The organism is Alphaproteobacteria bacterium, from assembly GCA_037200005.1.
Classification (GTDB): domain Bacteria; phylum Pseudomonadota; class Alphaproteobacteria; order UBA9219; family RFNS01; genus JBBCGY01.
Map to the genome: position 1 here is coordinate 1,350,674 of JBBCGY010000001.1, position 55,383 is coordinate 1,406,056.

General features: G+C 60.1%; 62 protein-coding genes and 5 pseudogenes (2 of these 67 only partly in view). 28 read left to right on the forward strand and 39 right to left on the reverse strand.

The window, feature by feature from the left end:
• The 5 genes in view from WDO70_06995 to WDO70_07015 are tightly spaced (at most 50 nt apart) and all read right to left on the reverse strand, a layout consistent with a single transcriptional unit that may run on beyond the window.
• Window positions 1-540, reverse strand: the 5' portion of a protein-coding gene (locus WDO70_06995; protein MEJ0062939.1) for an ABC transporter permease. 240 nt of this gene lie to the left of the window's left edge; only the first 540 of its 780 coding nucleotides appear in the window; its start codon is at window positions 538-540; its stop codon lies beyond the left edge, outside the window.
• A gap of 14 nt (window positions 541-554) precedes the next feature.
• Window positions 555-1,328 carry a sulfite exporter TauE/SafE family protein gene (locus WDO70_07000; GenBank protein ID MEJ0062940.1) on the reverse strand — a complete coding sequence of 258 codons (774 nt, stop codon included), beginning with the start codon at window positions 1,326-1,328 and terminating at the stop codon, window positions 555-557.
• Complete coding sequence (locus WDO70_07005; protein ID MEJ0062941.1) at window positions 1,310-2,575, reverse strand: HD domain-containing phosphohydrolase; 1,266 nt, start codon at window positions 2,573-2,575, stop codon at window positions 1,310-1,312. The genes WDO70_07000 and WDO70_07005 overlap by 19 nt, the downstream gene beginning before the upstream one ends.
• Window positions 2,576-2,625: 50 nt before the next feature.
• On the reverse strand, window positions 2,626-3,564 hold the full coding sequence (locus WDO70_07010) for a glycosyltransferase family 9 protein (GenBank protein MEJ0062942.1): 939 nt from the start codon (window positions 3,562-3,564) through the stop codon (window positions 2,626-2,628).
• On the reverse strand, window positions 3,561-3,890 hold the full coding sequence (locus WDO70_07015; protein ID MEJ0062943.1) for a YciI family protein: 330 nt from the start codon (window positions 3,888-3,890) through the stop codon (window positions 3,561-3,563). The genes WDO70_07010 and WDO70_07015 overlap by 4 nt, the downstream gene beginning before the upstream one ends.
• Window positions 3,891-3,959: 69 nt before the next feature.
• Between WDO70_07015 and WDO70_07020 the strand changes: the two genes are divergently transcribed.
• On the forward strand, window positions 3,960-4,697 hold the full coding sequence (locus WDO70_07020; protein MEJ0062944.1) for an ABC transporter ATP-binding protein: 738 nt from the start codon (window positions 3,960-3,962) through the stop codon (window positions 4,695-4,697).
• Window positions 4,663-5,505: an ABC transporter permease gene (locus WDO70_07025; GenBank protein ID MEJ0062945.1), complete on the forward strand. Its 843-nt coding sequence runs from the start codon at window positions 4,663-4,665 to the stop codon at window positions 5,503-5,505. The genes WDO70_07020 and WDO70_07025 overlap by 35 nt, the downstream gene beginning before the upstream one ends.
• A gap of 59 nt (window positions 5,506-5,564) precedes the next feature.
• Here the strand turns inward: WDO70_07025 and rpoC are convergent, their stop codons facing one another.
• From rpoC to rpoB, 3 genes are read right to left on the reverse strand one after another with little or no spacing between them, the layout of a single operon-like run.
• Window positions 5,565-9,731: a DNA-directed RNA polymerase subunit beta' gene (gene rpoC, locus WDO70_07030; protein ID MEJ0062946.1), complete on the reverse strand. Its 4,167-nt coding sequence runs from the start codon at window positions 9,729-9,731 to the stop codon at window positions 5,565-5,567.
• Between the two features lie 43 nt (window positions 9,732-9,774).
• Window positions 9,775-10,794, reverse strand: coding sequence for a hypothetical protein (locus WDO70_07035; protein ID MEJ0062947.1), 1,020 nt, complete (start codon window positions 10,792-10,794; stop codon window positions 9,775-9,777).
• A 21-nt stretch (window positions 10,795-10,815) separates the two neighbouring features.
• Window positions 10,816-15,057, reverse strand: coding sequence for a DNA-directed RNA polymerase subunit beta (gene rpoB, locus WDO70_07040; GenBank protein ID MEJ0062948.1), 4,242 nt, complete (start codon window positions 15,055-15,057; stop codon window positions 10,816-10,818).
• 521 nt (window positions 15,058-15,578) lie between these two features.
• On the opposite strand from rpoB, the gene WDO70_07045 reads away from it, so the two are divergent.
• The gene (locus tag WDO70_07045; protein MEJ0062949.1) at window positions 15,579-16,061 is read left to right on the forward strand and encodes a hypothetical protein; all 483 of its coding nucleotides are present in this window, start codon (window positions 15,579-15,581) and stop codon (window positions 16,059-16,061) included.
• A gap of 333 nt (window positions 16,062-16,394) precedes the next feature.
• On the opposite strand, the pseudogene WDO70_07050 reads toward WDO70_07045, so the two are convergent.
• The 3 genes and pseudogenes from WDO70_07050 to clpS form a co-directional block, all read right to left on the reverse strand.
• A pseudogene (locus tag WDO70_07050) lies at window positions 16,395-16,858 on the reverse strand (RidA family protein).
• A gap of 123 nt (window positions 16,859-16,981) precedes the next feature.
• Window positions 16,982-19,223: pseudogene (gene clpA / locus WDO70_07055) on the reverse strand (ATP-dependent Clp protease ATP-binding subunit ClpA).
• 3 nt (window positions 19,224-19,226) lie between these two features.
• Window positions 19,227-19,562 carry an ATP-dependent Clp protease adapter ClpS gene (gene clpS / locus WDO70_07060; GenBank protein MEJ0062950.1) on the reverse strand — a complete coding sequence of 112 codons (336 nt, stop codon included), beginning with the start codon at window positions 19,560-19,562 and terminating at the stop codon, window positions 19,227-19,229.
• Between the two features lie 120 nt (window positions 19,563-19,682).
• Here clpS and WDO70_07065 point away from each other — a divergent pair, with 120 nt between their 5' ends.
• The 3 genes from WDO70_07065 to WDO70_07075 are packed head-to-tail and all read left to right on the forward strand — an operon-like array spanning window position 19,683 to window position 20,971.
• Window positions 19,683-20,000, forward strand: coding sequence for a hypothetical protein (locus WDO70_07065; protein ID MEJ0062951.1), 318 nt, complete (start codon window positions 19,683-19,685; stop codon window positions 19,998-20,000).
• Between the two features lie 15 nt (window positions 20,001-20,015).
• Window positions 20,016-20,528, forward strand: a complete 513-nt coding sequence (rsfS, locus tag WDO70_07070; GenBank protein ID MEJ0062952.1) for a ribosome silencing factor — start codon at window positions 20,016-20,018, stop codon at window positions 20,526-20,528.
• A complete protein-coding gene (locus tag WDO70_07075) occupies window positions 20,525-20,971 on the forward strand; it encodes a 23S rRNA (pseudouridine(1915)-N(3))-methyltransferase RlmH (protein ID MEJ0062953.1) in 447 nt (148 codons plus the stop codon). The genes rsfS and WDO70_07075 overlap by 4 nt, the downstream gene beginning before the upstream one ends.
• 2 nt (window positions 20,972-20,973) lie before the next feature.
• Here the strand turns inward: WDO70_07075 and WDO70_07080 are convergent, their stop codons facing one another.
• Together WDO70_07080 and WDO70_07085 are read right to left on the reverse strand one after the other, a co-directional pair.
• Entirely contained in the window at window positions 20,974-21,288 is a 315-nt protein-coding gene (locus WDO70_07080) for a hypothetical protein (protein MEJ0062954.1), read from the reverse strand.
• 91 nt (window positions 21,289-21,379) lie between these two features.
• Window positions 21,380-22,219 carry a ChbG/HpnK family deacetylase gene (locus tag WDO70_07085; protein MEJ0062955.1) on the reverse strand — a complete coding sequence of 280 codons (840 nt, stop codon included), beginning with the start codon at window positions 22,217-22,219 and terminating at the stop codon, window positions 21,380-21,382.
• A 51-nt stretch (window positions 22,220-22,270) separates the two neighbouring features.
• Here WDO70_07085 and WDO70_07090 point away from each other — a divergent pair, with 51 nt between their 5' ends.
• The 5 genes and pseudogenes from WDO70_07090 to gpmI all read left to right on the forward strand — a co-directional run bounded on the left by WDO70_07090 (window position 22,271) and on the right by gpmI (window position 26,956).
• The gene (locus tag WDO70_07090; protein ID MEJ0062956.1) at window positions 22,271-23,131 is read left to right on the forward strand and encodes a glycosyltransferase family 2 protein; all 861 of its coding nucleotides are present in this window, start codon (window positions 22,271-22,273) and stop codon (window positions 23,129-23,131) included.
• A gap of 81 nt (window positions 23,132-23,212) precedes the next feature.
• On the forward strand, window positions 23,213-24,217 hold the full coding sequence (locus WDO70_07095) for a glycosyltransferase family 39 protein (protein MEJ0062957.1): 1,005 nt from the start codon (window positions 23,213-23,215) through the stop codon (window positions 24,215-24,217).
• Window positions 24,153-24,503, forward strand: a complete 351-nt coding sequence (locus WDO70_07100; GenBank protein MEJ0062958.1) for a hypothetical protein — start codon at window positions 24,153-24,155, stop codon at window positions 24,501-24,503. Before WDO70_07095 ends, WDO70_07100 begins: the two co-directional genes overlap by 65 nt.
• A complete protein-coding gene (locus WDO70_07105; protein ID MEJ0062959.1) occupies window positions 24,500-24,976 on the forward strand; it encodes a hypothetical protein in 477 nt (158 codons plus the stop codon). Before WDO70_07100 ends, WDO70_07105 begins: the two co-directional genes overlap by 4 nt.
• 341 nt (window positions 24,977-25,317) lie before the next feature.
• Window positions 25,318-26,956, forward strand: a pseudogene (gene gpmI / locus WDO70_07110) (2,3-bisphosphoglycerate-independent phosphoglycerate mutase).
• Here gpmI and WDO70_07115 read toward each other — a convergent pair.
• A complete protein-coding gene (locus WDO70_07115) occupies window positions 26,869-27,429 on the reverse strand; it encodes a hypothetical protein (protein MEJ0062960.1) in 561 nt (186 codons plus the stop codon). The pseudogene gpmI and the gene WDO70_07115 overlap by 88 nt on opposite strands.
• A gap of 206 nt (window positions 27,430-27,635) precedes the next feature.
• On the opposite strand from WDO70_07115, the gene WDO70_07120 reads away from it, so the two are divergent.
• The 9 genes and pseudogenes from WDO70_07120 (at window position 27,636) to WDO70_07160 (ending at window position 31,515) form a co-directional block, all read left to right on the forward strand.
• Window positions 27,636-28,148 carry a hypothetical protein gene (locus WDO70_07120; GenBank protein MEJ0062961.1) on the forward strand — a complete coding sequence of 171 codons (513 nt, stop codon included), beginning with the start codon at window positions 27,636-27,638 and terminating at the stop codon, window positions 28,146-28,148.
• Window positions 28,145-28,357: a peptidoglycan DD-metalloendopeptidase family protein gene (locus WDO70_07125; GenBank protein MEJ0062962.1), complete on the forward strand. Its 213-nt coding sequence runs from the start codon at window positions 28,145-28,147 to the stop codon at window positions 28,355-28,357. The genes WDO70_07120 and WDO70_07125 overlap by 4 nt, the downstream gene beginning before the upstream one ends.
• A gap of 63 nt (window positions 28,358-28,420) precedes the next feature.
• Window positions 28,421-28,873, forward strand: a complete 453-nt coding sequence (locus tag WDO70_07130; GenBank protein ID MEJ0062963.1) for a hypothetical protein — start codon at window positions 28,421-28,423, stop codon at window positions 28,871-28,873.
• A pseudogene (locus WDO70_07135) lies at window positions 28,870-29,238 on the forward strand (S41 family peptidase). Before WDO70_07130 ends, WDO70_07135 begins: the two are co-directional and overlap by 4 nt.
• Window positions 29,141-29,923, forward strand: a complete 783-nt coding sequence (locus tag WDO70_07140) for a S41 family peptidase (GenBank protein MEJ0062964.1) — start codon at window positions 29,141-29,143, stop codon at window positions 29,921-29,923. Before WDO70_07135 ends, WDO70_07140 begins: the two are co-directional and overlap by 98 nt.
• Window positions 29,907-30,167 (forward strand): hypothetical protein, encoded by a 261-nt coding sequence (locus tag WDO70_07145; protein MEJ0062965.1) that lies wholly within the window; start codon window positions 29,907-29,909, stop codon window positions 30,165-30,167. The genes WDO70_07140 and WDO70_07145 overlap by 17 nt, the downstream gene beginning before the upstream one ends.
• 189 nt (window positions 30,168-30,356) lie before the next feature.
• Entirely contained in the window at window positions 30,357-30,722 is a 366-nt protein-coding gene (locus WDO70_07150; protein ID MEJ0062966.1) for a divergent polysaccharide deacetylase family protein, read from the forward strand.
• A complete protein-coding gene (locus tag WDO70_07155; protein MEJ0062967.1) occupies window positions 30,712-30,960 on the forward strand; it encodes a divergent polysaccharide deacetylase family protein in 249 nt (82 codons plus the stop codon). Before WDO70_07150 ends, WDO70_07155 begins: the two co-directional genes overlap by 11 nt.
• Window positions 30,961-31,011: 51 nt before the next feature.
• The gene (locus tag WDO70_07160; protein ID MEJ0062968.1) at window positions 31,012-31,515 is read left to right on the forward strand and encodes an RNA pyrophosphohydrolase; all 504 of its coding nucleotides are present in this window, start codon (window positions 31,012-31,014) and stop codon (window positions 31,513-31,515) included.
• On the opposite strand, the gene WDO70_07165 is transcribed toward WDO70_07160, so the two are convergent.
• From WDO70_07165 to WDO70_07175, 3 genes are read right to left on the reverse strand one after another with little or no spacing between them, the layout of a single operon-like run.
• Entirely contained in the window at window positions 31,476-32,198 is a 723-nt protein-coding gene (locus tag WDO70_07165) for an N-acetylmuramoyl-L-alanine amidase (GenBank protein ID MEJ0062969.1), read from the reverse strand. The two genes, WDO70_07160 and WDO70_07165, sit on opposite strands and share 40 nt — an antisense overlap.
• A gap of 2 nt (window positions 32,199-32,200) precedes the next feature.
• Entirely contained in the window at window positions 32,201-32,410 is a 210-nt protein-coding gene (locus tag WDO70_07170; GenBank protein ID MEJ0062970.1) for a DnaJ domain-containing protein, read from the reverse strand.
• Between the two features lie 59 nt (window positions 32,411-32,469).
• Entirely contained in the window at window positions 32,470-33,003 is a 534-nt protein-coding gene (locus WDO70_07175; protein ID MEJ0062971.1) for a TerB family tellurite resistance protein, read from the reverse strand.
• A 111-nt stretch (window positions 33,004-33,114) separates the two neighbouring features.
• On the opposite strand from WDO70_07175, the gene irrA reads away from it, so the two are divergent.
• Complete coding sequence (irrA, locus tag WDO70_07180) at window positions 33,115-33,534, forward strand: iron response transcriptional regulator IrrA (GenBank protein ID MEJ0062972.1); 420 nt, start codon at window positions 33,115-33,117, stop codon at window positions 33,532-33,534.
• Window positions 33,535-33,544: 10 nt separating this feature from the next.
• Entirely contained in the window at window positions 33,545-34,336 is a 792-nt protein-coding gene (locus tag WDO70_07185) for a phosphatase PAP2 family protein (protein ID MEJ0062973.1), read from the forward strand.
• Here WDO70_07185 and WDO70_07190 read toward each other — a convergent pair.
• Entirely contained in the window at window positions 34,221-35,447 is a 1,227-nt protein-coding gene (locus tag WDO70_07190) for an EAL domain-containing protein (GenBank protein MEJ0062974.1), read from the reverse strand. The two genes, WDO70_07185 and WDO70_07190, sit on opposite strands and share 116 nt — an antisense overlap.
• A 203-nt stretch (window positions 35,448-35,650) precedes the next feature.
• Between WDO70_07190 and WDO70_07195 the strand changes: the two genes are divergently transcribed.
• Window positions 35,651-36,220: a DJ-1/PfpI family protein gene (locus WDO70_07195; protein MEJ0062975.1), complete on the forward strand. Its 570-nt coding sequence runs from the start codon at window positions 35,651-35,653 to the stop codon at window positions 36,218-36,220.
• Here the strand turns inward: WDO70_07195 and WDO70_07200 are convergent.
• From WDO70_07200 to WDO70_07210, 3 genes and pseudogenes are all read right to left on the reverse strand, one after another.
• Window positions 36,217-37,458: pseudogene (locus WDO70_07200) on the reverse strand (COX15/CtaA family protein). The gene WDO70_07195 and the pseudogene WDO70_07200 overlap by 4 nt on opposite strands.
• Window positions 37,455-37,781: a hypothetical protein gene (locus WDO70_07205; GenBank protein ID MEJ0062976.1), complete on the reverse strand. Its 327-nt coding sequence runs from the start codon at window positions 37,779-37,781 to the stop codon at window positions 37,455-37,457. Before WDO70_07205 ends, WDO70_07200 begins: the two are co-directional and overlap by 4 nt.
• A complete protein-coding gene (locus WDO70_07210; protein ID MEJ0062977.1) occupies window positions 37,729-37,968 on the reverse strand; it encodes a hypothetical protein in 240 nt (79 codons plus the stop codon). The genes WDO70_07205 and WDO70_07210 overlap by 53 nt, the downstream gene beginning before the upstream one ends.
• A 349-nt stretch (window positions 37,969-38,317) precedes the next feature.
• Here WDO70_07210 and WDO70_07215 point away from each other — a divergent pair, with 349 nt between their 5' ends.
• The 4 genes from WDO70_07215 to WDO70_07230 all read left to right on the forward strand — a co-directional run bounded on the left by WDO70_07215 (window position 38,318) and on the right by WDO70_07230 (window position 40,122).
• Window positions 38,318-39,136, forward strand: coding sequence for a flagellin (locus tag WDO70_07215; protein MEJ0062978.1), 819 nt, complete (start codon window positions 38,318-38,320; stop codon window positions 39,134-39,136).
• A gap of 98 nt (window positions 39,137-39,234) precedes the next feature.
• A complete protein-coding gene (locus WDO70_07220; protein ID MEJ0062979.1) occupies window positions 39,235-39,678 on the forward strand; it encodes a flagellar biosynthesis repressor FlbT in 444 nt (147 codons plus the stop codon).
• A 10-nt stretch (window positions 39,679-39,688) separates the two neighbouring features.
• A complete protein-coding gene (locus tag WDO70_07225) occupies window positions 39,689-39,931 on the forward strand; it encodes a hypothetical protein (protein MEJ0062980.1) in 243 nt (80 codons plus the stop codon).
• Window positions 39,901-40,122 (forward strand): flagellar biosynthesis regulator FlaF, encoded by a 222-nt coding sequence (locus WDO70_07230; GenBank protein MEJ0062981.1) that lies wholly within the window; start codon window positions 39,901-39,903, stop codon window positions 40,120-40,122. Before WDO70_07225 ends, WDO70_07230 begins: the two co-directional genes overlap by 31 nt.
• Before the next feature lies 1 nt (window position 40,123).
• On the opposite strand, the gene WDO70_07235 is transcribed toward WDO70_07230, so the two are convergent.
• From WDO70_07235 to WDO70_07255, 5 genes are all read right to left on the reverse strand, one after another.
• The gene (locus WDO70_07235; protein MEJ0062982.1) at window positions 40,124-40,714 is read right to left on the reverse strand and encodes a methyltransferase; all 591 of its coding nucleotides are present in this window, start codon (window positions 40,712-40,714) and stop codon (window positions 40,124-40,126) included.
• Between the two features lie 138 nt (window positions 40,715-40,852).
• Window positions 40,853-41,011, reverse strand: coding sequence for a hypothetical protein (locus tag WDO70_07240; GenBank protein MEJ0062983.1), 159 nt, complete (start codon window positions 41,009-41,011; stop codon window positions 40,853-40,855).
• A 76-nt stretch (window positions 41,012-41,087) separates the two neighbouring features.
• Window positions 41,088-41,477, reverse strand: a complete 390-nt coding sequence (locus WDO70_07245) for a glycosyltransferase family 9 protein (protein ID MEJ0062984.1) — start codon at window positions 41,475-41,477, stop codon at window positions 41,088-41,090.
• Window positions 41,408-42,085 carry a hypothetical protein gene (locus WDO70_07250; GenBank protein ID MEJ0062985.1) on the reverse strand — a complete coding sequence of 226 codons (678 nt, stop codon included), beginning with the start codon at window positions 42,083-42,085 and terminating at the stop codon, window positions 41,408-41,410. Before WDO70_07250 ends, WDO70_07245 begins: the two co-directional genes overlap by 70 nt.
• The gene (locus tag WDO70_07255) at window positions 42,054-43,193 is read right to left on the reverse strand and encodes a glycosyltransferase family 4 protein (GenBank protein MEJ0062986.1); all 1,140 of its coding nucleotides are present in this window, start codon (window positions 43,191-43,193) and stop codon (window positions 42,054-42,056) included. Before WDO70_07255 ends, WDO70_07250 begins: the two co-directional genes overlap by 32 nt.
• Window positions 43,194-43,415: 222 nt before the next feature.
• On the opposite strand from WDO70_07255, the gene WDO70_07260 reads away from it, so the two are divergent.
• Window positions 43,416-43,799 carry a hypothetical protein gene (locus WDO70_07260; protein ID MEJ0062987.1) on the forward strand — a complete coding sequence of 128 codons (384 nt, stop codon included), beginning with the start codon at window positions 43,416-43,418 and terminating at the stop codon, window positions 43,797-43,799.
• Between the two features lie 2 nt (window positions 43,800-43,801).
• Here WDO70_07260 and lpxB read toward each other — a convergent pair whose 3' ends face one another.
• The 13 genes from lpxB to pyrH form a co-directional block, all read right to left on the reverse strand.
• Window positions 43,802-44,974 (reverse strand): lipid-A-disaccharide synthase, encoded by a 1,173-nt coding sequence (lpxB, locus tag WDO70_07265; GenBank protein MEJ0062988.1) that lies wholly within the window; start codon window positions 44,972-44,974, stop codon window positions 43,802-43,804.
• A gap of 3 nt (window positions 44,975-44,977) precedes the next feature.
• Window positions 44,978-45,799 carry a UDP-2,3-diacylglucosamine diphosphatase LpxI gene (lpxI, locus tag WDO70_07270; protein MEJ0062989.1) on the reverse strand — a complete coding sequence of 274 codons (822 nt, stop codon included), beginning with the start codon at window positions 45,797-45,799 and terminating at the stop codon, window positions 44,978-44,980.
• A 5-nt stretch (window positions 45,800-45,804) separates the two neighbouring features.
• Window positions 45,805-46,608, reverse strand: coding sequence for an acyl-ACP--UDP-N-acetylglucosamine O-acyltransferase (gene lpxA, locus WDO70_07275; protein MEJ0062990.1), 804 nt, complete (start codon window positions 46,606-46,608; stop codon window positions 45,805-45,807).
• Window positions 46,605-47,111, reverse strand: coding sequence for a 3-hydroxyacyl-ACP dehydratase FabZ (gene fabZ, locus WDO70_07280; protein ID MEJ0062991.1), 507 nt, complete (start codon window positions 47,109-47,111; stop codon window positions 46,605-46,607). The genes lpxA and fabZ overlap by 4 nt, the downstream gene beginning before the upstream one ends.
• 101 nt (window positions 47,112-47,212) lie before the next feature.
• Complete coding sequence (locus WDO70_07285) at window positions 47,213-47,803, reverse strand: OmpH family outer membrane protein (GenBank protein MEJ0062992.1); 591 nt, start codon at window positions 47,801-47,803, stop codon at window positions 47,213-47,215.
• Window positions 47,803-50,244, reverse strand: coding sequence for an outer membrane protein assembly factor BamA (gene bamA / locus WDO70_07290; protein MEJ0062993.1), 2,442 nt, complete (start codon window positions 50,242-50,244; stop codon window positions 47,803-47,805). Before bamA ends, WDO70_07285 begins: the two co-directional genes overlap by 1 nt.
• 15 nt (window positions 50,245-50,259) lie before the next feature.
• Window positions 50,260-51,399 (reverse strand): M50 family metallopeptidase, encoded by a 1,140-nt coding sequence (locus WDO70_07295; GenBank protein MEJ0062994.1) that lies wholly within the window; start codon window positions 51,397-51,399, stop codon window positions 50,260-50,262.
• A gap of 10 nt (window positions 51,400-51,409) precedes the next feature.
• A complete protein-coding gene (locus WDO70_07300; protein ID MEJ0062995.1) occupies window positions 51,410-52,618 on the reverse strand; it encodes a 1-deoxy-D-xylulose-5-phosphate reductoisomerase in 1,209 nt (402 codons plus the stop codon).
• Window positions 52,609-53,436, reverse strand: a complete 828-nt coding sequence (locus WDO70_07305) for a phosphatidate cytidylyltransferase (GenBank protein MEJ0062996.1) — start codon at window positions 53,434-53,436, stop codon at window positions 52,609-52,611. Before WDO70_07305 ends, WDO70_07300 begins: the two co-directional genes overlap by 10 nt.
• Window positions 53,426-54,142 carry an isoprenyl transferase gene (locus WDO70_07310; protein ID MEJ0062997.1) on the reverse strand — a complete coding sequence of 239 codons (717 nt, stop codon included), beginning with the start codon at window positions 54,140-54,142 and terminating at the stop codon, window positions 53,426-53,428. The genes WDO70_07305 and WDO70_07310 overlap by 11 nt, the downstream gene beginning before the upstream one ends.
• Window positions 54,139-54,708: a GNAT family N-acetyltransferase gene (locus WDO70_07315; GenBank protein ID MEJ0062998.1), complete on the reverse strand. Its 570-nt coding sequence runs from the start codon at window positions 54,706-54,708 to the stop codon at window positions 54,139-54,141. The genes WDO70_07310 and WDO70_07315 overlap by 4 nt, the downstream gene beginning before the upstream one ends.
• Entirely contained in the window at window positions 54,708-55,262 is a 555-nt protein-coding gene (frr, locus tag WDO70_07320) for a ribosome recycling factor (protein MEJ0062999.1), read from the reverse strand. The genes WDO70_07315 and frr overlap by 1 nt, the downstream gene beginning before the upstream one ends.
• A gap of 46 nt (window positions 55,263-55,308) precedes the next feature.
• Window positions 55,309-55,383: the end of a UMP kinase gene (pyrH, locus tag WDO70_07325; GenBank protein MEJ0063000.1), read on the reverse strand. 663 nt of this gene lie beyond the right edge of the window; 75 of the gene's 738 nt are visible here — the last part of the coding sequence; its start codon lies off the right edge, out of view; the stop codon is at window positions 55,309-55,311.

Genomic DNA, 55,383 nt, shown 5'->3' on the forward strand with positions numbered 1-55,383 from the left:
GATGAAATTCTGCACCATGGCCATCTGATCGAATTTATCCGACCAGATTCCGCCGATGATGCCGACCAGCGCGAGCATCGCGCCGCCGAATACCGCATGGAACATGACGTAAAACCAATCATGGATCGGCATGTGAATGAGCAGCATCAGCGTCACCGCGCTGGCGACGCCCACGACCAGGCCGCGCGCGATGCCGCCGACGGTAAAACCGGTGATCAGTTCTCCGGCGGACAAGGGCGGCATGAGAAGATCGACGATGCTGCCCTGCACCTTGGCGATCACCAGCGAGCTCGACGTGTTGGCGAAAGCGTTCTGGGCAATGGTCATCATGATGAGGCCGGGCGCGATGAATTGCAGAAAGCCGACGCCCTCGACGCCGCTGGGATGATCGCCCATCGCCACGGAGAAGACCAGATAATACAGCAACGCCGTGACCACGGGCGCCGAGATCGTCTGGGCGTGGACTTTCATGAACCGCCCGATTTCCTTCGCGGTCAGCGTATAAAGTCCCTGCCAGTTGACGATGCCGAACGTACGCACATACCCCTCCACGACTACCTGAAGATCAATCTTATTCCCATAAACGCGACAGCACCCAGCATAATCGCTCTCAGTTTCCGGTCGCCCAATTTAATGGCATATTTCGCGCCGAATGTCGCGCCGAGAAATTGGCCGCCGAGGCTGCATGCCAGATAAGCAGGATCGAAGAATCCATGCATGATATAAACGATCGCCGCGCCCGCGCAGAGGAAAAAACAGGGGATTTTATCGGTGCCTTTATATTCCAGGATCGTCAGCCCGAAGAGGCCAAGATATACGTAAGCGACGAAAATTCCCGATCCCGCCGCGAAAAATCCAGCCCATATGGCGATAAGAAAATACACGCCATAGCCGAAATACCGCCGGCTTGGCGCGGGCGTGAAGCTTTCGATGCCCATATTCTTATTAAGAAATAAAAACGGCAGGATTAGCAGGATCAAGAAACCGGAGATTTGATTGAGCAGAACCGGATCGGCTTTCACCAGAATATTGGCGCCGATCATCGACCCGGCGAAAGCGAGCGCCGCCATGGGCCAGACCAGCTTCCAGACGATCTTTTGGGCTTTTTGGAATTGAATGAGTCCGCCGAGACTCCATCCGAGGCCGCCCGTCATATGCGTCGCCACGGCCAATTGCGGCGGCATCCCGGCAAGGATCATGGCCGATATGGAAATCAGCGCATTGGTGCCGCTTATGATATTGCCGATAAAGCCGCCGGTAAAACCGATGGCCAATATAAGCAGCAGAAATGACGGATGCTCCATGCCGGTTATTGCCCGGCCAGCCACTCGATCTTGTGATCCCTGAGCGCGATGGCGTTGGTCAGCGCGGCGACGACGTGGCCGTCATAGGCGCGGCCCGCGCTCTGCTGCAAGGCTTCGATCGCGACGCGGATCGACATGCTGGGACGATGCGCGCGGGCGCTGACCAGCGCCACGAAGGCGTTGGCGACGGTGACGATGCGCGCGGTGATCAGGATGGCGTCGCCCTTCAGGCCGCTCGGTATCCCGCTGCCGTCATAGCGCTCCATCACCTGCCGCAGCGTGGGAACGACCGGCTGGGAAAAGCCGATCAGCGCGAGAATGTCGGAGGACGTCAAAAGACTTTCCCGCACCTGCTTCAATTCGTCGGGCGACAAAGCCGTGGTCTTGGTGAGGATGGCGCGGGGCACGAGAACTTTGCCGAAATTCATCAGCAGCCCGGCGATTTCCGCCGTTTCGACCTGCACGGCATCGAGCTGCAATTGCTCCGCGACCGCTCGCGCGATCTGGCCGACGCGCACCGAATGGCCGGCGGCGAAAGGATCGCGGCGGTCGACGACCGCCACCAGCGTATCGATGACCTGACGGAACATGCGCTCGCGGGCCTCGCGCTCCACCAGCAGGCTGGTGACATCTTCCTCGCTGATCATCGTCGCATTGATCATGTTGGAGATCGACGGCATCGGCACGGCATGCAGCTTGATGAAGCGGGTCTGTCCGTCTTCCTTGACTTTGCTGATGGTATCGATCGGCTCCCCGGTTTGCCGCACATGCTGAAGCAGCGGGAGAATCCGAAGCACATCGGATTCCGGGAAGGTTTTCTCGAACGGCCGCCCGACAATGTCTCCGGCGGGAAGGGCGACGCTTTTAGCGGCATGGCTGTTGATGAACCACAGCCGGTCTTCCCCGTCGATAATCAGCGTCTTGCCCGGCCTGTGATCGGCAATCAGCCGCATGAGGTCCTGGTGATAATGCTGCCGGTTCTGCAGCCCGGCGATCTGATTATGGAAGCTCGCTTCCGAGCTGTAATACACATAGCGCACCGCGACGATCGCGGCGGTCAGGCCGAAGACAAAAATCGGCGCCACGACAAGGAAAAGCCGCTGCATAAGCTGGCCGTCTTCTATGTCGCTTTTCTGGGACGCCCAATTGAACAGATCGACGATTTCGAGTCCGCTCAAGACCAGAAAAAGCGGGCAGGCCAGGAACAACAGCCACCATACCAGCGGAGGTTTGGCGGAAACCGTTTTGGTTGCTAGAAGTCCGGTTGGCATGGGCAACTTTAAGGTGAGACGGGAAATCCACCGTTCTTGATACAGAAAGATTATTGACGGTTCTTTAACAAACCCTGCACGGATTCCACGACGGTTGCAACCGGCAGGCTATCCATGAGATTGGGGGCCGCGGCGCCGGGATGAGGCAGGCGGGCGAGCAATTCCGCCGTGCTTTCCGGGGTACGAAGCGCAATCCCTCCCCAGGGGCCATAAATCTTCTCATAGCCGGGACCGAACAAGCCGAGGGTCGGCACCCCCATCGCCGCGGCAAGATGCATAAGCCCGGAATCGTTGCCGATGAAGACCTTGGCCCGCTGGAGGCATGCGGCGGCGAGAGATAGCGACCCGCCGATGATCTCAATGCGCTGGCTCGCGGGAATTGCGTTCAGGACGGGCAAGATCGCGTCCCGTTCATGCGCGGCGGCCAGCACCATGACCCGATTGCCCGCCAGCGCCGGATCGCCCAGCAGCGTCGCGACCAGAGCGGCGAATTTCTCCGCCGGCCATTGCTTGGGATACCAGTTCGCCGCCGGGCCGAGCGCGATGATCGGCGCGCCGGAACCGACCAGATCAGCCGCCTGCCGGTCGACGGCGGCGCTGACCCATATTTTCGGGGCGGGCGGCGGAGCCAGCGCCATGACGGCAGCGTTTTCCAGCACCTTGTGCGTATTCTCGTCGCCGCCGCGGTGAAGATATAGCTTGCCGTGCCGCAACAGGCGGCTCACCAGGCTGTTGCGCAGATCGACGATAATATCCCAGTGGAACGGCGCGCAGCGCCGCCACAAATGCCACCAGTGCCGGTTCCAGCTTTGCTTGGGCATCGGGATGATCTGCTCCAGCCCCGGCAGACCCTCGAACAAATCCACGCATAGCGGGCCGCAGGCCACGGTGAATTCCGCGCTTGGATACGTATCGGCCAGATGCCTCAGCAATCCCGTGGACAGGATCGCGTCGCCGATGCGGTTGGCTGAGATGAAAAGGATTTTCATGAGAGTGATGACGCCGTGATCTTTTCGAGAATGTTCTGGAATGACGGCCCTACGCGGCATTCCACGACTTCCGTTTCCTTCCAGACCTGTCCCGTGACATAAGGCTCCTCGCGCAGCCACCCGTCAAGCGCCTCGCGGCTGGCGAAATCGCATAACAGAACCGAGCCGCACATCTTACCTTCGCCGTCGAGCAACGCCACGCCCATGAGAAGATTCCCCGACGCGACGAGCTTGTCGCCAAGCGCGATATGCGCCGCCCGCGCCGCCATTCTGCGCGCTAGCGCATCGGCGTCTTTTCCGTCGCGACCGATAACGATAAATTGCATTTTCCGTCCTGCATAGGCAAAGTGATTGGCGTTCTCTGTAACCCATCTTCTGTCGTCTGTCACCCGGTCATGCAACCCGCTATTATCGTTAAAGGCCTGCGCAAGGAATATGGCAATGTCGTCGCGGTGGCGGGGCTGGATTTCACGGTCAAATGCGGCAGTATTACCGCGTTGCTCGGCGGCAACGGAGCGGGAAAAACCACGACCATAGGCATGCTGCTGGGCATATTGCTGCCGACGGCGGGAAAAATCACCGTCCTGGGCGCGGATATGCTGCGCAACCGTTATGCCGTCCTGCCGGACATGAATTTTTCGTCGCCCTATGTCGATCTGCCGGGACGGCTGACCTTGCGCCAAAACCTGACCGTTTACGCCCATCTTTACGGCGTGCCGGAGCCGGGCCGGCGGATCGGGGAGCTGGCGGCGGATTTGCAGATCGTCTCATTGCTGGAAAGGCCCTACGGCCAGCTTTCCGCCGGGCAGAAGACCCGCGCCGCGCTCGCCAAGGCGCTCATCAACCGGCCCAGACTTCTATTGCTCGACGAACCGACAGCCTCGCTCGATCCCGATACCGCCGACTGGGTGCGCGGCTATCTTCACGATTACCGGCAGAAGACCGGCGCGACCATCCTGCTCGCTTCGCATCATATGGGCGAAGTCGAGCGCCTGTGCGATCATGCCATCATGATGCGCACCGGGGAGATCGCGGCGGAGGGCAGCCCCGCCGAGCTTATTGTCTCCTACGGCAGAACCAACCTGGAAGAGGTGTTCCTTGACATCGCCCGAAACCGCCGCAATCCGGCCTGAAACCACGCGCCACGGCGGCGCGTCGCGCCGCATCCTCGGCATGGTGCTGCGGCACTATTACCTGCTGCGGGGATCGATCCCCCGGCTGGTGGAATGGTTCTATTGGCCGATGCTCAATATCCTCATGTGGGGCTATTTGAACAAATTCCTGTATCTATCCCGCGCCACGCCGCTGCTGACGTTCGGCATCCTGCTCGGCGGCGCCATGCTGTGGGAAATCGTCATCCGCGGCCAGATGGGCGCGATGAAAGTCACCTTCGAGGAAATGTGGTCGCGGAACCTGACGCAATTATTCGTCAGCCCCCTGTCGCCGTCGGAATTCCTGGTCAGCCTTGTCGTCATCAGCTTCCTGAGCACGACGGTCGCCTTGATTCCCTGCACGATCGCGGCAAGCTGGGTTTTCGGATTCTCGATCTTCGATCTCGGCTGGCAGCTCGGCGCGTTTTACTTCATGCAGCTCATGACCGGATGGTGGATGGCCGCGTTGATGGCGGCGCTGCTGGTGCGCTACGGCCTCGGCATGGAATGGATCGTCTGGATGTCGATATGGATTCTGGCGCCGATTACCGGCTGCTATTATCCGGTCACGGTTCTGCCGGAATGGCTGCAACATATTTCCTGGCTGCTGCCGCCTACTTATATTTTCGAGGGCATGAGGCAGATTCTGAACCACCAGACTTTCGACGCCATGCTGCTGCTCAAAAGCCTGGGGCTTAATATTCTATATCTGGCCGGATCGTGCGGGATATTCCTATACGCTTTCGACGCCGCGCGGCGGCACGGCAGCTTGCTGCAGGCGGGGGAGTAAGCGATGTCCCCTTCCCTGAGGGAAGGTTACACCGCTTTGCTCATCCATCTTATGCTTAATTAAGCCACGTCTTTCCTCTGCTGCTCGGCAAGCGCCGTCTGCTGCTGCTTCTCGCGATCCAGCTTGTCGGCCTCGGCGTCGCGCGACGCGGCGATGTGCCGCAGGCGGTTGACGACGCTGCCCGTGCCCGCCGGGATGAGACGCCCGACGATGACGTTCTCCTTGAGGCCTTCGAGCGTATCGCTCCGTCCCGCCACGGCGGCTTCGGTAAGGACGCGCGTGGTTTCCTGGAACGATGCCGCCGAGATGAAGGACTTGGTCTGCAAGCTGGCCTTGGTGATGCCTTGCAGCACCGGCATGGCCTTCGCCGGAACCAGGTTTTCTGCCGCCGCCTTGGCATTGATCTCGTCGAACTCGAACCGGTCGATCTGCTCGCCGATCAGGCAAGTGGTTTCGCCGCCATCGAGGACTTCGACCTTCTGCAGCATCTGGCGAACGATCACTTCGATATGCTTGTCGTTGATCTTCACGCCCTGCAGACGATAGACCTCCTGAATTTCGTTGATGAGATAGTCGGCCAAAGCCGCCACGCCCAACGCGTTCAGAATGTCATGCGGCACGAGGCTGCCGTCGATCAGCATATCGCCGCGCTGAACCATGTCGCCTTCCTGCACCGCGACATGCTTGCCCTTGGGGACGAGATATTCACGCGGCGCGATGGTTTCGTCGGCCGGACGGATGACGATCCGACGCTTGGCCTTGTAATCCTTGCCGAACTCCACCTTCCCGTCGACATCCGCGATGATGGCGAAATCCTTGGGACGGCGGGCCTCGAACAGTTCCGCGACGCGCGGCAAGCCGCCGGTGATGTCGCGGGTCTTCGAGCCTTCGCGCGGAATACGCGCCAGCACGTCGCCGGCCTTGACCGGAGCGCCGTTCTCGATATTCAGGATCGCATCGACCGGCAGGAAGTAACGGGCTTCCATGCCATTCGCCAGCTTGATGACCTTGCCTTTGTCATCATGCAGGATGATGCGCGGACGCAGTTCCGCGCCGCGCGGCTGCTGCCGGAAATCGATGACCTTCTTCGAGGAGATGCCGGTCGCTTCGTCCATGACTTCGCGGATCGAAACGCCTTCCATCAAATCGGCATATTGAGCGCTGCCTTCGCGTTCGGTGATGATGGGAAGGGTATAGGGATCCCACTCGGCCAGCTTCTGGCCCTTCTTGACCTTGGCGTTCTCGTCGGCAAGCAGCTTGGTGCCGTAGGGAACCCGGTGACGCGCTCTTTCGCGCCCCATATCGTCGAGCAGGACAATTTCGCAATTGCGCGCCATGACGATAGGCCGTCCTTCGCTGTTCATGACGACGCTGCGGTTCTTGATCTGCAGCTTCGCGTCGAACGCGGCCTCGACCGAGCTTTGTTCCGCGCCGCGCTGCGCTGCGCCGCCGATGTGGAAGGTACGCATGGTAAGCTGCGTTCCAGGCTCGCCGATCGATTGCGCCGCGATGACGCCGACCGCTTCGCCGACATTGACGGGGGTGCCGCGGGCAAGATCGCGCCCATAGCATTTGCCGCATACGCCGGTCAGCAGCTTGCAGGTCAGCACCGAGCGGACTTCGACCATGTCGATGCCGGCCTTCTCGATCTGATCAACATGAGGCTCTTCGATCAACTCGCCCGCATTGACGATCACCGAACCCTTGGCATCGACGACATTCACCGAAGCGGTGCGTCCGAGGATACGCTCGCCGATGGGCGAGATGATCTCGCCGCCGTCGATGACAGCGCGCATCTTAAGCCCGTCGGCGGTACCGCAATCGACCTCGGTGATGATCGCGTCTTGCGCGACATCGACGAGGCGGCGGGTGAGGTAACCCGAATTGGCGGTTTTCAGCGCTGTGTCGGCAAGACCCTTGCGCGCGCCGTGCGTGGAGTTGAAGTATTCGAGAACCGTCAGCCCTTCCTTGAAGTTCGAGATGATCGGCGTTTCGATGATCTCGCCCGAAGGCTTGGCCATCAGGCCGCGCATGCCCGCGAGCTGCTTGATCTGCGCCGCGGAACCGCGAGCGCCCGAATGCGCCATCATATAGACGCTGTTGATCTGTCCCTGGCCGGTGTCGCTGATGCCCTTCATCATGGCGTCGGCGACCATTTCCGTGCAGGACGACCAGACGTCGACCACCTTGTTGTACTTTTCGCCCTTGGTGATCAGGCCGTCCTGGTATTGCTGTTCGTATTCCTTGACCTGATCCTGAGCTTGCTTGATCAGCTTACCCTTAGTGACGGGAATGACCAGATCGTCCTTGCCGAACGAGATTCCGGCGCGGCAGGCATGACGGAATCCGAGTCCCATCAGCCTGTCGGCGAAAATCACCGTTTCCTTCTGCCCGCAATGGCGGTAGACGGCGTCGATGACGTTGGTCACGTCCTTCTTCGTCAGCACGCGATTGATGGACTCGAAAGGCAGCTTCGGATGACGCGGCAGGATTTCCGACAGCAGCATGCGTCCGGCAGTCGTTTCCACGCGCGTGATGGAGGGCTTGCCCTCGGCATCGACGCCGTGATAACGCGCCTTGATGTTGGTATGCAGCGTGATGACCTTGGTTTCCAAAGCCTGCTGGATTTCCCCGATATCGGCGAATGCCTTGCCTTCGCCCGGCTCGCCATTGCGCTGCAGGCTGATGTAATACAGCCCCAGCACGATATCCTGCGACGGCACGATGATCGGCTTGCCGTTCGCGGGGCTGAGGATGTTGTTGGTCGACATCATCAGCACGCGGGCTTCAAGCTGCGCTTCCAGCGACAGCGGAACGTGAACCGCCATCTGGTCGCCGTCGAAATCCGCGTTGAAGGCGGTGCAGACCAGCGGATGCAGCTGGATCGCCTTGCCTTCGATCAGCACGGGCTCGAACGCCTGGATGCCGAGACGATGCAGCGTCGGCGCGCGGTTGAGCAGCACCGGATGCTCGCGGATCACTTCTTCGAGAATGTCCCAGACTTCGGGACGCTCTTTTTCGACCATGCGCTTGGCCGCCTTGATGGTGGACGCCATCGCGTACAATTCAAGCTTGGCATAGATGAACGGCTTGAAGAGCTCGAGCGCCATTTTCTTCGGCAGCCCGCATTGATGGAGCTTGAGTTCCGGGCCGACGACGATGACCGAACGTCCCGAATAATCCACGCGCTTGCCGAGCAGATTCTGACGGAAGCGACCTTGCTTGCCCTTCAGCATGTCGCTGAGCGATTTCAGCGGACGCTTGTTGGCGCCCGTGATGACGCGCCCGCGGCGGCCATTGTCGAACAGCGCGTCGACCGACTCTTGCAGCATGCGCTTTTCGTTGCGGATGATGATATCCGGGGCGCGCAACTCGATGAGCCGCTTCAGGCGGTTATTGCGGTTGATGACGCGGCGATACAGATCGTTGAGATCGGAGGTCGCGAAACGGCCGCCGTCGAGCGGAACCAGCGGACGGAGTTCCGGCGGAATGACCGGAACGACATCCATGATCATCCATTCGGGGCGCGCGCCGGATTCGGCGAAAGCCTCGACGGTCTTCAGCCGCTTGACGAGCTTCTTGCGCCGCGCATCGGAACTGGTGGTGCGCAATTCCTCACGCATCTTGATCTTTTCAGCGTGCAGATCGATGCCTTGCAGCATCATCTTGACCGCTTCCGCGCCGATATAAGCTTGGAACGCGTCTTCGCCATATTGGTCCTGGGCGTCGAGATATTCCTCTTCGCTCATGACCTGGCGCATCTTGAGCGGGGTCAGCCCCGGCTCGAGCACGATGTGGCCTTCGAAATAGAGAACCTTTTCGATTTCCTTCAGCGTCATGTCGAGCAGAAGGCCGATGCGGCTCGGCAGCGATTTCAGGAACCAGATATGCGCGACGGGCGCGGCAAGCTCGATATGCCCCATGCGCTCGCGGCGCACCTTCTGCAGCGTCACTTCGACGCCGCACTTTTCGCAGATGATGCCGCGATACTTCATGCGCTTGTACTTGCCGCACAAGCATTCGTAATCCTTGATCGGCCCGAAGATGCGGGCGCAGAACAAGCCGTCGCGTTCCGGCTTGAAGGTACGGTAATTGATGGTTTCCGGCTTCTTGATTTCGCCGTAGGACCAGGAGCGGATACGCTCGGACGAAGCGATCGAGATGCGAATCTGATCGAAGCTCTGCGGCGCGCTTTGCTGATTAAAGATATTCATCAACTCGTTCATCGAGCATGTCTCCTGGCTACGAAAGAATTATCTCAAACCGGCATCAGCCGACTGAAGCAACATTGGATTGAATAGCACGAATGGGCGGCGCGCGATCCACCCGAACCGGCGCGACAACAGACTGTTGCATGTTAGCATTGGCGGCCTCACGGCGCGCCGCCACGGCTTCCTGCATGGTTTCCGACGCCCCAAACAACATCTGTATGCCGGGCACATGCTGCAGCGACATGACTGCCCAAGCAGGCAATTTTACCAACGCCACGTCTTGCGGCTTGTTACCTTCAGAGAAGGTCGTCGCATAACCACTAACGACGCCTCTGCTCTTCCCGACAAAATCACGCAATTCGTCTGCGGACTGTTTCGAAGAAACTGGCGGATTGATAGCCATGCGAACCAGTACGGTCTTTGCTGCCGATTGGGCTACGCGTTGTACGGCTTCCGATATGAAGACCTCTTGATTTGGCACAGACGGCGCAGAAGCCGCCATCGACGCCACCGGCGAAGACCTTTTGACTTCGGATATCTCTTCGGTGACCTCGAAGTCGAAGGCCGGATCTTCTTTTACAGCCGTCTGGACGGGCGCAACGGCAACAACCGATGCGGCCTTAGGCCGGTCGACTTGGAATGTGATGCCATGCGCGGCGTCTGCCACCATGTCCTGCCAGCCGGAGACGGAACGGTCGATTTCCGACATATCGGCCTTGCCCTTATTGTTCATCGTCAGAACAGGAAATTCGGCAGGCGCTGACAATTCCTTCACCCGGCCCCACTGCGCAAACCCTTCCATTTTGTCCAAGGGTATTTTCATATGGAGCAGTTCGCGGGCTTCGCCGTTGGGATCCTGCACACTTCCATAATTGACGAGGGTGGCGCCTGTATCCTGCGCGTACTGCTGCACCTGCCACAAGGTCATCTCCGGCGTTACGCCTTCCTTGGGCCGCAACTCGACAACGACGGGCGCCGCCCAATTGGGCATGACGCCATCGTTCGCAATCGTCAGATTGAGGACGAACTCCGCCATCCTGGCGGAATAAGGCACTTCTCGCTTTTCTTGCGTAGCCATGATCATCCCCTCCCTGTTCCGTTAGCCGTTCGCCGCGGGCGGCAAAGCCGGAAGCGGCTGGTTGTCGTTATCGCCAGCCTCCACCAATTGCTGCATCGCCAGTTCGACATTGAGACCGAGCGAGCGCAGTTCCTTGACGAGGACGTTGAACGATTCCGGCACGCCGGCCTCGAAATTGTCCTCGCCGCGCACGATAGCCTCATAGACCTTGGTGCGTCCCGACACGTCGTCCGACTTGACGGTAAGCATTTCCTGCAAGGTGTAGGCCGCGCCGTAGGCTTCCAGCGCCCAGACTTCCATTTCGCCGAAGCGCTGTCCGCCGAACTGCGCCTTACCGCCGAGCGGCTGCTGCGTGACCAGCGAATAAGGCCCGATGGAACGCGCGTGGATCTTGTCGTCCACGAGATGGTGCAGCTTGAGCATATAGATATAGCCGACCGTCACCTTGCGGTCGAAAGGCTCGCCGGTGCGGCCGTCGACCAGCGTCATCTGCCCCGAATGCGCGACGCCGGCCAATTCGAGCATCCGCACGATATCGTCCTCGCGGGCGCCGTCGAACACGGGGGTCGCGAACGGCACGCCCGGCGTCAGATTGCGGGCGAGTTCGATGAACTCATCGTCGTCGAGATCGGCAACGTCGCGCTTATAGCCTTCATCGCCATAGATCAGCTTCAGCTTGGAGCGCAGGTCGGTAATGGCTTGCTTGCGCGCGCCACTTTGCTCATAGGCTTCCATGGCCTGGCCGATCTGGCGTCCGAGATTCGACGCCGCCCAGCCGAGATGGGTTTCGAGAATTTGCCCGACATTCATGCGGCTGGGCACGCCCAGCGGATTGAGCACGATATCGACCGGCGTGCCGTCTTCCAGATACGGCATGTCTTCGGACGGAACGATGCGGCTGACCACGCCCTTGTTGCCGTGGCGGCCCGCCATCTTGTCGCCCGGCTGCAGCTTGCGCTTCACCGCGACGAAGACCTTGACCATCTTCATCACGCCCGGCGGCAATTCGTCGCCGCGCTGCAGCTTGGACACCTTGTCCTCGAAACGCTTCTTGAGAGCGTTGATCTGATCGTCGAACACTCTGCCCGAGCGCTCGACCTGCTCCATGGCTTCGTCGTCTTTGATGCTGATCTGGCGCCATTGGTTGTGCGTGTAATCATCCAGCAAGGCTTCGGTGATGGCTTTATTGACCGGGAAATTCTTCGGGCCCGCCGAAGCTTTCTGCCCCGCCAGCAATTCCTTGAGGCGCGAGAAGAAGCTGCGCTCGAGAATGGCCTTCTCGTCGTCGCGATCCTTCGCAAGACGCTCGATTTCGGCCCGCTCGATCGCCATGGCGCGTTCGTCCTTATCGATGCCGCGCCGCGAGAAGACGCGCACTTCGACGATCGTGCCGCTGACTCCGGGAGGCAGCCGCAGCGAAGTATCGCGCACGTCGGCGGCCTTTTCGCCGAAAATCGCGCGCAGCAGCTTCTCTTCCGGCGTCATCGGGCTTTCGCCCTTCGGCGTTACTTTGCCGACCAGAATGTCACCCGGATTGACCTCGGCGCCGATGTAAACGATACCGGCTTCGTCGAGATTCTTGAGCGCTTCTTCGCCGACATTCGGAATGTCGCGGGTGATTTCTTCCTGGCCCAGCTTGGTATCGCGCGCCATGACTTCGAATTCCTCGATATGGATCGAGGTGAAGACATCGTCGCTGACGATCCGCTCCGAAATCAGGATCGAATCTTCAAAGTTGTAACCGTTCCAGGGCATGAACGCGACCAGCACGTTACGTCCGAGCGCAAGTTCGCCGAGCTGCGTCGAAGGGCCGTCGGCGATGATGTCGCCTTCCTTGACCTGATCGCCGACTTTGACGAGCGGGCGCTGCGTGATGCAGGTGCTTTGGTTGGAGCGCTGGAACTTGCGCAGGTTGTAGATATCGACGCCGGGAGCGGCCGCGTCGGCGTCCTCGGTGGCGCGGATGACGACGCGGGTGGCATCGACCTGATCGATGATTCCGGTACGCTTGGCAACGATCACCGCGCCGGAATCGCGGGCAACCGCGGCTTCCATGCCGGTGCCGACCAGCGGCGCGTCGGTGCGGATCAACGGCACCGCCTGACGCTGCATGTTCGATCCCATGAGCGCGCGATTGGCGTCGTCATTCTCAAGGAACGGAATCAGCGCCGCGGCAACCGAGACGATCTGCTTGGGCGACACGTCAATGAAGTCAATGGTGTCGGGCGTCGTCATGATATAGTCGCCGGCTTTGCGCGCGCTGACGAGTTCGGCGACGAATTTTCCGCTCTTGTCCAGTTCGGCATTGGCCTGGGCGATAGTGAACTGGCCCTCTTCCATGGCGGAAAGATAGACCACTTCGCTCGTCACCTTCATGCTCTTGACGCGGCGATAGGGGCTTTCGATAAAGCCGTACTGATTGACTCGCGCATAGGTGGCCAGCGAATTGATGAGGCCGATATTCGGACCTTCCGGCGTTTCGATGGGACAGATGCGCCCGTAATGCGTCGGATGCACGTCGCGGACTTCGAAGCCCGCGCGTTCGCGCGTCAAGCCGCCCGGCCCAAGCGCGGACATGCGCCGCTTATGGGTGATTTCGGACAGCGGATTGGTTTGATCCATGAACTGGCTGAGCTGCGACGAACCGAAGAACTCGCGCACCGCGGCGGCGGCGGGCTTGGCGTTGATCAGGTCGTGCGGCATCACGGTGTCGATCTCGATCGAGCTCATGCGCTCGCGGATCGCCCGCTCCATGCGCAGCAAGCCCAGACGATACTGATTTTCCATCAACTCGCCGACCGAGCGGACGCGCCGGTTGCCCAGATTGTCGATGTCGTCGACTTCGTTGCGGCCATCCTTGAGATCGCAAAGAATTTTCAGAATCTTGAGAACGTCTTCCTTGCGGAGCACGCGCACCTGATCGTCGGTCTTGAAGCCGAGGCGCGAATTCATCTTCACGCGCCCGACCGGCGACAAATCGTAACGCTCCAGGTCGAAAAACAGGCCGCGGAACATGATTTCGGCGGATTCCAGAGTCGGCGGCTCTCCCGGACGCATGACACGATAGATATCGATCAAGGCTTCTTCGCGGGTGGTATTGCGGTCCGCCATCATGGTGTTGCGCAGATAGGCGCCGACATTCAAATGGTCGATCGCCAGCACGGGGAATTCCTTGATCCCGCCCTCTTCCAGCTTTTCGATGGCGGCGGCGGTCAATTCGTCGCCCGCGTCGAACAGCACCTGGCCGGTCTTTTCGTCGATCTGGTCGGTCGCGAGATAGCGCCCGATCAGCTCTTCGGTCTTGACCAGGATATCCGAAACGCCTTGTTCCTGTAATTTCTTGCCGAGGCGCGGGGTCATTTTCGTGCCCACTTCCGCCACTTGCTTGCCGGTCTTGGCATCGACAAGCGGGAAAACCAGCTTGACGCCCTTCATCTGCTCGGCATCGAACTTGGTGGTCCAGCCGTTCTTGGCGCGCTTATAGACGATCTGGCCATAGAAGGCGTTCAGGATTTCTTCCTTGCCCATGCCCATGACTTCATGCGGCGCGAGCGGCTTGCCTTCTTTCTGCCGCTTGGCGCGAAGCTTCTCGGTTTCGGCGCTGTCGAGCGCGTACAGCAAGCTCGTCGCCGGCAATTTGCGGCGGCGGTCGATGCGGACATGCACCAGATCCTTGGCGTCGAATTCGAAATCCAGCCACGAGCCGCGATAAGGGATGACGCGGGCGGAAAACAGGTATTTGCCCGACGAGTGGGTTTTGCCCTTGTCGTGATCGAAGAACACGCCGGGGCTGCGATGCATCTGGCTGACGATGACGCGCTCGGTGCCGTTGACGATGAAGGTGCCGTTGTCGGTCATGAGCGGCATGTCGCCCATATAGACATCTTGCTCCTTGATGTCGCGGATCGAACGCAGGCCCGTGGTTTCATCCACGTCGAATACGGTCAGGCGCAAGGTAACCTTGAGCGGCGCGGCGTAAGTCATGCCGCGCTGCTGGCATTCCTCGACGTCGTATTTCGGCGCTTCGAGTTCGTAGGAAACGAAATCGAGCACGGCGCGCTCGGAGAAATCCTTGATCGGGAACACCGATTGCAAAACTTCTTGCAGCCCCATCTTCTGCCGGTCGGCATGCAGGATATGCATCTGCAGGAAATTGTCATAGGAGCGGCGCTGCACCTCGATGAGGTTCGGCATCTCGGCTACTTCGGGGATACGCCCGAAACTGCGCCTGATGCGCTTGCGGCCGGTGAAGCTTTTGTTCAATGCAATGCTGTTCGCTTGTGCTGGCATGAGCGTCCCTACGTCCGGCATCGCCACAAAGGCAATGCGCAAGTCATCGATATTCGCTTTCCGAGCAACCAAGCAAAAATTTTTGCTGAAAAATCGAAAGCAAAAAGCCGCGCAGGCGCGTGACCGTTCCCGATCCAGCACCGCTGCGTGGTTGATTTTATGCTTCAGCTGCTCATAAGTCGGTGCAATATCGCGAATCTTAGGGGTCTGCGCAAGGAGAATCTTGATCCCTATAAAGATTCTATGTTCCAAGGCGTTCATTTAAGATTTTTGGAGGCGACCGCATATATACTTATGCGTGTGAGCTTCCTAAAAAGCGCGGAATTCCGCGAAAATTCAACCAAGGCTTGCCATAACTTGATTTGTCTCCCAGGCAAAATTCATGTATAAACGGCCTTTCCATGAGGTAGTTTGAATGGATCGGCAGAAAAGCCATCTTCAGCCTTCAGATTCTTTCGCAACCGCGCGCTGTACCCGGCCAAGAGCGCCGGATTTTGGCTCCGCCTTATCAAAGTCCGGCGGCGGCAATGAGCAGTAAATCGAACCCTCCGCGACTGCTTGCGTTATCTTCCGATCCTGAAATTATCATTCACGAAACCGACATTCTCTCCCTGCCACTAAGATATCAGAGAATTATAAGTGATTTCAAAGAGATAGCTGTAGCCATTGCCAAGCAAGCCAAACAAAAAACTCCTATCTATGAATTTTACGATTTGCCCGACGACCATACGCGCATGAGGGAAATGCTGGAAAAAAGCGTCCTTGGCCAGCAATTGCTGGCCCATGGCGGCGAACGCGCGATACCCGTACTCATGGCTTACGCCAAGAACAAGACCAGCATTCTCGGCTGCTACGATACCGTGGAAGACGGCATCGTCGTCGTCAACAGCGGCGATGTCGAGAATGCCATAACCGAAGGGCATGAGCTGGCGCACTCTCAAATTCCTGAAAATACAGGGGCCGCGCAACGATTATAAGGACAAGGGAACGCTGGCGGGGCCTGCTTACGGCATCCTCAATGAAGCCACGGCGCTGGCTAGCGATCATATCGTTAAGCGGCAGATCGAAAACGCCCTCATCAGCCCAAAGAAAGTGCCGCTGTCTCGCGAAGAAATTTACGCGAAGCGCGGCAAATTTTTGTCAATGTCACCACCGATGAAGCGGAAGCCCGGTCATGCGTGGGGGACTATCTGGTTGACAACAAGCTGGCCTATCCTCAACCGAATGCCTTGGTCTATGTCGAAAGGGAGTTCGGCGCAAACTTTGTCGACCGCGCGATAGCGATATGGAGCAACGGTTAGAAATTATAGTCAGTCCGCCTTGATCGCGAAAACCGCCTCGACTTCCACTGCTGCGTCGAGCGGCAGCGAGGGCGCGCCGACGGCGGCGCGGGCATGGCGGCCCGCTTCGCCGAACACCGCGAGCATCAGTTCGGATGCGCCGTTGACGACTTTCGGATGATCGGTGAAATCCGGCGTGCAGGCGACGAAGCCGCGAGCCTCACGACCCGCGCGACTTTCTCAAGACTGCCGAGCGCCGCCTGAGCCTGCGCCAAAAGATTGATCGCGCAAAGCTTCGCCGCTTCCTGTCCTGTGGCGATATCGACTCCCGCGCCCAGCTTGCCGGTGAATTTCACCTTGCCGTCCGCCGACGGAATCTGGCCGGAGACGAACAGCAGATCGCCCGCGCGCACGAAAGGCACATAGGCCGCGACCGGAACGGGCGGCGTGGGCAATGTGATGCCGAGTTCGGCAAGGCGGTTGGCGATGGTCACGGTGGCTATCCTTAGGGGACACAATACGAAACGATAACTGCTTCTACTTCTCCACGAGCGCTTTTTTCTTGCCGATTTTTTCTTCCCGCTCTCCGCCTTGATCTCCGGCGCGTCGGGATAGGAGAAGCTTAGCTTATCCGCTTTCTCGTCGAGGCCGATCAGCACCGCGCCGCCCTTGGCCAGCTTGCCGAACAGCAACTCGTCGGCCAGCGGCTTTTTGACTTCCTCCTGAATGACCCGCGCGAGCGGGCGCGCGCCATAGAGCGGATCGTAGCCCTTCTTGCCGAGCCAGCGCCGCGCCGCGTCGGTCAGTTCGATGGTCACGCCGCGTTCCGCCAGCTGGCCTTCGAGCTGAAGGATGAATTTATCCACCACCCGGTCGATGACATCCATGCCGAGCGCGTTGAATCCGATAACGGCGTCGAGCCGGTTGCGGAATTCGGGCGTGAACATGCGATTGATCGCTTCTTTGTCCTCGCCCTCGCGATGTTCGCGGAAAAAGCCGATGGCGGGCTTGGCAAGATCGGCGGCGCCCGCATTCGTGGTCATGACCAGGATGGCATTGCGGAAATTGACCGATTTGCCGTTATGGTCGGTGAGCTTGCCGTGATCCATGACTTGCAGCAGCACATTGAACAAATCGGGATGCGCCTTCTCGATTTCGTCGAGCAGCAGAACGCAATAGGGATGCTGATCCACCGCGTCGGTGAGCAGCCCGCCCTGATTCGAAACCGACATAGCCCGGCGGCGCGCCGATCAAGCGGCTGACCGCGTGGCGCTCCATATATTCCGACATGTCGAAACGGTGCAGTTCGATACCGAGCGATTTCGCCAGTTGCCGCGCCACTTCGGTCTTGCCGACGCCCGTCGGCCCCGAGAACAGATAGCAGCCGATGGCTTCTCGGCTTCGCGCAGCCCCGCCCGCGCCAGCTTGATGGCGGCGACCACCGCCCCGATGGCCTGATCCTGCCGAAGACCGCGTTCTTCAAATCTTGTTCCAAATTCTTCAACACCGCCCGGTCATCATGATTGACGGTTTTGGCCGGAATGCGGGGCGATCTTGGCCACGACCGCTTCGATATCCTTGATGCCGAGCGTGCGCTTGCGCTTGCCGGGCGGCAGCAAAGCCTGCGCCGCGCCGCTTTCGTCGATCACGTCGATAGCCTTGTCGGGCAGCTTGCGGTCATGGATGTAGCGCGAGAAAGCTCCACCGCGCCCTTGATGGCGTCGGCGGTGTAATGAACCTTGTGATGGTCTTCGTAATACGACTTCAAGCCGTTCAGAATCTTGATCGCGTCCGCACTGTCGGCTCGTTGATGTCGATTTTCTGGAACCGGCGCACCAGCGCGCGATCTTTTTCAAAGTGGGTGCGGTATTCTTTATAAGTGGTCGAGCCGATGCAGCGCAGCGACCCGGACGCCAGCGCGGGCTTGAGAAGATTGGATGCGTCCATCGCCCCGCCCGACGTCGCTCCCGCGCCGATGACGGTATGGATTTCGTCGATGAACAAAACGGCGCCCGGCATCGACTGCAATTCCGACAGCACGTTCTTCAGCCGTTCCTCGAAATCGCCCCTGTATCGCGTGCCTGCCAGCAACTGCCCCATATCGAGGCTGTAGATCACGGCGTTCGCCAGAACCTCCGGCACTTCGCCGCGAATGATGCGCCGCGCCAGCCCCTCGGCGATGGCCGTCTTGCCGACGCCCGGATCGCCAACCAGCAGCGGATTGTTCTTCTGGCGGCGGCACAGGATTTGCGCCGTGCGCTCGACCTCGGCGGCGCGGCCGATCAGCGGGTCGATCTTGCCCTGCTTCGCCTTCTCGTTGAGATTCACGCAATAGGCGTCGAGCGCGTCCTTACCGCGCCGGACCACGCGCTCGGCTTCGGCGTCTTCGTCGGCGCCGCTGGCCGAAGCGGAGGCGAAGCCGCCGCCCGCCACCTTGGTGATGCCGTGCGAGATGTAGTTCACCGCGTCGAAGCGCGTCATGCCGTGATTTTGCAGGAAATAGACGGCGTGGCTTTCGCGCTCGGAGAACAGCGATACCAGCACGTTCGCGCCCGTCACCTCCTCGCGTCCCGACGACTGCACATGGATCGCCGCGCGCTGCAGCACGCGCTGGAAGGCGGTCGTCGGCTTTGGATCGGCCGTGTCGGGCGCGAGGGTGCCGAGGCCGTCATCCAGATGCTCGATAAGCTCGGCGCGCAGTTTTTCGATATTAAGGCCGCAGGCGCGCATGACCGCGACGGCGTCCTGATCCTCGGTCAAGGCCAGCAGCAGATGCTCGAGCGTCGCGAATTCGTGACGCCGCTCATGCGCGAATTGCAGCGCCCGATGCAAGGTTTGTTCGAGATTGCGCGCCAGCATGAACTACTCCTTTTCCATCGTGCATTGCAGGGGATGCTGTTTCCGCCTCGCGGCGTCCATGACCTGCGTGACTTTCGTTTCGGCGACTTCATGCGTATAGACGCCGCACAGCCCCACGCCGCGCTGATGAACATGCAGCATGATGCGCGTCGCCTCCTCCCGGTTCTTGCCGAAAAAGGTTTCCAGAACCTGAACCACGAATTCCATCGGCGTATAATCGTCGTTGAGCAGCAGAACTTTATACAAAGACGGCTTTTTGGTCTTCGGCCTGCTTTTGACGGCAAGACCGGCAGCGGGATCGTCGCGGTCGTCGGGAAGATGCGGTTTCTTCGGGGCCATGGGGCCGATTATAGCAGAATCCGGAGACAAATCGAGGGCAAATAAGGGCGCGAAATCCCCGCTTGACTGGATATCATCCCGCTACAATAGTGGGATAAATCCTTTCATGAGGAGTTTGCCATGCAGGCAAAAACCATACTTTTCCAAACGACCCCGGAGCAGCGCGTCCAGATTCCCCCCATCGCCCTTGAACTGCGCAGAAGCGGCCAAGCGGCTTCTTTCGTGGAAAGCGTCATGGAGGTGGCGGGCGGCGATCAGGGCGTATTCGATATGCTGTCGCTGTGGAAACAAGCTAAAACCGAGCAGGATCGCGGCGCGGCGCTTGCCGATCTCAAGGATATGGTGCTGAACTATGGGCATGAGGTGCCGGGCATGCCCGCGCCGAAAGTTCCCAAGACGACATTCAGCCCGCGCGGCGACATCATCCAGAACGACTGACAGGAGTAAAATAGCGTGGCTAAAAAAACGCCGGTGAAACCGGCCAAGAAATCCTCCGCCAAATCTTCCGCACCAAAGAAGACAGCGAAGAAGAAGATTCCGGCAAAATCCGCCAAACTTCTTGCCGCCAAAAAACCCCCGGCGAAAAAACCGGCGGCCAAAGCGGCGAAGGCTAAGGCCGCGCCCGCCAAATCCGGCAAGCCGGAGCAAATCCGCGATATCGTTCTGCATGTCCTGGAAGACCGTCAGGCCGATCAGATCATCACGCTGGATTTGCGCGGCAAAAGCAGCATGGCCGACTATCTCATCATCGCTTCGGCGCGCGCCGCGCGGCAAATCGGGGCCATCGCCAGCCTGATCCGCGAGGAACTCGCCAAGCTCGGCATCCGCCAGGTGCGCAGCGAAGGCGTCACGCAAGGCGACTGGGCGCTGGTCGACGCGGGCGACGTGATCCTCCACCTGTTCCGCCCCGAAGTGCGGAAATTCTACAATATCGAGCGGATTTACGGAGCGGACGCGCCGGAATGAAACTCGAAATCCGCGCCATCGGCAAATTGCGCGGCCCGCTGGCGGAGATGTTCGACGAATATCGCAAGCGTCTCGGCAAAGACCTGACCTGCCGCGAATATGAAGCGCCCAAAGGCTTGACCGGCGCGGCGCTGAAGAAGAAAGAGGCGGCGTTGCTGCTGGCCGATCTGCCGCCTTATCCCGTCATCGCGCTCGACGAGCGCGGCAAAGACGAAAGCAGCGCGGCATTTGCCGAAAAATTCTCCAAATGGCATGAGGTGGGCGGCGCGACATTTCTGATCGGCGGCGCGGACGGGCATGACGACAGCGTGCGCGAACGCGCCGATCATCTTTTATCGCTGGGGAAGAAAACCTGGCCGCATCTGCTGGCGCGGGTGATGCTGGCCGAGCAAATCTACCGCGCCCGGCAAATTTTGGCGGGGCATCCGTATCATCGGGAATAGTATTACTTACACACCGGCGTGAACGTCACCGGGCCTTGGGAGCCTTGCAGCGTCACAGGGCGGGCAGGTTCGGCTCGACAGGCGGCGGCAATGACATCAGCTTGCTGATTCTCGGCCTCTCGTTGAAGGCCGGGCTTCGCTGCCTGGTATCCAACGACCGCCCCAAGCGCCACAGAAACAACGCCAGCAGCAATAGACTTCCAGCGATTTGGAGCAGATATATCTGGGATATAGAGGTTCTCAACAGGATGGTAAACCTTGTTACCCCCTCTACGCGTTTCAACAAGCGTGGCACTCTCGGCAAAAACTTCAAGCATTATTATCTCCGTGTTCTGAAAAACAGTTCGTCCAAACGCACACAGCCACTGTAGATTGCGTCCGGTGCGCCAACAACGCATTTAAATAGTTTCATGCACCATTAACCGTGATTTCCTGGAATTTTCCTATCCGCCAGCCGCCATCCCGCAACAATGCGGCGAAACCATCGCCGCGCAGGAAATCATATTCATGCTCGCGCCAGCCGGTCAGAGGATCGCCGGCGATAGGCCATGCGCCGGGATGACAGTTGATCAGCGTCCCCTCCCCCGCTTCGCGCAGCCATTGTTCGTATAGGGAATGGGCGGAGCGCTTCTCCGGCCGGAAATCATGGATGCCGAAAAATTCCCGGTTATGCGAAATGGCGGCACCCTGAAGCGCGTCGCCGAAACCCATGCCCATCGCATTGACGGCCAGCGCCTTGATGGGCGAAGCGGCTCGCTTCGCGATCATGGAAAACTGCGTCGCGCAATGCCGGACATAGCATCCATGCGCCGCCGCGAGTTCGATCACCGCGTTACGGATCACGGGAAAGACATGCACATGCTGGTGACCGTCGATATGGCTCGGCAACTTCCCCATCGCCCGGCAAAATTCATCGAACTGCCGGCGGCATTCGGCGCGGATTTCGGCGGCATCGAGCCGCCCCGAAAGCGCGATCATCATCAGGCGGTTCAATCCCGGCAATGTTCCGCCGGGTGCAAGCCTTGGCATCGCGCCGAGCGGCGCATAGTCGGTGAAGTTAAGATGCAGCCCGGCATCGATATCGCATTGCGCCGCCGCGAGGATTGGGGCAGATTGGCTCCAGTCCGCGCCGTTCACCATGCAGCTCGCGGCGCTGATGCGCCCGGCATCCGCCAGCTCGAGAATCGCGCGGCTGATGGCGGCGTTCTGGCCGAAATCATCGGCGCAAAGCGTCAAAATTTTCGTCACGGGCGAGCCTCCGATTGACGGCATACCCTATCGTGCAACATTATACGCGTCATGTCCCTCTCAGCACCGCTTCTCTCCATCGTCCTTCCGGCCCATAATGAGTCGGCTACTTTGCCCGAACTCATGCGGCGGATTCACGCCGCGTTGGCCGGGCTGGACGGAGACTATGAAATCATCGTCGTCGATGACGGCTCCACCGACGCGACCCATAGCACGCTCCGGGAATTGCGGCAAAGCGATCCGCGCCTGCGCCTGATACGCCTTGCGCGCAATTTCGGCAAGGAGGCCGCCCTAAGCTGCGGCCTCCATACCGCGCGCGGACAAGCGGTCGTGACCATGGACAGCGATTTGCAGCATCCGCCGGAAATGCTGCCCGACCTGATCGCCGCATGGCGGAAAGGCGCGGCCATCGTCATGACGGTGCGGCGGAACCGCCAGATCGACAATAAGCTGCGGCGCGTCTTCACCAAGATATATTATCGGCTGATGTCATGGCTCAGCGAGGTAAAAATCCCCACGGGCCTCGGCGATTTCAATCTCTATGACCGGCAGGTGGTCGAAGCCCTCAAGCAGCAGATACCGGAACGCAACCGCTATATGAAAGGCATCGTCAGCTGGGTGGGGTTCAACCGCGCGCTGGTTCCGCTGCATGCCGAGCCGCGGCGGCACGGCAAAAGCACGTTCTCTTTTGTCTTGCTGCTGCGCCTCGCGCTGGTCGCGCTGACCTCCTTCAGCAATTTTCCGCTCAAGATATGGTCGATGCTCGGCGTGGCGATCTCGCTGATCGCGCTCGGCTATGGCGGATATTTGACGGTGCGCACCATGGTGTCCGGCATCGATCTTCCCGGTTACCCTTCGCTGATCGTGGCGATTTTGTTCCTCGCGGCATCCAGCTTATCAGCCTCGGCGTGATCGGCGAATATCTTGGCCGCGTCTTCACCGAAGTCAAAGCGCGGCCGCTCTATCTGATTTCCACGCGCGAAGGATTCGAGGATGACTCGAACAAGCCATGATGACCGCAGCGCATTCCTGGTTTTGGATCTTCGCCCTAAGCCAATTGGCGCTCTGGATCGCGTTTCCGGCAATCTGTTCCGTAACCTTCCTTTGGATGTCATGGAAGGCTTGGTCTGGGGGCATGGCTGGCCGCTCGGCACCTATAAGCACCCGCCCCTCCAGGCATGGATTCTCGAAATCGCCTCCGTGATCGGCGGCCATAGCGACGCGGCGATTTACGCCACCGGCGCGGGCAGCCTTTTCATCACTTACGTCGCCTTATGGCAGCTGGGGAAAATGTTATTGCCGCCCGCTCAGGCCGCCACCGGCGTTCTGGCGATGGCGGCGTGCTTTTACTTCGCCACCACCATTCCGGAATTCAACCCCAATGTCGTGCAGATACCGCTATACGCGCTGTGCGGACTGTTCTTCTGGCGCGGCTTTCGGCATGACCGGCTGAAGGATTGGCTGATCTTCGGCCTCTGCGCGGGACTCGGCATGTGGGGGAAATACACCTTCGTGCTGCTATTGACCGGCTTTCCGATATTCATGCTGTGGGAACCGCAAGCGCGGCGATATGGAAGCGTCCCGGCCCCTTATAGTGCCGCGCTCACGGCGACGCTGGTTTTCCTGCCGCACCTCATCTGGCTGATCGGGCATGACTGGCTGCCGATGCAATACGCCGCTTCGCGAACGGAACCGGTTTCGTATTTCTGGGAGCGGTTCTGGTGGCCGGTGATGTTCCTTCTGACGCAACTGCTCGCTATCGGGCCGAGCATCGCGATCATATGGCTTGCGCGGGAGCGCGGCCCCAAAATCGAAACAACGCCAACGCCGCAAGCGGCCCGCCTTTATCTCACGCTCCTGGCCTTCGCGCCCCGCCTTGTCGCTTGCCGCTCTCGTGGCTATTGGCGGCGGCAAGCCGCGCGATATGTGGGGCATGCCGTCCTGGCCGTTCATCGGCCTGTGGGCGACATGCCTGTGGCGCGGCGATTTCGCGCATAGCCGCGCGGCGCGGATGCTGCTTATCTTCGCCATACTGGCGATGCCGGTCGCGCTATGGATCGGGGATCGATTAAGCGCGCCATTCGGCTATCCGGCATGGCGCACGAGCTTTCAGGGCAAATATCTGGCGCGGGAAGCAGACGTTCTCTGGCGCGAGCAGAATTTCGGCGAACGGCCGCTGATGATCGTGCTGGGCGACAGCTGGTATGGCGGCAATATCGCCTGGTACGGTGAGGCCCGCCCTCAGGTCATGATCAACGGCAGTCGCTCTATAGCCCATGGGTGAATCCGGACGACGTCGCCCGACATGGCGCGCTGGCGGTATGGGATATTGACGGCAATGGCATGGATGCTCCGGATTGGGCGGCGCAATACGGAGCCGTCCTCGCCACCCGCATCGTCTTCCTGCCCTACGGCAATCGCACGCTACGCGCCCGACTGGCAATTATCGCCCCGAATCGGCGATATCAGATTAGTTGCTCGAACCGGGTTTCCAGCCTGCTGGGCTTGGATTCTTGTTGTGGTGCTTTTTCCGTTTGGGCTCTCCAGGAGTCTGCGCGGGAGCGGGCTGCGGTTGAGCCGTGGTGCCGGCCACTTCGGAATTGGCGTTTTCCCCATTCGATTTGCGCAACGCGCCAAGCATTATTCTTACCCATATTATTTCCCCTCAATATCGATTCACATTATCAGTTACGTAATCTGCCAAATTTTTCCGCAATGTCGAATGTAATTTTTACTTTCATCACCAACTATAGTTAATCAGCGGCATGCGCCGCTCACCTTCCGGCAAGGTAGCGCCCGGAAATTCTAAGTTTTAGGCTCGTCATTTGGCTTGGCCGGGCGAGGCAGACCTGGCCTTCCGGGAGAAGAAGCGGCACAATGGGCACCGGCTGCGGCATCAGGGCCGCCTAAGATCGGGATGGCGATACGTCATCGGAAATCCGAGTTCGCGATTCCGGTCTAAATCTATGCCCGTGGGCACTGGCCGCGGCGGCTGTTGCGGTATGATTGGCATGGGCGCTTTATATACCGCTTATATTCACTTTCAACATCGTCCTTATCGCTATAAAATTGTTCCAGCTTTAACTCAAGGATACGAAATGACCGCCCATCATCCTAAGCCTGTTGTGCTCTGCATTCTCGACGGCTTCGGCTGGCGCGAGGAAACGGCGGACAATGCCGTGGCCCAGGCGCACAAGCCGAATTTCGACGCGCTGTGGGCGTCATGCCCGCGCGGCTTTCTGGATGCCTGCGAGGAGCATGTCGGGCTGCCTCACGGCCAGATCGGCAATTCAGGAAGTCGGGCATATGAATCTCGGCGCGGGGCGCGTGGTGTTTCAGGATTTGCCGATGATCGACCGCGCCATCGCAGCGGGCGAGTTTCAGACCAACCATGCCCTGAACGAACTTATCGGCAAGCTCAAGACGACGGGCGGCACATGCCATCTGCTTGGCCTGACGTCGCCGGGCGGCGTGCACGCCCATGAAAAACCACATGCTGGCGCTGGCGGCGCGGCTTGCCGAAGCCGGTGTTCCGGTCGCCTTCCATGCCTGGCTCGACGGGCGCGACGTGCCGCCGCATCAGGCGGTCACGGACGCTGCCCGCTTTGATGAAAAAATCGCCGCGCTGCCGGGCGCGAAGATTGCGACGATGGAAACCATCTGCGGGCGCTATTTCGCCATGGATCGCGACAAGCGGTGGGAGCGGGTCGCGCAAGCCTATGACCTGCTGTTGACGGCAAGGGCGACGCGATCACCGATCCGGTCGCGCGCTGAACGCGCACTACGCGACGGGAACCGGCGACGAATTCATCCCGCCTCTGGTCATGCCCGGCTATCAGGGCATGAAGGATGGCGACGGCATCCTATGCGCCAATTTCCGTGCCGACCGCGCGCGGGAAATCCTGACCGCGCTCCTTGATCCCGCTTTCGACGGCTTCGCGCGCGGGCGCGTGGTGAATTTCGCGGCGGCAAGCGGCATGGTGGAATATTCGACGGCGCTCAACAAACTGCTGACGACGTTATTCCCGCCCCAAAGATATCCGCGACGGCCTGGGCGAAGTCGTCGCCCGCGCCGGATTGAAGCAACTGCGCATCGCGGAGACCGAGAAATATCCGCACGTCACCTTCTTCTTCAACGGCGGCAACGAAGTTCCTATGAAGGCGAAGAGCGCATCATGGTGCCCTCGCCCAAGGTCGCCACGTATGATCTTCAGCCGGAAATGTCCGCAGCTGAAGTCACCGATAAAGTCGTCGCCGCCATCGACAGCGGCAAGTTCGACCTCGTCATCATCAACTACGCCAATCCCGACATGGTCGGGCATTCCGGCATTCTCTCCGCCGCAATCAAGGCGGTGGAAGCGGTGGATAAGGGGCTAGGCGGTCTGATCGCCGCCGTGAAGCGCCAGGGCGGCGCGGCGCTGGTCACCGCCGATCACGGCAATTGCGAAATGATGCGCGATCCCGAAACCGGCGGGCCGCACACGGCGCATACGCTCAACCGCGTGCCGATGCTGCTGTTCGGCGCGCCCGAAGGCGTCAAGACGCTGCGCGACGGCAAGCTGGCCGATGTCGCGCCGACCACTGCTGGAGCTTCTGGGACTACCGCAGCCTGCCGTGATGGGATGGGAAGAGTTTGATGGTGCGGTAAGTTACGGCGCTTTCGGGGCGGCGTGCGCGGAATGCGCCGGCGGCATGGGCCGGACGGGCGCGACGACCGCCGCATGCGCCGGACGATGATCCGAAAAATCGCCCCGCAGATAGCCTATCGCGCCTACCACCGCCGTGGAGGCCAAAAGGCTCACGGCGCTTGAGACAAATTCTTTTTTCCAATTCACACGGCGCAATAGGATCATAGCTCCCTCCGCTGCCGTTTCGGGATCGGTTCCGGGGATATATAAATTCTCGCGGGCCGCAGCACTCTTTTCATATCGTTTCCTTTCAAATCCAGTCAGGACGGCAGAATAGCGGCCGGGTTTGATATTGTCGATACCGGTGTTACCCTCGCCGCGATCATGAATCGCTTTGCCGTTTTCGCCATCTTTCTCGTTTTCGCGCCCCTGCCCGCCGCCGCCGACACGGCCGGAGAGCTGCAGAAGGTTGAGTCCGCCCTGCGGGAAAAGCAGAACGCCGCCGCCGCCGCCGCCAAGGCTGCCGCGGAGGCGCAGCGCGAGCTTGTCCAGTTGCAGGAAAAGCTGCGCGCGGCGGCCCAAGGAAGAAGCGGCGCTGCAAGATCAGCTCGACGACATGACCGTCGAACTCGGCAGCCTGCGCGAACAGACCGCCGCCGTCCCGCCTAGAAACTCGACGCCACCGCCAAAACGGAAACCAGCAGCCTGGGCATTTTATTGAGGCTTGGGCAGCTGCCGCCCGCCGCCTGTGGTTCTATGACGGCGTATCGATCGACCAGGAGCGCCGCATGCTGCTGCTTCGCACGGCGGCGCGCGGCCTCGACGCCCAGGCCGCCGATCTGCGGCAAAATCTGCTGACCGCCGACCGGCTCAAGGCCAGGCTCGCGGCGAAGCAGGACGAGCTTGTGACCGCCAAGAGCATGCTGCAGTCCAAGCAGGACGAGCTGAACGACCTGATCGCCGCCCGCCGTGCCCTGGCCGCCACGCATCAGGCCGAACAGGCGGAACTCTTGCGCGATACGGCGAAACTGACGGCGACCGCCGCCGATCTGCGCGGCCTGCTCGACAATATGACCCGCAAGAAGAAGCAAACAGGCCGGCCCGCCATCCTGCAGGCCCGTCCCGACATTACGCTGCCGGTCGCGGGGCCGGGTGACGCGCGCCTATGGCGTCCGCGACCGTTTCGGCGTCAACAGCCGGGGCGTGACGATCGCGGGCAAGCCCGGCGGGTGGGTCGTCGGCGCCGCAGGGCGGAAAAGTGGTTTTTGCCGGTCCGTTCAAGGGTTACGGCAACATTTTGATCCTGCAGCATATGGGCGAATATCACAGCCTGCTGGCCGGATTCGGCAAAATCGACGTCAATATCGGCCAATCGGTCATGGCCGGAGAGCCCATAGGCTCCCTTAAGCAGCGGGGCGATGCCGCCGAACTTTATTTCGAATTGCGCCGCAACGGAAACCCCATCGATCCGCTCCTGGTTCAAACGCCGCAACGGGGACGGAAAAGGTAGCGCAAGCCCTTGTGAAGGCAGCCCGCTTTCTATACATTGCAGTGAAAGAATCTCTCTTCGCGCTTGGATTTCCGCTCATGCTGCATCGTTTTATTCCCGTTCTGGTGGTGTTCCTTCTCGTCGGCGCCATCCCGCTTCACGCTGAAACCCCATCAGCTCGGTGACATCCAAGCCGAAAGAATCCGCGATAACGAAACGTTCAAACAGCTTAGCCTGTTCGCCGACGTTCTGGAGCGCACCCGCGCCGATTATGTCGAAGAAGTCTCCGACGAAAAACTGATCGAATCCGCATCAATGGCATGCTGGTCTCGCTCGATCCGCACTTCGTCATACCTGAACCGTAAAAGTTTCGCCGAGATGCAGACCCAGACCAAGGGCGAATTCGGCGGCCTCGGCCTCGAAGTCACCATGGAAAACGGCCTGGTCAAGGTGGTGTCGCCGATTGACGGCACGCCCGCGGCCAATGCCGGAATGCAGCGGGCGACCTTATCACCCATATCGACGGCAAGCCGGTGACCGATCTCACGCTGGCCGAAGCGGTTGACCAGATGCGCGGCCCGCAGGGCACCAAGGTCACGCTGACCGTGCGGCGCGGCGGCCTGGTCGGCCAGCCTTTCGACCTGCCCATCACGCGCGCGGTGATCCGCATTCAGTCGGTGCGTTTCCGCGCCGAAGGCAATATCGGTTATATCCGCATCACCACCTTCAACGAGCAAACCCAGACCGGCCTCGACAAGGCCCTCGCCGAACTCGATAAAACCGTCGGCGACAAGCTGATCGGTTATGTCGTCGATCTGCGCAACGATCCGGGCGGGCTGCTCGAACAGGCGGTATCGGTCCGCGGGCACCTTCCTGCCCAAGGGACGCGGAAGTCGTCTCGACCCGCGGCCGCCATACGGAAGACAGCCAGAGCTATACCGGCAAGAGCGGCGACAAGGACCGGCGGCAAGCCGATCGTGGTCCATCATCAATGGCGGATCGGCCTCGGCTTCGGAAATCGTTGCCGGCGCACTGCAGGACCATCACCGCGCGATCCTCATCGGCACCAAGAGCTTCGGCAAAGGATCGGTGCAGACCATTATTCCCATCGCCGGATCGGGAGCGATGCGCCTGACCACCGCGCGCTATTACACGCCGTCGGGACGCTCGATCCAGAAACTGGGCATCGAACCCGACATTCTCGTCCAGCAAGCCAAGCTGGAAGAAATCAACGCCGGAAAAGGCATCAGCGAAGCGGATTTGAAAGGCGCCTTGGCCAACCCCGACAGCGCGGCGCCGGCCAAGCCGGTCGATCCCGAAGAAAACTCGGAAGAAGACGAGAGTGCCAAAGAGGCCAAGCCGCCCAAGGACAAAGATAAAGACGGCAAAGCCAAGGACGGCAAGGGCAAGGATGGCAAGGGCAAGGATGGCAAAGATAAAGACGCCGCTAAAAAAGAACCATACGACAACCAATTGGCGCGGGGCGCTAGATCTCCCTGCGCGGCATCAATCTTTATGAGCAGAAGGCCAAACATCCTTGACGCCCATCCAATCCGACTCTTGAGTTGCGATGATTATACTGTCTGATTGGCGCACGACTTTATCCCGCTGGCCCCCACGCGCTTGCCCTTCTGCTGGCGGCAATATGCTGACGCTCGTCATCATGTTGCTGTGGCCCGCACCCGACGCACGGACCAAGTACGAGGTCAAGCAAGACATCGCCAAGGCTCCTGAAGCGGCTGAAATCGGCAGCGCCTCCGATTGCGGCAGCCGTTCAAGACATCTCGCCGTCTCCCGCAGCCGTCATTGCCGATATAGAGCCGGAAGATAAGATTCAGCTGCCCGCCGCACCCGACCCTATCGTCACGGAAAAAACCAAAACCGGCGCGCTTCCCGTCATCGCCGAAGACGGACGCAAACCCTGGCAGGTTTACGCGCGGCCCTACGCCGCCGTTAAAAGACCGCAGGTTGCCATCGTGATGGGACCCGTAGGCAATGATCGCGTGGTCACCATGCCGCCATAGAACATCTTCCGGCGCTCGTGACGCTGGCGATTGATGCTCAGGCGTCGGATTTAAACGAATGGTTCACCCGCGCGCGGCAAAACGGACATGAAACCTTGCTCGCCATTCCCGCCGAGCCGCTGGATTATCCCCAAAGCGATCCGGGCCCCGGCCTTTTATTGTCCGGCGTCACCGACGCGGAAAATGTCCGCAGGCTTCTGGCTCACCTGGCCAAAGGATCGGGATATATCGGCGTGACGACATTTTCCGGCAGCCGGTTCGTCGGCATGCCCAAACTGATGCAGCCGGTCGTCGCCGAGATCAGCAAGCGCGGCCTCGGCCTTTTCGGACGCCAAACTGTCGGAGCGCAGCGTGCTGGCTAATCTCGCAAGTCAGCAGAAAGCGCCGCTTGCGGCCATCGATTTCCGCATCGACGCCGATCTCGCGTCGGAATCCATCGACCAAATTCTGGCGCAGGCGGCGCGTCAGGCGCAACAGACCGGCAACGCCGTATGCCTGATCGCCCCCACGCCGCTCGCGATCGACCGACTCAATCATTGGGTGGCGGGATTGCGCGCTTCGGGCATAAGACTGGCGCCGCTTTCGGCCATGCTGCATTAATGACGGCGACCCCTTCCAAAAAAAACCGCGACTTACGATCCCGGCGACGGACTGAGTCCGTACCGACAGGGCGTCATGCTGTTTTTGTTCGACCGGCGCGGCTTGATTTTCTGCGGCAAGCGCCGCGACAGCGATCCCGCGAAAAGCGGCGAAGGCTGGCAAGTGCCGCAAGGCGGCATCGACCAAGGCGAAACTCTGGAAGCCGCGGTCGCTCGCGAATTGAAAGAGGAAGTCGGCGCGCATGTCGCCGCGCGGATCATCGCCGCCGCGCCCAAACCCATGTTCTACGATTTCCCGGATTTCCTGGGCAGCCGCAAGGCGTTCAACGGAAAATATCGCGGCCAGATGCAGCACGCCTTCCTGTTGTTTTATTCCGGCGACGGCGGCGATATCGACATCAGCCATAGCGCGGACGGCGAGCCGCCGGAATTTTCCGCCTATGACTGGAAAACGCCGGAACAAATCAGGAGCCTGATCGTCGTCTTCAAGCGCCCGCTTTACGACCATGCGCTCGATTATTTCGAGCCGATGATCGCGGAATATAACGCCCGGTAAAGCCGCAACCGCGCCGCCGTTCCGGCGTTAGGCAATCCCGTCAGATTGTCCTGATGCCAATGCCGCTGAAAAGCGAGCAGGCACAGACGCAGTTCGCGGTCGTATTCTCCGGCCTCGGGGCACTCATAACCGATTTGCCGCAAAGACCGCCTGATCTCCGCAATATCCATCGCGCCTTCATGTTCCGCCGCCGGTTCGCCCCACAGGCCGATGCCGCGCGCGGCCAATGCCTTCCATGGAAAATATTCGCCGGGGTCTTCTTTGCGCATCGGCGCGATATCGCTATGCCCGATAATATTGGATGCGGGAACGGCGTGGCGGTGCATGATATCCAGAATCAGGTCTCCGCATACTCCGATCTGCGCGTCCGGAAAAGTCTCATAGCCGAATTGGTGCCCGCGATTGACCAGCTCGATGCCGACCGAGACGCCGTTCATGTCGCGCTCGCCGCGCCAGAATGACTGCCCGGCATGCCATGCGCGCTTATCCTCGCCGACGAATTGCCAGATTTTTCCGTCGCGCTCGATCATGTAATGGGAGCTGGCTTTGGCCGCGGGATCGCACAGGCGGTGACGCGCCGCGTCGGCGCTTTCCATGCCGGTATAATGCAGGATCACATATTGAACGGCCTTGCCGTCCGCCCGCTCATCCCAGTTCGGAGAATCCTGGCGGACAATCTGCATGCTCAGGTCATCCCCCGCGCTTTGCATATCTGGTCATAGGCGGCGTTGATGCGTTTCATTTTCTCGGTGGCCACCGACACGAACTCGGCGGCCATGCCCGCCGCCACGAGCTTGTCGGGATGATGCTCGACGATAAGCCTGCGGTAAGCCGCCTTGACCGCCGCCGGGGTGCTGGCGGGCGTAACGCCGAGAATCCTGTATGGGTCGTCCACGGCCTCGGCGGATGGCCGGCCGGGTTTTTTGCCGCTGCCGGTGGCCGGGGAATGCGCCGCTACGCGCCGCGATCAGGCTGAATTCGTAGGGGCTGAACCCGAAAATGCGCGCGACATCGCGCAGAAATCTTTCTTCCCTCGGGAACGATGCCCGCATCCGCCGCGGCAATGAGCATCAGGCCGGTCAGAAGCTCTTCCAGCACGGCAGGCCGGGCATGAAACAGGCGGGCAAGCTGCGCGGCGTAAGCTTCATAGCCCGCCGCGTCCTGCCGCGCCTGATCGAACAGCGCGCCGATTTGCGCTTCATGCTGCGACGGAATCTGGAAAACGCGCTTGAACGCCTCGATCTCGCTGCGGGTGACTTTGCCGTCGACCTTGGCCATTTTCGCCCCCAGCACCACGATGCCGACGGTAAACGCGACCTGATCCATATTGCCGCCGATATTAATTCCGGCGGCATGGGCGTCGCGCAGAAAATCCTGATTGTTCCGGCTGAGCCGGACGTCGGCATAATGCCCGGCCATCAAACCCAGAACGAGGCCGGGAAAGCCGAATATCGCTCCCACGGCGCTGCCGAAGATTTTTCCGATCATCGTATCTGTCCAAAACCCATTCGGCCAAAAACCTATCCGGCTTGTGCCTGCGTCCAATCTGCTATACTCTAGCATAATGATCCTATTTGGCGGAATCCTCGGCGGGCGGCAATGAAAACCTCCGAAAATCATGCAACCGGCGTGCCAGTCGCGGCGCTTTTGTCCCGCGCCGGGATACGCCCTACAAAGCAGCGCATAGCGCTGGGCCAGCTGCTGTTCGACGGCAAGGACCGGCATATCACCGCCGAACAGCTGCATGACGCCGCACGCAGCCACGGCCATACCATGGCGCTGGCGACAGTTTATAACAGCCTGCATCAGTTCACGGCGGCAGGACTGCTGCGGCAGGTTGTGGTCGACGCCACGAAAGTCTATTTCGACACCAATACCGGCCACCATCATCATTTCTTCGATCCGGGCACGGGATCGCTGGCCGATGTGCCGGGAGAAGCCGTGCGGATCGAGCGGCTGCCGTCGCCCCCCGAAGGGCGCAGCATCGATCATGTCGATGTGATTATCCGCCTGCGCTGATCCTGTTCTCATGGCAAAATCTCTCTGGCTGGCGGTTCTGTTCTCTCTTGCCGCGCTGACCGCGATCCGGCCCGAAACCGATCTTCTTGTATCGCGCTGGTTTTATACGCCGGGCAACGCGCCCGACGAAAGATTTCCGCTGCGCTTCTGGGGCGTCACGGACATGATCCACACCCTCGCCGTCAATATGTGGATGCCAATGGCGGCGATCCTGGCCGGGGGGCTGCTTTGGGCCGTCCGGCGCAAGAAGTCGCCGCGCGCCTGGCTGTTTCTTTTGCTGGTTCTTTTGATAGGCCCAGGCCTTGTCGCCAATGCCGTGCTGAAGGACCATTGGGGGCGCGCGCGTCCGGCGCAGGTGCAAGAATTCGGCGGCGGCGCGATCTTCACGCCCTATTGGCAGATCGCGGATCAATGCCGCGACAATTGCTCCTTCATCGCGGGCGACGGCGCTTTCGGCTTCGTACTGCCCGCGCTCGGCCTGGTGCTGGCAAGGCGGCGCACCTGGTTCTGGAGCGGAATAACCGCCGGAATTATCATGGGCGGCAACCGCATCGTCATGGGATCGCATTTCATGTCCGATGTCGTGCTGGCGGCGCTGCTGATGCTGCTGACGATGCTGTTGCTCCATGCCGCGATCTACGGCCCGCGCGCGACCCGGGCAGGCATGGCGGGAAATTTAGCCTATTTTACTTCTTCTCTTCCTCAGCCATCAAATCGTCAATCAGCCAGCCCTGGAACAATTCGACGCCGAGTTTCCGGCCGATATCCAGGGCGGCTTCGTTGTCGCAGCGATAGAAGATGATTTTCTCGCGCGGCAAAGCCTGCATGGCCTGCAGCACGCCGGGATCGCTCAGCGGCGCGATGACATCCTTGCTGACGCGGATTTTGTAGTAGTCGGCATCGAACTTAGCGACATTCAAATAAGTCAGCAATGCGGGATGCAGCGCGTCGAGCGTGACCTGGAATTTTTCCTGCCGCAGCAAATCGATCGCGGTAAGCGTCGTATCCAGGTTCAGCAGCAAATCGCCGCGATTGATCTCAAACCCGATCTGGCGGCGGCGCTCGACCGGCACCGCCTTGGTGAATTTGGCGAAGGGCGCGCCCAGCACGCTCTCGACGGCGATATTCAGGTTGATCATGCCCGCGGCTAGGCTTTCCGGGCGATCGGCGAACTGATTCAACAGCCGATGGTCAAGGGCGCTGCATAATTCCATGAACAGGCGTTCGGGCGTCCGGATATCCAGGCGCGGAAAACGCTCGCGCTTGAGCTCGTCGACGGCGACGAAATATTCCGCCCCCGCGACTTGCCATTCGCCGCCCGCATGACGGTAGATAGGCTGATGGCGCACATAACGGCGAATGTCGATTTCCTCGAACAGCTTTTCGATCTGGTTGAGCGTCCAGACGGTCAGAGGCCCGCGCACGGAATCGCTTTGCAGCGCGAGTTCGGGGCTTGGGTTGGCCGAACCGATTTGCGAAGCGGCGCGCGCCGCTTCGATATAATGATTGCTGCGCTCGCGGATTTGCGGATAGCCGCCGGGCAATTCATAGACATGGATCAATTGAGCGGCGGCATCGCCGCCCGTTTCGGGACACGTTACCGCCGCCGTGATTCGCTCAATGGTTTCGGCGCGCGGCCTTCCCCCCGCGAGCGGCGCGACCACGAAGCCATCTCCATTGGACATGAAGTGGAGTTCAGCGCCCTGCTGCTTTGTGGCCTCGGCCAATTGCCGCTGCAATCGCTCTTTCAACTCCAGATCGGCATGCAAAGCCGCGATGGACGCAAAGGTAATATTCACGACAAGATAGGGCACGCCCTGGCGATGCCTATGGCGCAGGCGCATGATGAAATCCTGCTCCCGCACCATATCGCCCGGCATGGCCTTCACATCGTCGACTTCCCATACGCGCATAGACTGCAGGGTAGCATTTGTTTTCCTAACCAGTTGTTAACCCGCCGAATGGCGGCCCGAAAGTAAAATTGTCGTTGCACCCGCCCCCACTTCCCGATATAAACCCCCTCACACACAACAGCTTGCTTCGCATAGCCGTCCGGTTCAAAGGACGGGGGCATTTCGCACCTGCAAAGCCAGCATTAACCCTCTAGGGAGTCCGCATGGCAGCTTCGGTTTTGTCCTCTTCGGTTCAGAATGTTTTGATTTTAGTGGCAAGTGGCGTTGATGAGGTACAATTAACCGAGATGCAGCGGGCCTTGATCAAGGTTGGCGCCAAATTCCGCGTCGTGGCGCCGGAACAAGGGCTGGTGAATGGCTGGCATGACAATGCCTGGGGTCATTATTTTCCCGTCGACCAGACGGTCGGCGAAGCGCTCGGATCGGATTTCGATATCCTGGTGCTGCCGGGCGGCGAGCGCAGCGCGCATAAGCTGAAGCAGAATCTCCATACCCGCCGGATCATCAACCATTTCCTCGACGCGAATAAGCCGATCTCGGCCATCGGCGAAGGCGTCGGCCTGCTGGCGCTCGGCACCCGTTGCGGCGGCCGCACCGTCTCGGCTCTCCCTGCTCTCGCCGCCGACCTTGCCGCGGCGCAAATATCCGTCGCGGCGGATGAAACGATCGCCATCGACGGCAATCTGCTCACCGCGCAAGGCCCCGCCGCCGTGGCATGGATCGCGATGCTGATCGAGCGCATGACCGCTCCCGAAGTGCGGCAGGCGGCCTAAACTTTATCGGGATATAGCTGCCGCAAATTGACGATGACAAGCGTCAGCGTCAGAATCGCCCCCGCTTGATGCAGGGCCGCCAGAACGATATTCGCGTGGGTCAGCAGCGTGGCGATGCCAAGGGCAAGCTGCAAAGCGAGCATATGCGCGAGCGCGATGGCCCAGCGCCTTGACGGTTTCGACGGCGCATTCCGCAGCAGCCTCCAGCACCATGTCCATAAAACGCCCGCCGTGCCGATCGCGAGAACGCGGTGCATGAATTGCACCAGCGCGGCATTGTCGAAAAAATTGATCCATAGCGGCCTTATCGTCCATGCCGCCGCGGGAACGATCTCGCCATCCATCAGCGGGAAGGTATTATAAACCCATCCCGCCTTCAGCCCGGCGACCATAGCGCCCCATGAAATCGTTACGGCCAGCAAGGCAAGCCCTGTCCAGCCGTGCTGCCGCATGACGCCGCGCGCCGGATGGTTTTCCTTGCCGGTTTCTTGGCGCAGCAACAGCCCGCAGGCAATCCATAGCAAATAAGCATAAATGCCTAGCGCCAGAACAAGATGCAGCGCCAGCCGAATATGGGCTGACATAGACGCGCTCGCTCAGGCCGCTTGCCACCATGAACCATCCGACGGCGCCTTGCAGCCGCCAAGCACGAGGCCGAGCCATAGCTTGCCCGTCATATCCGGGGAAATTTTCCGGCGTAACAGGAAATAAAAGAACGGCAACGCGTAAACTACACCAATCAGCCTGCCCCATAGCCGGTGCAGCCATTCCCAGAAATAAATCGCCTTGAAATTATCGAGGCTCATGCCCTGATTGAGCATCTGATACTGGGGAATTTTTTGGTAAGCGGCAAAAGCCTGCTGCCATGCCGCATCGTTCAACGGCGGCATGATCCCGGCTATCGGCGCCCATTCGGTGATCGACAATCCGGATTCCGTCAGCCGGGTCACGGCGCCGATGACCGCCATGGCGAAAATCATGGCGCAGCAGAGCAGCAGCCAATGGGCGATGGGTTTCACGTCGTTCATGATAATGGCATGGAACCTGTTCAGAAATCTTGTCAGGCGCGGCCCCAGATATTTATCCATGCTGCGCCTGCGCTCATAGCGCGCCAATCCGCGGCGCAGAGCGATTACCAGAGCGGCGATTCCCAGTGCGGCCGGCAACGGCCATTGCAATTGCGCCGGCAGGAAGGAGCTCGCGATGATAGCGAAGTTAGCCATCATGCTCCCCGTCATGCCGCGACATGGCGCGTGAGCCAGCCTTCCGCCAGCCCGTCATAGGGACGTTGCAGGTCCTTGATTTCCTGGACGACCATGCTTGCGCCGCCCAGCGCGAACAAAGCGAACAATATGGCCGCGCGAGGATTGGATTGCGCGAACGCGACCCAGGCGACGTTCAGGGAAACAGCGGCCAAAATGCCGAGGATCGCCCAGTCGATCCAATTGCCGCGCCCTTTCCTGTATAAAGCGCGCCAGCCGGAAAGCAGCATATAGGCAAAGAAGCCGTTAAAGCAAAACAGCAGCAAGAGTTTTGCCGCCAGGCAATCGTGTACAGCCAAATCCGAACGCCAGCATCGCGCATACAAGATATATCTGTCCGGCATCGCGGTGAATATCGCTGCCCTTGGCAGCCAAAAGCGGCAGCAACCCGATCATGAGCGCGACAATGACGCAGGAAATGTGCGTAAGCTGCAAACTCCAATCGAGCACGGATAAATTGCTGTCGGCGAATTCAAACAAGTTCATATGCTCATCCACCTAATTTCGCATCGCTATCGAGCATGGAAGCCAGCCGGCAATAAATCAATTTTAAGCATTCATTATCCATAATCCATCTCGGCCGCGAAGCTAGGCAATTCTTACCCGGCAATTATGGTCTCCGCCAGGAAAATTCTGCCTTGCATTTTCTGCCGGCTTTACGCCGCGCCGTGACGAACCAAATAAATCCAAGGACATAGCGTCTCGCGGCGCGTTGGCACGAATATGGCATATCTGGTGCACGTGCTGTTAAGCCTAATTTCACGGGTGTGAGTTAGTCTTTCGCACGTTAAACCTGCGGAAGGAGTCCGCTTTACCGGGAAAAGGAGTTCATCCCATGGCTATCAGTGGCATTTCTCTTAGTGAATCAGCCAGATCAAACTTGGTCTCGCTGCAACAAACGACCCAACTGCTCAACTCGACAGAAGATCGTCTTGCCTCGGGCAAGAAGGTTAACAGCGCGATCGATAACGCTTCCGCGTTCTTCAAATCGCAATCCTTCTTAAACCGCGCCAGCGATCTTTCGGAACTCAAGGATGGTCTCTCGACCGCGCTGCAGTCCGTGAAAGCGGCCTCCAACGCGATCACTGCCATCACGAGCGTCGTGAAGCAGCTGCAAGGTCTCGCGAATGACGCGCTGCAGAAAACCAACTCTGACGACAAGCAGACGCTGGCCACGCAGTTCAATTCGCTGCGCGATCAGTTGGACGGTCTCGTCGACGATGCCACCTTCAACGGTGTCAATCTGTTGACGTCTGCCGGCGAACTTGTCGTGAAGTTCAACGAAGATGGCAGCAGCACGCTGACGATCTCGGGCGTCGATCTAAGCGCAGACGATGGTCTGGGCATTGATGCGGCGACTGACTTCGGAAGCACTGAAGACATCAATACCTCGATCAGCCAGTTGTCGACGGCTCTGAATACGCTGCGCACCACCGCCAGCACGTTCGGTACCAACGCGACTCTGATCCAAACGCGTTCCGACTTCACCACGTCTCTGGTCAACATCCTGCAGGTCGCTTCGGACAAGCTGGTGTTGGCGGATACCAACGAAGAAGGCGCGAACCTCCAGGCGCTGCAAGCTCGCTCTCAGCTTGGTATCGCGGCCCTGGGAATTTCGGGTCAGCAGCAGTCCGCCATCTTGCGGTTGTTCTAAGGGTAATGAGACGGGGACGGCGGCAAACGCCGTCCCCTAGTTTCTCTGATCTTGGTTTTACGGCGGTTCGCCCGCCATTCCTCGAAGGAGTCGAGGACATGCCGCTAAAAATTCGCGTCAAGCCAGAACAAAAATTCTTCGCCGGCGGCGCCGTGCTGAAGAATGTCGGCGCCAAGGCCGCCGATCTCCTGGTGCTTTCCGACAGCCCGGTGCTGCGCGAAGGCTATATGATGAACACCGACCGCAGCGAAGAATCCGACGCCGCCACGGTCTATTTCCTGCTGCAGATGATCTATCTGTTCAAGGGCAAGGGACAGCCGCTCGATAACCTGGTCATCGACACGATCGACAAATTCGCGGCGCTTTATCCTCACCTATCCGGCAATGTCACCGAAATCGTCGCGCTTTTGCGCAACGGCGAGAGCTTCAAGGCTCTCAAGCTAGGCCATGACATGCTCTCGGATTATGAAGCGGCAAAGCCGAAGACCGCGCCCGTCGTGCCGTCCCCAGAACTCTCCCTTCAACCCCTTCCCTGCAATTAAGGAGCCGACCATGAGCAAACAACTTTTGAACACCTACACCAACACCCAGAAAGACAGTGAGTCGATCCGGGAAATCGAAGCCCGCGCGCTGCTCAACTGCGCCAGCAAACTGCGCCAGGCCCAGGAACAGGTGGAGAATTACGATCTCTATATCGAGGCGATCAAAACAACCAGCGGCTATGGACGATATTCCAGGTCAGTCTCTGCGAGCCTGAAAATCTCCTGGCGCGCGATCTCAAGATCACGCTGCTGAATCTCAGCCGTTTCGTGGACAAGGTAAGTCTGCGGGCGCTCTCCGAGTATAATACTTCGCTGCTGACCAGCCTGATTGATATCAATCGCAATATCGCGGCCGGACTCAGCGTCAAACCGGAAGGCGAAACGGCGGACTCCGGCGCGGCTCCGGCGGCGCAAGGCGGCGGCTCTTTCTCGGCCAGCGCGTAAGCTATATCTGCCAGACCCGGTAACCGTTTTCTTCCGCAAGAACGGTTGCCGCCGGAGCGAAACGCGCGATCGGCACGGTCTTTTGCGTCACGAGAACCAAATGCCCGCGCGAGGTCAAATAGCGCGGCGCGGCGGCCAGCAATTCTTTCACCACGCCGAAATCCTGCTTCGCCCCGGCATGGATCGGCGGATTGCTGACGATGAGATCGTAACGGGCGCGACATGAGGCGAGGCCGTCTCCCTGAATATATTCGGCGCCGGCAATATTCTCGCGCGCCGCCATGATCGCCAGCGCATCATAATCGAGCAGATGGAGCCGGGCGTCAGGCCAGCAACGCCGCGCCGCGAGCGCCAGAATTCCCGCGCCGCAGGCGAAGTCCAGCATAAGTTTCGGCGCAGGCAATCGCGCCATGCATTCGATAAGCAAAGCCGAGCCGGGATCGAGCCGTCCCGCCGCGAACATGCCGGGATAGAAATCGATATTCGCAGCCATGACCGGCAATTTCGATTCTTTGCCGCGTCTTCCATGATTCCAAATCTCGCTTCGGCAAGACGGACAAGCGGGGATGCCGCGCCAGATATACGCGGCCATGATATTTCGTCGCCGCCGTCGTGACATCGCGAAAGATCTCCTGCATGTCCTTGAATGCCGGAATGATGCCGCCGGCTTTCATGCCGAACAGAACGGCGACGCCCCCATCGGTCAGATGCCCCGCGGCGAGATGCAGATTCATCGCCATTCTTCGCGGGCGCGCGGCAAGCCCAGCAGCACGCCGTCATAGCCACGATCCCATACGCTGAAATCCGTGTCAGCGCCGCGACGCCGCTGCCATGCGGCGATCGTGACCGACGGCGGTTTCCATCCCGGCATCAGCGCATCGCACAGCAACAGGGAACGCCCCTCCCCCACAGCTTGCAGAAAAATTTCTGCGCCAGAGCATTGAGGCTTGTCAAATCCTCCGCCATCAGAAGGCGATGCCGAACGGCGCGAGCGCCGCCTGCACCTCGGCGACCGGAAGATCGGCCAGCGGCTTACCCTGAAGAAAGGCGGTTCTCGGCCCGCGCGGGCGCGACCATGTGGGATTGACGCTATCCGTGAACAGGGTCAGCGTCGATGCGCCCACCGCGGCGGCTATATGGGTCGGGCCGGTATCGTTGCCGACGACGGCCATGGCGCGCCGCGCGACGCCGCCGATTTGCGCCAGGCTCGTGCGTCCGCCGAGATCGACAAGTTCTCCGGCCTCCGCCTTAATCGCCTTGATGGCCTCAAGATCGGCTCCGGCTCCTATGGCGACCGCCGCGATGCGCGCGCATAAAGATCGCGCGCCAGCGCCGCGTAGCGCGCGGGAGGCCAGCGCTTATCGAGCCGGGTGGGCGAACAGCCCGGAATCAGCAGAACGAATTTTTCCGGCAGCGCGAGACTGTCCACCGGCGCATCGAGCCACGACCAGTCCGCCGCGGCGGGAACGGTTATGCTGGCCGCCTGCAATTGCGCGCCGATAAAATCGGCAAAATGCCATTCCGGCCTCGGCGGCCAGACACGCGGATGGCTGCCCATGCCCGCCGCGCCCGACCATTCGAAACGCTCAAAGGGCCGCCCAGAAGCCAGAATATAATGCTTTGGCGCATCTTGCCCTGAAGATCGTAAACCCTGGTCGGCCCAAAATCGCGAATGCGTCCCAGCAGATCGAGCCATGCGCCGATATCGGATGCCGGGCGGCCGCTTGTCGCTGATAACCGTATCGAACCATGGCATGAGTCCGGCGAAGCCCATCCATGCCGGCTGGGTGAGCAGCGCGATTTTCGCCCGGGGATGCGCGGCGCGAATAGCCTGAAAGGCCGGGGCGCAAAGCACAAGATCTCCCAAAGCGCCAAGGCGTATGACCAGAATGCGCTCATGCTCGTGATGATGGCCGTCCATGCTTTCTCCCTTATGACGCGGCGATGACGCGGCGATAAACATCCAGCGTGTCCGCCGCCATTTTATGCTTGTCGAATCTCGCCCTTACATGCGCGATGCCGCGCTCGCCCATTTTCAAGCGTTCTTCGGGCGATAATGCAAGAGCCTGCTGGATTTTCGCGGCAAGAGCGGCGGAGTCTCCCACGGCAACCAGATAGCCGGTTTCGCCCGGAATCATGGTTTCCCTGAACCCACCCAGGTCGCTGGCGATGACGGGCACGCCCATGGCCTGCGCCTCGACCGGAATCCGTCCGAAACCTTCGGGAACGAGCGACGGGGCGATGACAAGGTCGGCGGCGGCATAAGCGGCGGGCATGTCGTGGCAATGCCCGGCTAGCTTGACCCGCGCCTCCAGCCGGCATGTTTTTATCGCCTCGATGATTTCCTGGACGTAGGCGTTGCGTCCCTGATCGTCGCCGATGATGACGGCCAGGAAGTTCGATCCCGGATCGCGGAGGGTGACATTATGCAACGCCTCGATCAAAACCATATGCCCTTTAATCCGGCTGAGCCGCGCGGGCATGAGAATGATGCGTTGATCCGGCTCCGCCTCCCAGGACGCGCGCAAGGATCGCACGCGCTCGGATAGAACTTTATCCCGCCGGAACCGCGTGAGATCGATGCCGCGCTGGATGACGACGATGCGCGCTTCTGGCACGCGGTAATTGTCCCGGATGTGAAGGGCGAGGAATTCGGAAATCGCGATCACCACCGCGCCCTTGGCCATGACGCTATTGTAAATCTTTTTAGCCGCGCTCTTGAATTTATAAGCCGCGTGGAACGTCGTCACGAATTTGCATCCCGTCATGCGCGACGCGAAATAGGCCGACCATGCCGGGGCGCGGCTGCGCGCGTGAATGACATCGATATTCTGCGCCCGCGCGATGTCGGCGATACGGGAGGCATTGGAAAGAATTTGCATGGGATTCTTGGAAGCCAGCGGCAATGTATAATGCACGCCGCCTTCGGCTTCCACCGCCGCGACCAAAGGCCCGCCCGAGGAGGCGACGAAACTTCCGGCCCCCGCCCGCGTCAAAGCGGCGTTAACGTCGATGACCGCCTGTTCCGCGCCACCGGTTACCAAAGAAGGAATGATCTGAAGAATCTTCATGACTTATCTATCTGTCGCAGTTCAAGAATTGGCAGGCCGCACCCTGAAACCTCACCCGAAAGCCGCCTGCCAATTCCTGAGTTGCGATGATTATCTATAGTATTTTTATGCGAATAGGAGGCATTTATTAACATGGGAAATTGTCATTGGGAATGCCATTGACATTTCAACCACGCGGCTTAGGATTGCTGCAATTCTTTAACTTATAGTCGGATTCATCACATGCCATCGTCTGGGTACAGCCCCGAACAATTGAAGCTCGTCGAGCAATTTCTCGAATCATGCGCCACGGCCATGGACAAGGAATGCGCGCTGCGCGGCGATACTCTCATCAACGGTTTGCGCCGCGAGCGGTTCGATATCGAGACTTTCATCCTGCAGAACAAGCTGAACGAATCTCAGATCGGCGTCCTGGAATTGACGGTGGATTTCTACAGAAAAGTGGAAAACATCCTGGTCGCGGGCGAAAAGAATTACGCCAAGGCCGTGCGCGCGGGACTTGATTCCGTTTCGGACGATATCCGGCTCATCATCACCGAGCAGGACGAGGAAGAAGATCAAGCCGATCATGACGCGTCAGCCGCCTCGCGCGCAGTCGCCTCGTAATCCTACGGCCGTTTTTCTAAACCGCTAACATTCAGAACGACGCGCGCCGCGCGCGCGGACGGCGCTTCGTCTTCCGCGCCGAGCCAAACGGCGGTTTGAGCCAACTGCGCAGCCTGCGCCGCGCGCGCCGCCGGATCGGCCAGCAGGATTTCGCAAGCCGCCGCGAGCCTGTCCGGCGTGCAGAGCTCCTGCAGAAATTCCGGCACGACCGGACGGTCATGCATGATATTGACCAGATTGGCGTAGCGCACCTTGATCAGCCTGCGATACAGAAAAGCCGTCACGGGGCTGATGCGATAAGCGATCACCGCCGGAAGTCTCGCCAAGGCCAGTTCCAGCGCGACGGTGCCCGAACAGGCGAGCGCGGCAGTCGAAGCTTTGAACCCGTCATATTTGGCCGCGTCGCCCGTGGTCACGATGACGGGAACCGCCCAATCTTTTGTCAGCGCCCGCACCTGCATCTCCACCTGCGGCACAGTCGGCACCGCGCATACCAGATCGGCCAGATCGGGATTCCTGGATTTGAGCAGAGCGAGCGTTTCGGCGAAAATCCGCGCGAGGCGCGTCACCTCGCTCGTCCGGCTGCCGAGCAGAACGCTCAAAACCGGCGTGGTTTCGCTCAATCCATGCGCGGCGCGGAATCGCGCGGCGTCGCCATTCGCGGCGCCGCTTTCGATGATCGGATGCCCCACGAAGCTGCATGGCAGGCCCGCTTCGGTGAAATAGGGCGGCTCGAACGGCAGGAGCGCCAGCAAATGATCGAGAAACCGCGCGATTTTCTTCGCCCGGCCCGCGCGCCAGGCCCATACCGTCGGCGCGACATAATGGATCAGCGGAATCCCCTTCCCCTTCAGCCGCTTCGCCACGCGGAAACAGAAATCCGGCGCGTCGATGGTCACCAGCGCCGCCGGTTTCATTCGCTCCACCTCCGCCGCCGTTTGATCGATGCGGCGAAGCAGATGCGGGATATGAACCAGCAATTCCGCCAGTCCGAAATGCGCGAGCTCTTTTTGCGAAAAGAACAATTCGATACCGGCCTCGACCATGCGCGGCCCGCCGATGCCCGCAAAGCGCAAATCCGGCGGCCCCAGGCGGCGCAGGGCTTTCATCAGATGCGCGCCGAGCAAATCGCCCGACGGCTCCCCGGCAATCAGGAAAATAACCGGCGCCGTCATGGCTTATTCATCCGAATAGCCGTAAAGAAAAATCCCCGCCTGATCGGCGGCGGCAATGACAGCGTGATGATCGATAATCAGGCTCGCGCCGGCTTCCACGGCAATGCCCGCGAAACCTGCGGCGGCGATGCGCGCCACGGTCTCCAGACCTATGGCGGGTAGATCGAGCCGCCTATCCTGCTGCGGCTTGCATAGCTTGACCAGGACGCCGCCGCCGCCCTCGCGCTTCAACGTCGCCGCGCGCGCAATCATGGCGTCGGTGCCCTCGATAGCCTCCAGGCCCAGGACCATGCCTTGCTGAACGACCACGGATTGTCCCGCATCGGCCTCGCCCAGCTTCCGCGCCACGGCAACGCCGCGCTTGATGTCGTGCCAATCCTGCTCGCCCGGTGCTTTGGCGCCAAGCTGCCCGGCGGGAGTCACAAAATCCGCCAGCACGTCGTGAATCCCGACGACGCGGAATCCCTCGGCTTCGATGACTTTCGCGATAGCCTTAAGCAGGCCGTCATCGCCGAGAAGCCCGAATCCGATCTGCATCAGCTTGCGCAGCGTGAACATGTCGGGCTTCAATTCAAACAAGGACGGGCGGCGCACCCGCCCGATCATCACGACGTCCTTGACGCCCGCCGCGCGCGCGGCATTGCGTGCCGCCTCGCCCGCCCCCAGAGGCAGCCAGACATGATCGCTCCCGCCGCCGAGATCGGCATCGGCCTGTCCGGTTATGCAGATCAAGAAATGAGGACGCCGGGATTGCCTTAAATAAGCGATCAGCCGCTTTGGCGCATCGCCGCCTCCGGCCAGAATGCCGAGCTTGGGGCCGGTCATAACCGCTAATCCAACTCGGTCGGCTGGCATAGCGGACGGCTGGTTTTGGCTCGAATAAAATCGAGTACCTCGCCGATCAACGGCTGGCCGTTATAAACTCTGGCTACTTCGTCGAGCCGTTCCGCCATCGTGCCTTCGGGCGAGAACAGCATGCGGTAGGCGGTGCGCAATTCGCGAACCTGATCCTTATTGAAACCGCGGCGCTCCATGCCGACCGTATTGAGTCCGGCGAGATAGGCGCGATCGCCCTTGACCGTGCCGAAGGGAATGACATCGCTCTCCACGGCGGACATGCCGCCGATCATCGCGTGAGCGCCGATGCGCACGAATTGATGAATTCCCGAAAGGCCGCCGAGAATGGCGAAGTCGCCGACCGTGACATGGCCCGCCAGCGTCGCGTTGTTGGCCATGATGACGTTATTGCCGATTTGGCAATCATGCGCGACGTGCGACGCCACCATGAACAGGCAATTGTCGCCGACGCGCGTGATCATGCCGCCGCCTTCGGTGCCGGGATTCATCGTCACATGTTCGCGAATCTGGTTGCCGCTGCCGATAATGAGCTCGGCGGGCTCGCCGCGATATTTCTTATCCTGCGTCTGGGTGCCGATGGAAGCGAACGGATAGATAACCGTGCCGTCACCGATGGTCGTGCGGCCGTCGAGATAGACATGCGCCATCAGCCGGACGTGATTGCCCAGCGCGACATGGCCACCGACAATGCAATAAGGGCCGATATGCGCGCCCTGGCCGAGCTTGGCCGTAGGGCTGACGATCGCCGTGGGATGGACGAAAATTTCCTCGCTCACGCCGCACCGTTGATTTTTGCATCGCTGCCGGACACCAGCATGGCGGTATAGACGGCTTCGGCATAGAGCAGGCCCTCGACATAGGCCTCGCCCCGGAAGCGCCAGACATTGCCCCGCTCGCGCAGCTTTTTGACGCGAAGATGCAGCGTGTCTCCGGGCACCACCGGCCTGCGGAACCGCGCCGTCTCTATGGTCATGAAATATACCAGATCATTGCTGCTATGGCCGTCGCGCAGATAATCGACCACGACGATGCCGGCGGTCTGCGCCATGGCCTCGACGATCAGCACGCCGGGCATGATCGGGCGCTGCGGAAAATGTCCCTGAAAGAACGGCTCGTTCGCCGTGACGTTTTTGATGCCCGTGGCGCTTTCGCCCGGCACGATATCGATGACGCGGTCGATCAGCAGCATCGGATACCGGTGCGGAATCCGGGCCATGATGCCGTTGATATCGATCGTTGCGCTTGCCGTCCCGGATTCGACGGAGGCCAATTCTTTCATCGCCTAGGGTCCAAACTCAGCCACGGTATGGCGGGCCCGACCGGGCGCGCCTTCTCACAAACAGGCCGCAGTCTAGCCGCAAATTCACGGGGCGCAAAGCCTCAATTTTTACTGTTTTTAGCCGCCGCGGGGTCATTGGCGTCTTCGAACTGAACTTTCACCGGCACCTCGGTAAGCTTGATATTCAGGCGATTCAGCACATCGTCGGTTATATCGAGCGCGGGGTCATACCACAGCGACTGCTGCTTCAGCAAAACCAGATTAAAGCCGCGCAGCTTGGCCACGTCCTGCACGACATCCAGCAAATTCTTGCGCACCACTTCCATCGCGGCCGTAAAGCCGCCATCGAGCGCATGGCGCTTGCCCTGCACTTCGCGCTCCACTTCGGTAAATTTTTGCCGCAATTTCTGTTCGCGCTCGGCGAAAGCGTCGGCGGCAAGCGTGTTGCGCGCCTCTTTCAGCTCCTCGTCGGCGTCCCGAAGCTGTTTTTCCTGCTCGGAAATTTCCGCCTGAAACTTCGCGCGCTGATTCTCCAGTTGCTTCTGGACGCTCTTCGCCGCGAGCGACTCCTGAAGAATCCGCTGCACGTCGATGATGGCCGTTATGGATGCAGGCGGCAAAGGCGGCTTGGCCTCAGCCCAAGCCGCTGCCGGCATCAGCAGCACGGCAATAAGAAGAACAAGATGGCGCATTAAAATCTCGTGCCGAAATTAAAGCGGAATTTCTCCAGCTTGTCGTAGGATTGCTTCATCACCGGGTGGGCGAAATCGAGCCGCACGGGGCCGAACGGGGACTGCCAGGTGGCTCCTAGGCCAATGCTCGCGCGGATGCTCTGATCGGTGCGCAGATCCTCGCCGGGCGCGGGCGAGACGGCGACTTTGCCTATGGTGCCCGCGTCCGAGAAGATATGGAACTTGATGCCGACTTCGTCGGGCAGACCGCTCGGCATGGTCAGCTCGACGGTGCCGCGCCCGAAATGCTCGCCGCCCAAAGCGTCCTCGTTCGATCCCGGGGTCATGTCGCGCGGGCCGACGCCTGAGAACTCGAAGCCGCGCAGCGTGTCGCCGCCCAGAAAGAAGCGGTCGGAGATACGGACTTTCTCGCCCAGGCCGTTCATATAGCCGCCCTCGCCTTCGATGCTGAAAATCCAGCTTTCCGCCAGCTTGAAATATTCCGTCGCCTTAACCCGCGCCCGGCCATAGCGGACATTGCCGCCGAGACCGGCAAGATCGGTGTAAAGATGGAGGATGTAGCCGGTGGACGGGTTAAGCCTGCTGTCGCGCGTATCGTAGCTTAGTTCCTGGCCGACCATCGAGGTATTGGCGACTCCCTGCTGCTCGCGGATGAAGCGCGAAGCGGTGTCGGGCACGGTGGAAATATTCGTATTCTGATAGGTATAGTTCAGCCGCTGCCGCAACTGCTCGGAAAGCGGATAGCCCAGCCGCAGCGAAAAGCCGGTATTGGTCTCGTCATAGGAGCTTGCGTCCTGGTTGTCGCGGGTGACGCGGAACAAATCGACGCCCGCCGCGAGGTCGCGATCCAGGAAATACGGCTCGGTGAAGCTGACGTCGAACTGCTTGGTCCGGCCCGACAAGGTGGCGCCGAAACGCACATCCTGGCCCTTGCCCATGAAATTCTTTTCGCGGATCGAGAAATCGCCCAGCGGGCCGTCGGTCGTGGAGTAGCCCGCGCCGAAAGAAATTTCTCCGGTGGCCTTTTCCTTGACTGCAACCTTGACCGCCGTCTGGTCGGGCTGCGCGCCTTCCTCGGGAGTGATTTTCACTTCCTCGAAGAAGCCGGTGTCCTTGATGCGCTGCTCGGAACGCTCCAGCTTGGCCTTGTTGAAAGCGTCGCCCTCGGCAAAAGCCAGTTCGCGGCGGATCACCTTGTCCATCGTCCGCATGTTGCCTTCGATGTCGATGCGGGAAACGAACATGCGCGGCCCTTCGCGCACGCGATAGACGATATTGATGATCTGCTTCTCGCGAATGCGCTCGATATCCGGCACCACTTCGACGAAGGCATATTGCAGCCTGTCCACCGCCGTCGTCAGCTGATCGATGCTGCGCTCGATTTCCGCCGCGCTGTACCAGTCGCCGGATATGGTCGTGACCTTGTCGGCATACTGCGCCCCATCCAGCCCCTTGAGTTCGCTGACGACCTTGATCTCGCCCAGACGGTAGCGCTCTCCCTCATCGACCGTATAGGTGATGAAGAAATCTTTCTTGTTGGGCGTCAGTTCGGCATTGGCCGACAACACCCTGAAATCGACATAGCCCTGGTTCAGATAGAATTTGCGGAGCAATTCGCGATCGTAATTGAGCCGGTCGGGATCGTAAAAATCGGAGCTGGAGAAAAATCTCCACCAGGCGGACTCTCGAGTATTGATGATGCCGCGCAATTCGCCGGCCGAGAAATGATTGTTGCCGACGAAACCGATGCTTTGAATGCCGGTCTTGTCGCCTTCCACGATTTCAAAAATGACATCGACGCGGTTTTGTTCGCGCTGCACCAGTTTCGGCTCGACGGTAGCGGCAAAACGCCCGGAGCGGCGATAAAGATCGAGCAGGCGCTGCACGTCCCGCTGAACCCGCGGCAGGGTATAGACCAGACGCGGCTTGAGCTGGACTTCCTTCTCGAGGTCCTCGGTCTTGAGTTCGGCGTTGCCCTCGAACACGACTTTATTGACGACCGGATTTTCCCGGACCCTGACGATCAGGGCCGTGCCGTTCATGCCGAGGACTACATCCTGAAACAGGCCGGTGGCGAACAGCGCCTTGACAGATTCGTTGATCTTGGCAGCCGTCGCCTGCTGCCCTTTTTGCAAGGCAAGGTATGAAACCACGGTTTCCGATTCCAGGCGCTGGGCGCCCTCGACCTTGATGGCCTCGACAACCGGCGCTTCGGGAGCGGGCGGCGCGACAGGCGCCAGGACGGGCCCGGCTTCCGGCATAACGGGCAAGGCCGCGATGCGGGCAGGCGCCGACAGCGGTTTGCCCATGGGAATGCCCGTGGGAGCCTGCACGCGTTGCGCGCCGGCAGCCTCCGGCCAGGAGAAAACAGCCGCAAACGCCATGATGGCCGCGACGGCGCGTATGGCAACCAGCCCTGATCGGAAGAAGGCAAACGGCATAAACGACTATAAGGGTTAAGAGAAGATCTGTTTCAGATACGATAGAAAACCGAATTGGACAAGGTCGTTATAGGTTGAGAATATGAACAGGCACAAAACGACCAGCACCCCTCCCCGCATCGCCCAATCCTGGACTTTCTCGGTCAAAGGACGGCGGCGCACGATTTCTATCACATAGAACAGCATATGCCCGCCATCGAGCATCGGAATCGGGAACAGGTTCACAAGGCCCAGATTGATCGAGATCATGATCACGAACAGGATATAAGTCGGAAGTTCCTTGGTTTTGGCGACATCGCCCGACATTTTGGCGATGCGCAAGGCTCCGCCGAGTTCTTCGGTGCCCCTCAGTCCCATGATCATCTGCCGGACGGCGGCGAGCATGTCATAAGTTATGTTCCAGGCCATCGCGAACGAGTGAGTAACGATCCCGCCCGGACTTAGCTTTCGATAAGCCTGATCCTGGCTGGAGACGCCAAGCTGCGCCGTGCGATGGCTATAGCCGAAGCGGTCGGTCAGATCGACGAGGCGGGGCGTAATCGTCATCTCCTTCTTATCGCCGTCACGCTCGATTTCGACTTTCATCGGCGTTCCGGTATTCAAGCCAATGATGCGCTGCATATCCGAGAACCGTTCCACGGCCTCGCCGTCGATGGCCACGACGCGATCGCCGGACTTTACCCCCGCCGCTTCCGCGGCACTGTCTTTTACGACCGTATCGACGACCGCGGGCGTATAGGGTTCGCCGTAATAAGCGAACATCCCCATCATCAGCAGAATGGCGAACAGGTAATTGGACACCGGCCCCGCGCTGACGATAGCCAGGCGCTTCCATGGGTTTTGGTGGAAAAAGGATATATCCCGCTCATGCTTGGTCATCTGATGAACGCGGCTGTCCGGCGTCGAGGCGGCATCGGCGTCGCCGAACATCCTGACATAGCCGCCCAAGGGAAAAACGGCCACCTTCCATCTGGTGCCGTGGCGGTCGGTACGGCCCCATATCTCCGGCCCGAAACCGATCGAGAACGACAGCACCCGAACGCCGCAACGGCGCGCGACCCAGTAATGCCCGAATTCGTGCACGAACACGACGATGCTGAGCGTCACGACGAAAGGCACAAAATAATTGCCGATCACATTGAATAAATCTTCCATACCCGATCCCTTATGCCTTGCGGCTGATGAAGGCGTTTGCGGCGCGGCGCGCCTCGGCGTCGGCGTCGGCGAGCGTTTTCAAATCATGAAGCGGCCCCGCCTGGACCGCCTCCAGAGTCGCCGCATTGACGGCCTCGATATCCAGAAAGCCGATCCGCCCGCCGAGGAAAGCCTCGACGGCGACTTCATTCGCGGCATTGAGAATAGCAGGCGCTGTGCCTCCCGACTTCATGACCTGGCGAGCCAGATCAAGAGCGGGGAATTTTACCGGATCGGGCAATTCGAAAGTCAATTGGGAAATTTTCGCGAAGTCGAGCCGCGCCGCAGGTGTTTCCATGCGCTCGGGCCAAGCGAGGGTATAGCCGATCGGCGTCCGCATGTCCGGGGTGCCGAGCTGCGCCAGCACCGAGCCATCGGCATACTCGACCATACTATGGATGACCGACTGCGGATGAACCACGACGTCGATCTTTTCGCCGGGCATATTGAACAGATAATGCGCCTCGATAATTTCAAGGCCCTTATTCATCATCGTCGCGCTGTCGATGGAGATTTTAGCGCCCATCGCCCAGACGGGATGCTTGACGGCTTCGGCCGCCGTCACGCGGGCCATGTCTTCGCGCGACATGGTGCGGAACGGCCCGCCGGACGCGGTCAGAATCAGGCGGGTGATGCTGTCCGCCCGATCCGCCTCAAACACCTGCCATATGGCGTTATGCTCGCTATCGACCGGCAGTAATTTGGTCCCGGACTTGGCGACGAGGTCCATCATCAGAGGTCCGGCGCAAACCAGGGTTTCCTTGTTCGCGAACGCGACCTTGACGCCGCGCTGCGCCGCCGCGATCGTCGAAGGCAGGCCCGCCGCGCCGACAATCGCGGCCATGACCCAATCGCTGTCGATCCGGGCCGCCTCGACGACGGCCTCCGGCCCGGCTGCAACCGCTATATTCGTGCCTGCCAGCGCGGCTTTAAGATCGTTGTAGAAAGCGGGATCGGCCACCACGGCGAGCTCGGCGTTAAGCGCCCTCGCCTGCTCGGCCAATTTGGCGACATTGCGATGAGCCGTGAGCGCCGCGACGGCGTAATTCTGAGGCGCGCGCAGCAACAGATCGACGGTCTGGCATCCGACCGAACCGGTCGATCCCAGGACAGTCACGCGCCGGCGCTCGGCCTGAACCTTCGATACAGGCGTCTGCCGCGCTAAGTTAGTCACCACCATGAAATGCCCTCTCCCACCACCTGCAGCAGCATAAAAAACAGCGAAGCCGCGATCAGCCCGTCGATTCGATCGAGCATGCCGCCATGACCGGGTATCAATTGCCCGCTATCCTTCACGCCGCAGCGGCGCTTGATATAGGATTCAAACAAATCGCCAAGTTGCGCCGCTATGGCGAGCGCTACGGCAAAGCCCGATGCTATGCCCGGCTCCCGTACTCCGAATCCACGAGCCGTAGCATAGCCTAAGATTGCCGCTATGGCTATGCCGCCGAATGCGCCCGCCCAAGTCTTGGAAGGGCTGATGGCGGGGCATAATCTCGGCCCCCGCAGCCAGCGTCCGAAGAAATAAGCCCCCATATCGGTGCCCCAGACCGCCAGCAGCAGAAAAACCGTCAACCCCAGCCCATGCTCGGGCGTATTGCGGGTATATAGAAGAGCAAGGCAGCCCGCGCCCACATAAACGGACCCGAAAGCCGTCCAAAAGGTCCGCCTCCACCCGGAGCGCCCGGCCGCCGAAGCCAGAAAAACCCCCAGCGCCGACAGGCTGCCTGCCAAGGCCGTCTCGCCGGGCCCGAGAAAATACGCCGTTATAAAGGTCGCGCCCATCGCCGCGACCGCAAGCCACTGGATAAGCCGCAGCGGCTGCGGGCGAAACATTTCGACCCATTCATAAATGCCGAACAGCGCCAGCGCGGCAATGACGGCCGCCGCCTGCGCGCCGCCATGAAGGGTCGCGGCAAGCGCCATGGCGATCAGCACGATGGCCGATACGATCCGCTGCTGCAGTTCGACCCGTTGCTGCGCTTCCTCACTCGCCAATCGTCGCTCCATAGCGCCGCTCGCGCTTGTCGAATTCATCCAGCGCGCGGCGCAATTCGTTTTCGCCGAAATCCGGCCATAAAGTATCCAGGAATACGAACTCGGCATAAGCCGCCTGCCAGAGCAGGAAATTCGACAGCCGCTGCTCGCCGCTGGTGCGAATGATGAGATCGGGATCGGGCACGTCATGCGTATCGAGCACGGCGGTCAGGGCGGCCTCGTCGATCTCGTCCGCCTTCAGCGTTCCCGCCGCCGCCTGCGCCGCGAGGCGGCGCGCCGCCGCCGTGATTTCCTGCCTCGATCCATAGCTGAGCGCCGAAACCAGCGTGAAACCCGTATTGGCCGCCGTCAGAGTCTCGGCATGCTCGATCATGGCGACGATGTCGGGAGATAATGCCGAACGGTCTCCGATCACCTTGATGCGCACGCCTTCTTTGTGCAAATTCGCGAGCTCGCTGCGCATGAAGAAGCGCATCAAATCCATAAGCTCCCGTACTTCGCCGGCAGGCCGCCTCCAGTTCTCGGAGGAAAAACTATAGATCGTCAGATAGCTGATCGGAAGACTGCGGCAGGCGCGCAGCGTGCGCTTGATCGCTTCGATGCCGGCGCGATGCCCCATCGTGCGCGGCAGGCCGCGCGCCGCGGCCCAGCGCCCATTGCCGTCCATGATGATGGCGACATGCAGATTTCTGGCGTCCGGCGTCACGCGATATCTCTTTTCATGGCGATACGAGGCAAAATAAAAGGATTGTTCCTGACCCAGTCCAAATGCGGCGCAAAATTTTCCTCATCCTCGACCAAACCGGCGGCAAGATAACCCGGCAATGCCTCTCTCGGCAATGCGCGAAACCCATGCCTGCCGTAAAAAGGAGCGTTCCACGGAGCCTTCGCGCCCGTCAGCAGCGTCACCGCCGCCAGCCCGCGCCGGCCCGCCTCCGCGATGACGTGATGCAATAAAGCCGTGCCCGCGCCGCGTCTTCCATAAACCGGTGACACAAAAAGATGATGGAGGAAAAAATCCTCGCCGATGGTTTTGGCCAAACAATAACCCGCAGCCTCGCTATCGATCTCAAGAATTTCCATTAAGCAACTGATATTATTGAAATTTAGGAATGAAGTTAAAGCAAGAGGTCTGGCGCGATAATCGGGGCCGAACAGCCCTGCGGCGCTTTGTTTGATCGCCGCGCAGACCGGGAAATCCTCATCGCGAGCGGCGCGGATAACGCAAGCCGCCGTCTGCCCGGATGCATCCGCCTTTCGGCCCTCGCGCATTAGATGTGCATCACTTCCTTTTCTTTGGCGGCGAGACCTTCGTCGATTTTCTTGATGTGCTCGTCGGTCAGCTTCTGAACTTTTTCCGATAGGCTCTTATGCTCGTCCTCGGTGATGCCGCCGTCTTTTTCTTCTTTCTTCAGCGCGTCCATCGCGTCGCGGCGCACGTTGCGCACGGCGATGCGGGTCTGCTCGGCATATTTGCCCGCCACCTTGACGAGCTCCGCGCGCCGTTCCTGGCTCAGTTCGGGAACCGGCACCCGGATAAGCTGGCCGTCGGGCTGGGGATTCAATCCAAGCCCGGCGTCTCGGATCGCCTTTTCGACCGGCTTGACCATACCTTTGTCCCAGACCTGCACCGTCAGCAGGCGCGGCTCCGGCACGCTGACCGTTCCAACCTGATTGAGCGGCATCATGCTGCCATAGGCTTCGACCTGGATTGGGTCGAGCATGCCGGTCGAAGCCCGGCCGGTGCGCAGCCCGGAGAATTCCTTGCGCAGCGCCTCGAGCGCGCCGTCCATGCGTTTGCCGTATTCGTCGAGTTTGAAGGTCATGGACCCCGCCTTTTTTTGGAAATGCCCGGATGAGGAAGGATGCGTATTAATCGCCGATGATCGTGGACTTGCCTTTGCCTTGCATGACTTCGGCGAAAGCGCCGTGCTCGAAGATCGAGAA

What these genes read in the sequence shown, in the direction of transcription:
- WDO70_07065 (MEJ0062951.1), top strand. Translation starts at nt 19,683, where the DNA reads ATGCAGGCAAAAACCATACTTTTCCAAACGACCCCGGAGCAGCGCGTC.
- WDO70_07210 (MEJ0062977.1), bottom strand. Translation starts at nt 37,968, where the DNA reads ATGAACTTGTTTGAATTCGCCGACAGCAATTTATCCGTGCTCGATTGG.
- WDO70_07300 (MEJ0062995.1), bottom strand. Translation starts at nt 52,618, where the DNA reads ATGGTGGTGACTAACTTAGCGCGGCAGACGCCTGTATCGAAGGTTCAG.
- WDO70_07225 (MEJ0062980.1), top strand. Translation starts at nt 39,689, where the DNA reads ATGAGCAAACAACTTTTGAACACCTACACCAACACCCAGAAAGACAGT.
- WDO70_07075 (MEJ0062953.1), top strand. Translation starts at nt 20,525, where the DNA reads ATGAAACTCGAAATCCGCGCCATCGGCAAATTGCGCGGCCCGCTGGCG.
- WDO70_07315 (MEJ0062998.1), bottom strand. Translation starts at nt 54,708, where the DNA reads ATGCGCGAGGGCCGAAAGGCGGATGCATCCGGGCAGACGGCGGCTTGC.
- WDO70_07260 (MEJ0062987.1), top strand. Translation starts at nt 43,416, where the DNA reads ATGCCATCGTCTGGGTACAGCCCCGAACAATTGAAGCTCGTCGAGCAA.
- WDO70_07005 (MEJ0062941.1), bottom strand. Translation starts at nt 2,575, where the DNA reads ATGCCAACCGGACTTCTAGCAACCAAAACGGTTTCCGCCAAACCTCCG.
- WDO70_07185 (MEJ0062973.1), top strand. Translation starts at nt 33,545, where the DNA reads ATGGCAAAATCTCTCTGGCTGGCGGTTCTGTTCTCTCTTGCCGCGCTG.
- clpS (MEJ0062950.1), bottom strand. Translation starts at nt 19,562, where the DNA reads ATGGCCCCGAAGAAACCGCATCTTCCCGACGACCGCGACGATCCCGCT.
- WDO70_07190 (MEJ0062974.1), bottom strand. Translation starts at nt 35,447, where the DNA reads ATGCGCGTATGGGAAGTCGACGATGTGAAGGCCATGCCGGGCGATATG.
- bamA (MEJ0062993.1), bottom strand. Translation starts at nt 50,244, where the DNA reads ATGCCGTTTGCCTTCTTCCGATCAGGGCTGGTTGCCATACGCGCCGTC.
- WDO70_07140 (MEJ0062964.1), top strand. Translation starts at nt 29,141, where the DNA reads ATGTCGTCGATCTGCGCAACGATCCGGGCGGGCTGCTCGAACAGGCGG.
- WDO70_07090 (MEJ0062956.1), top strand. Translation starts at nt 22,271, where the DNA reads ATGTCCCTCTCAGCACCGCTTCTCTCCATCGTCCTTCCGGCCCATAAT.
- WDO70_07145 (MEJ0062965.1), top strand. Translation starts at nt 29,907, where the DNA reads ATGATTATACTGTCTGATTGGCGCACGACTTTATCCCGCTGGCCCCCA.
- WDO70_07035 (MEJ0062947.1), bottom strand. Translation starts at nt 10,794, where the DNA reads ATGGCTACGCAAGAAAAGCGAGAAGTGCCTTATTCCGCCAGGATGGCG.
- WDO70_07080 (MEJ0062954.1), bottom strand. Translation starts at nt 21,288, where the DNA reads ATGCTTGAAGTTTTTGCCGAGAGTGCCACGCTTGTTGAAACGCGTAGA.
- WDO70_07295 (MEJ0062994.1), bottom strand. Translation starts at nt 51,399, where the DNA reads ATGGAAGATTTATTCAATGTGATCGGCAATTATTTTGTGCCTTTCGTC.
- WDO70_07120 (MEJ0062961.1), top strand. Translation starts at nt 27,636, where the DNA reads ATGCTGCTGCTTCGCACGGCGGCGCGCGGCCTCGACGCCCAGGCCGCC.
- WDO70_07010 (MEJ0062942.1), bottom strand. Translation starts at nt 3,564, where the DNA reads ATGAAAATCCTTTTCATCTCAGCCAACCGCATCGGCGACGCGATCCTG.
- WDO70_07195 (MEJ0062975.1), top strand. Translation starts at nt 35,651, where the DNA reads ATGGCAGCTTCGGTTTTGTCCTCTTCGGTTCAGAATGTTTTGATTTTA.
- WDO70_07175 (MEJ0062971.1), bottom strand. Translation starts at nt 33,003, where the DNA reads ATGATCGGAAAAATCTTCGGCAGCGCCGTGGGAGCGATATTCGGCTTT.
- WDO70_07100 (MEJ0062958.1), top strand. Translation starts at nt 24,153, where the DNA reads ATGCCGTCCTGGCCGTTCATCGGCCTGTGGGCGACATGCCTGTGGCGC.
- WDO70_07250 (MEJ0062985.1), bottom strand. Translation starts at nt 42,085, where the DNA reads ATGTTTATCGCCGCGTCATCGCCGCGTCATAAGGGAGAAAGCATGGAC.
- fabZ (MEJ0062991.1), bottom strand. Translation starts at nt 47,111, where the DNA reads ATGAAAGAATTGGCCTCCGTCGAATCCGGGACGGCAAGCGCAACGATC.
- WDO70_07165 (MEJ0062969.1), bottom strand. Translation starts at nt 32,198, where the DNA reads ATGCAGATTGTCCGCCAGGATTCTCCGAACTGGGATGAGCGGGCGGAC.
- lpxB (MEJ0062988.1), bottom strand. Translation starts at nt 44,974, where the DNA reads ATGACGGCGCCGGTTATTTTCCTGATTGCCGGGGAGCCGTCGGGCGAT.
- frr (MEJ0062999.1), bottom strand. Translation starts at nt 55,262, where the DNA reads ATGACCTTCAAACTCGACGAATACGGCAAACGCATGGACGGCGCGCTC.
- WDO70_07255 (MEJ0062986.1), bottom strand. Translation starts at nt 43,193, where the DNA reads ATGAAGATTCTTCAGATCATTCCTTCTTTGGTAACCGGTGGCGCGGAA.
- rpoC (MEJ0062946.1), bottom strand. Translation starts at nt 9,731, where the DNA reads ATGAACGAGTTGATGAATATCTTTAATCAGCAAAGCGCGCCGCAGAGC.
- WDO70_07235 (MEJ0062982.1), bottom strand. Translation starts at nt 40,714, where the DNA reads ATGGCCGCGTATATCTGGCGCGGCATCCCCGCTTGTCCGTCTTGCCGA.
- WDO70_07220 (MEJ0062979.1), top strand. Translation starts at nt 39,235, where the DNA reads ATGCCGCTAAAAATTCGCGTCAAGCCAGAACAAAAATTCTTCGCCGGC.
- lpxI (MEJ0062989.1), bottom strand. Translation starts at nt 45,799, where the DNA reads ATGACCGGCCCCAAGCTCGGCATTCTGGCCGGAGGCGGCGATGCGCCA.
- irrA (MEJ0062972.1), top strand. Translation starts at nt 33,115, where the DNA reads ATGAAAACCTCCGAAAATCATGCAACCGGCGTGCCAGTCGCGGCGCTT.
- WDO70_07095 (MEJ0062957.1), top strand. Translation starts at nt 23,213, where the DNA reads ATGACTCGAACAAGCCATGATGACCGCAGCGCATTCCTGGTTTTGGAT.
- WDO70_07015 (MEJ0062943.1), bottom strand. Translation starts at nt 3,890, where the DNA reads ATGCAATTTATCGTTATCGGTCGCGACGGAAAAGACGCCGATGCGCTA.
- WDO70_07020 (MEJ0062944.1), top strand. Translation starts at nt 3,960, where the DNA reads ATGCAACCCGCTATTATCGTTAAAGGCCTGCGCAAGGAATATGGCAAT.
- WDO70_07215 (MEJ0062978.1), top strand. Translation starts at nt 38,318, where the DNA reads ATGGCTATCAGTGGCATTTCTCTTAGTGAATCAGCCAGATCAAACTTG.
- WDO70_07285 (MEJ0062992.1), bottom strand. Translation starts at nt 47,803, where the DNA reads ATGCGCCATCTTGTTCTTCTTATTGCCGTGCTGCTGATGCCGGCAGCG.